The following is a 57,671-nucleotide window of genomic DNA, read 5'->3' on the forward strand; positions in this document are numbered from 1 at the left end:
TTTCGCCTGTTTCAGGCGGGTGCATCTCTGACTGCACGATACACATACTGGGGGTTTCAATGAAATCAGCATTAAAGCGGCCTACCGCAAGCGTGGCCCTGACCAGCGCCGTTTTGGCGGCAACGCCGCTATGGGCGCAAGAACAAGAAGACGACATCATCCAACTCGATGACATCATCGTCACCGGCACCGGGCTTCCAACCGAGGTTTTCGACAGCCCGTCCTCCGTCACCGTTGTGGAAGCCGGTGAAATCCGCGAAATCCCCCCGGCCTCAGTCGCCAATCTGTTGTCGGATGTGCCGGGCGTTCAGGTATCCGAGAATGATCTGGATCGTATCCGTATCCGTGGCGAAGATTCGCAGCGCGTCGCAATCCTGCTGGACGGTCAGCGCCTGTCGGATCACAACCGTTATGGCACACCTCTGCTGGTGTCACCCACCGATATCGAACGGATCGAGATCGTGCGTGGCCCTTCATCGGTTGTCTCAGGCAATCGGGCCATCGGGGGTGTCGTGAACATCATCACCAAACGCGGCGCCGACAAACCGGTCGAGGTTTCCGGCACCGCAGGTTACATCGGGGCCAATGACGGCTATCGCACCGCTGCCAGCATCGCAGGTACGTTCAACGATTTTGACTATCGTCTGTCGTATTCGAAACTGGATCTGAACGACCGCGAAACACCCGACGGTGATCTGGTGCCCTCCAGCAGTGAAGAACACGGCGTGCTGGGCTTTGTCGGATACCGCTTTGGCAACAGCTATGTCGGCCTGCGCGCACAGGATTTCGACGCCTCGACCGAGGTGTTCACCGGCAGCCCGGATGCCCAGATCAACCTGCCCAAACGGGACCTGCGCAAATACAGCGCGTTCTACGAAGGCGAAGACCTGACGCCCTGGATGTCGATGCTGAAGTTCAGCGCTTATACGCAAAAGGTCGACCGCGTGTTCGACAGCGAATTCACCAGCAGCGGCGGGCCGGTCACCACCATTGTCAACGCTGGATCGGACGATGAACAGACAACAAGCGGGTTCGTGGCAACAGCAAACTTTGAATTTGCACCCGGTCACCGATCAGTCATCGGGTTTGAATATGACGATGACCGGTTAGAGACCACCAAGACCTCTGATATCACGGTCATTCCGCCCTTTGGACCGCCCAGCCAAATCAGCGTGCCCTCTTTCACGGATGCGGAAATCCGAACAGCCAGTATTTTTGGACAGCACGAAGCAACCTTTGGCGATTTCGTCGCCACGGTCGGCGCGCGATACTATAGCGTCGAAAGCGATCTGAACGAACGCACGGTCAACGGGTTTCCGCTGCCGGATGCCAGCAACAGCGATGACCGCTGGCTGGGCTCGATTGGTGCCGTCTACAATCTGTCAGATGACGCCATCCTGCGGGCCAACATCTCGCAAGGTTATACATTCCCGTCCCTGTCCGAGCTGTACCTGTCCACGTCGGCTGGCGGCCAGGTCATCAATGGCAATCCGAACCTGAAACCCGAAACCGCGACCAACTATGAAATCGGTGCGCGTGTGGATCGCGGGAACTTCGTGCTGGATACGGCCATTTTCTATACCGAAGCCAAGGACTACATCACCACCGTGGCCGATCCGGTCAATCCGGTCGAGCTGATTTATGACAATGTCGAAAGCGCAGACAGCTGGGGCATTGAAATCGCGGCCGAGGTTGACCCCGGCTGGGGCGGTGTGCGCCCCTATGTCATCGTGTCGAATGTGACCCGAGAGTTCACCTATTCTAACGGGTTCAGCACCAAAGACAGTGGGACCCCGGAATGGACAGGGACGCTTGGTGTGCGCTCAGACTGGCAAACAGCCAGCTTGACGGGCACCTGGGATATGTTCCTGCGGGGCGAAAGCGCGGCCGAGTTGCGCGACGAAAACGGCAATATCGTCGACAGCGGGACAGCCACCGGCACCAACCCGACCTCGGGCTGGACCACGCTGAACTTCCGCGGCAGCGTGGATTTGACCGAAAACGCATTGCTGACGCTCGAGCTTAACAACATCCTCGACAGGTCCTACCGGGCCAATGACCAGATCCCGGCTGCAGGACGCAATATCAACCTATTCGTCACTGCAACCTTCTGACCCGGAGAACAGCGGGGCCACGGGGTAACCCGGTTGGCCCTGCACACAGGAGAACCTTATGATATCCCGATTGATCCTGTTTATGGCCCTTGCGATGGTACCGGTTGCCCTCGCCGCGCAAGACACCCTGACACCCCCAGTGCCAGAGGTTCTGGTGTCAGGCGACCAGATTGGACCAGCGCAACCAGTTTCGGCTGAACCCAACGAGCCCGTGCCTGGACACAGCACAGGTGTGGAAACCGCACAGGATGCCTCGGTCCAGGCGGCCGAGTTTCTGCGCAAAGGCGGACCATCGATCTGGGCCATCGCGGCACTGTCTGTGGTCACCGTTGCCCTGATCCTGTGGAAGATTTGGCGGCTGGCCCTGATCGGGGCATGGTCGAGAGGCAAGGCCGGTCAGGCCGTGGATTTGTTCGAGACTGGGGAGCCCGATGCCGCTGCTACGACACTCCATGGCCGCCGGGGAATTCGATCCAAGGTGATGAGCCATGCCATCCGGTCCATTCGCACCCTACCCGAAGACCGCGCCCGCGAAGAGGTTTCGCGCGTGGCCAAACGCGAGATTGCCGATGCCGGTACCGGCCTTCGAGCGCTGGAGCTAATCGCAACGATCGCACCTCTGTTGGGTCTGTTAGGCACAGTTCTGGGCATGATTGCAGCGTTTCAGGCGCTGCAACAGTCAGGCAACCGCGCCGATCCCTCCCTATTGGCTGGCGGCATCTGGGAGGCGCTTCTGACCACCGCGGCAGGTATGGCCGTGGCCATCCCAGCCTCGGCCGCGCTGACGTGGTTCGAGGCCGTAATCGACCGCATCCGCCGCGATTTGGAAGACGGCGCAACCCGTATTTTCGTATCAGGCAAGCCGGGCAATCTGAAGCTGGCTGCCGAGTGATCTGATGCAATTCGCCCCAATTGCAAAACCCAGACGCAAGCCCAACCTCACGCCGATGATCGACGTGGTGTTCCTGCTTTTGGTGTTCTTCATGTTGGCGTCCCGCTTCGGCATCGAGTCCATCTTGCCGCTGCCGCTGGCCTCTGCGGGCCAGGAATATAGCGGACCGCCGCGCCTGATTGACGTCCTGCCCAACCAAGAGTTGCTGAACGGCATCGCAAGCGCGGATATAGCTCGCGATCTTGCACCACTGATGCAGGCCCCCACGGATTTGGTGATCTTGCGCGGCAGGAATGGCGCGACATTGCAACGGATCGTGACCGTCACCGAGATCCTGCGTGACGCCGGGTTTATTTCGGTCGTTTTGGTGGAATAGCGCGATGAATTTCTCGGACCCATCCGGCAAACCGCGCCCTGCATCCATCCTGCCGATGATCAATGTCGTGTTTCTACTGCTGATCTTTTTCCTGATGACGGCGAACCTGATCAAACCCGAGCCGTTCGAAGTTACCCCGCCAAAATCGACATCCGACACCGACCCCAAGGTTAAGCGGGTGCTTTATGTCGACAAAACTGGCCGTATGTCCTTCGAAGGGGAGGAAGGAAACGCGGCGCTGGTCGCCTTGGCAACGATTAGCGAAACCAACAGCGTCGTCCAGGTTCGCGCCGATGCGCTGCTTGAGGCCAAAGTGATGTCGGGGCTGCTGCGTGGTCTTGCACATGCGGGGCTGAACCGGGTCGAGCTTGTGGTGGCCCGAAAATGAAACGCTGGGTTGAAGCCTTTGTTTTTGTTGCTCTGGCCGCCGCCTTGCATCTCGCCGCCTTTGCCAGCCAGCCAAAGTCTGGTGTTGTTGCGGGCGGTGTTGGTGGTGCGGATCTGGCAACGATAAAAGCTGCCGCCCCCTCGGTGGCCGAGATGGTCAAAACGTGGGAGGCTGCGCCCATCACGCCCACCCGGCAGACGCCGACCGTGCAAGTGCCGCAAACCCCGGCCGTCCCCGCCGGCCCAATCTTAAAAATCGATCAGGCCCCAATGGCTCAAATGACAATCGCACTTGCCCCGCCAGAACCGGAGAAGCTGCCGCAGGTGGACACGGCACTGCCGCCACCAGTTGTCGCGCCGACGGAAAGGGCCGAGCGTGAATCTCAACAGCCAGACAAGACGCCCGCGCAGGACGGTCGAAAAGCCAAGGTAACCGCCGCAGGTGTCAACAAACAGGTTGCCGCAGGTTCAGGTGACGGATCGCAGGCCGGGGCGGGATCGGCGGAAGTGAACGCTGGGTCCTCTGGAAAGCAAGCAAAGCTCAAGGTGTTTTGGGGTGCAAAAGTTCGCGCCCGCATCGAGCGCAACAAGCAATCGTTGCGCCGCACGGATGGTGGCAGCGCCACGATCACCCTGACCGTTTCGCGCGATGGGCGTCTGTTGTCGCATAAACTGCTGAAATCCTCGGGCAATTCGGCACTGGATCAGGCCGCGCTTAGCGCTGTGGCCCGTACAAAGCGCGTACCGAAAGCACCCAAGGGGTTACAGGGCGACAGCTTTCGCTTTTCTGTACCGATCAGGTTTGAGCCCCGTTAACCGGCGCCACCGTCAGGAAAACGGGTGTGGTTCCAACAGAATTCGAACCGAAATCGCGATGAAAAACAGCGCGCTGCCGGTCAGGACAAACACGTGCCAGATGGTGTTGTGAAACGGCAGGTGTTCCGAAAGATAGAATGCAACACCGACGGTATAAACGACACCGCCCGCCATCATCAGCCACACTATTATCGGCGACAGCTCGGTCAGCATGGATTGTCCGGCCCAAATGATGGCCCATCCCATCATCAGATACAGGCCCAGACCAAACCACCGAAACCGGTTTGGATCGATCAGCTTCAATGTTGATCCCAGCGTCGCCGACGACCATAAGCCAATCAAAAGCCCCCATGCCTGCCCGCCCGAAAGCAAAACGAACGGCGTGTAGGTGCCGGCGATCTTGACGTAGATACCCGAATGATCCAGCCGACGCAGTAGATCGGACCATCTGTCATTGTCGACCATGTTGTAGAGGGCGGAAAACGTCAGCATCAACACCAGTGTCACGCCATAGATCGAAACTCCCAGTACCGCCTCGGGCTCGGACCGGTGCTGGGCGGTGATTGTGATCAGAACCGGCACGGCAACAAGGGCCGCGGCCACGCCCAATACGTGTACAACCCCATCGCTGATACGTTCGGCCCGGGTATAGGCCGGCCGGATATCTGCAAAAGACCACATGTCTTAAATCTAGGGGTCGGATCGCAACCCGACAAGTTTAGGTCGGATCATCCCCTGCCTTGGGGTCTTTGTACCTGTTCAGGTCAAACACCCCTGCCTGAATTGGCTTCTGATCCAGGAATATCTTGTAAATCCGATCGCTGAGCGCCCAGAATTCGGGGCTTGTCCGGCGCACGCCGTATTCTGCCACCAAGGCCATGTAATCGCTTTGCGATCTGACGGATTTCAATCCAGTGATGAAAGGAGCCAACTGGTCCGGCCGGACATGGAAATAAAAATTTGGATAACTGCCGATCAGGCCCGGAAGAATTGTCACCTTGTCCTCGGCCGGGAGTCGGCGCGCCTTTTCTTCAAACAGAAAGGCGACGTTGGAATGCGCCTTGTCATGGGCCAGGGTGAACAGCTCTGCCGCGCCGCCATCTTGCTCGACCACAAGAACGGACAGGTCGGGCAGATACTTCACCCAATCTCCGGTCTGATCCGCCAGATCGCGCAGCAAAATGCCTGACTGATCCGAGGGGCAATCACCGTCCACACATCGGTTGATCGGGTCGGTGGTGGGCCACAGGCCGTTGCCACGTTCCAGCAAGGTCAAGAGGAACTCTTGCTTAGGAGTGGTGGTTGCAAAGGTGATGCCGGTGGGGAAATGTCCATCAACGTGGCGACGGTGCCAATAGGTAAGCCATTCGGCCAACACGCCCTGATACCAGCCTTGATGCATCTGCGACCTGACATCCCGTGGCATGAAAAACAGAAACGTATCCTCACTCTCCATCCGCAGCTCGTTCATATAAAGCCGCGTGGTCAGCTGATGCTCGACCCGGCCGAAAACATCATAGCCCGCGACCAGGTCATAGTAGATACGTTCGAACACCGGGAAATCCAGAACCCACGCGGTTTCGGGAATGCCGCCGTGAAATCCGGTCATGGCCGAGGCGTTGTCGAAGTGACGGAACACGGTGATCAGAGCGTTGGGGTTCGAGCCGTCGCCGTCCCAGATCGAGCCATAGTCAAACCCGGTTTCGTATATCGGGGCCTTCTTGTACCGTGCATCCCGAAACTCGAGATACCGAACCTGGTTCTTGTGCGAAAACCCCGGCAACGCGCCCAATGCACTGGCGTCGGCCTCTGACACGGGCAACTCCAGATAGATGGCCCCGTCTTGCAGAAAGCTGGGGTCGGTAACAGACAAATCCGCTTCCGGGTCAAGGAAGCTGACCCAGAACCGGTCTTCGATCACATCAACTGCGGTCGCTCCGTGACAGACAGGGCCGCGTATGAAGCTGCGGACAAAAAACAGCGCATCATCCAACAGGAACTGATAGCGGCTTTTGGCGGGCATCTGCATATAGGTGCTGAATGGATTGCCGCCCTCGGCATCGCCATAGGGGGGTAGCTCAGTGAGTGTCCAATCGGGATCCAGAAACAATTGTTGATAGCGCGCCATGCGATCTGGTCCCATCGAATAGACCAGATGTTCCTTGTGTACGATCGTTTCGGTGACCTGCTGCAAACGATAGTAAAACGCACCCTCCCCCGGATCATCGAATGGCCGCCGCGTGGCAATAATGTCTATGGTGTCACCCGGCGCGGTGGTCGAGCGGACAAGTTGGAAGAACCGCCGCGCATCGTCGCCCTGAAAATGGAGGCGGGCCAGAAACAGGTGTTCGTACAGATACCGGCTCATCAACTGGCTGCGCATGTCGTTTGAGTTCAGGAATGCCTCCCACTGCGTGATCTGGTCCTGAATCTCTGAGGGAATTTCGGTTGCAACAGGTGGCAGCGCTGCGCCGCTGCGCGCCCAGGTCATGAGGGCCTGAAATTCGGCATCCGCCAGTGGCGCTGTGCCATAGGGCATGCCCGCAAGCGCATGATCGCGGCTGAACTGATCAAATTCTCCGGATGTCGGACAAACCAGAGGGCGATCAAGCGCCAAACCAAGCTCGCTCGGAAGTGGCGCGTTAATCGGCATCGGATTCTGTCGCCCCAGCTCAAGATACCGTTCCACCAGACCCGAATTTTCGGCATCATTGGGATCACGGGTTACCGTGTGAAATCCCAGCGCCCGCCATTCGGGGACCGTTTGCGCATCAATCCCCAACCGCGTGGGCTGGGCATCGGTCAAACGCTCGGTATGATAAACGGCCTGTTTGCTTGCCCCGCGCTGAACGCCTGCGGGCGAGGTGAGTTTCAACTGACAGGGTGCGTCATAGCAGCTGTGGCAGACGACACAGCGACGGTCCATGATCGATTTCACATCAGCCAAGCTTTGACCCTGCGCAGCGGGGCTGGTCGTTCCCTGGGCCCGGGCATCCAGGGTAAAAATACCAATGCTGACCACAGTCATCGCGATTGCGATTTTCAGCAGCAATAGACGTTTTCGCATCTGCGCTCCCCCGTAACTTGCCGATATCATTGCAGTTACAGGTGGCATTAGGCAAGAATCGCTTGATCGTCAGCCGGTGTGATATCCGGGTGTCGAGCGTGAGATCGCAGTCTCTTCTTCTGTCATCTCAACCGGGAACCCGTCGAACAGGGGTGTACTCAGATACCGCTCACCCGTGTCAGGCAGCATGCACAGGACCGACGCGCCGGGCTCGGCCTGTTCAGCAATCTGCATTGCGACGGCAAAGGTCGCGCCGCCGGATATGCCGGTCAGGATACCCTCTTGGCTGGCCAACTTCTGCCCCCATTCAACCCCTGTCGGACCGGCCACCGGGATCAGCTCATCAAAATAGCGGTTGTCGATGGATTCCTGCAAAACTGCGGGAATAAAGTCTGGCGTCCAGCCCTGAATGACATGCGGTTCGAACGCGGGGTGGCTTGAAACTGGATCGCTATCCTTGCCACGTTCGGTCGCGATGCCGCTGCTCACCAACTGCGCGTTGGCCGGTTCGGTCAGGATGATTTTGGTCTCAGGACTTTCAGCGCGCAAAACCCGCGACACCCCAGTAACCGTGCCACCGGTGCCATAGCCTGTCACGAAATAGTCCAACCTGTCGCCATTGAAGTCACCCAGTATTTCCCGCGCGGTTGTTGCGGCGTGGATCTCAGCATTGGCCTGAGTTTCGAACTGACGCGCCAGAAACCAGCCGTGTTCCTCGGCCAGTTCGACTGCCTTGCGGTACATGCCAAAGCCTTTTTCCGCCTTTGGCGTCAGAACAACCTTTGCACCCAGCATTCGCATCAAGCGACGACGTTCAGTCGAGAAGCTTTCGGCCATAGTCACAACCAGCGGATAACCCTTTTGCGCGCAGACCATCGCAAGACCGATGCCCGTATTACCACTGGTGGCCTCGACAACCGTCTGGCCAGGTTTCAGGGCACCGCTGCGTTCTGCGGCTTCGATGATATTGACGGCAAGACGATCCTTGACCGATCCGGCGGGGTTGAACGCCTCGAATTTAACGAACAGGTTGACGGCTTCGGGTCCCAGATTGTTGATGCGGATCGTGGGGGTGTTTCCGATCGTGTCGAGTACACTGTCAAAGATCCGGCCATTGCCCGATGTGGTTCTAAGTTTGGCATCAGTCATTGGGTTTCCTTACATGGTCGCGCGTTTCATCAGACCTGTTTACCCGGCGCTTAGGACAATGTCCCGAAAACCTTTCACCTCAGAGATCCAGCACAACCGTATCCGACCCCTTGGCGGGTACGGCGCAACAGATCAGCACCTCGTCTTCTGAATGTTCAGCTGATGGTTCGGTGCGATAGGCAACTTGACCGGCAATCTTGCGGGTTAGACAGCTGCCGCATGATCCTGAACGGCAGGAAAAGGTTGGTGTCAATCCCTGCGCCTCGGCCACCTCCAGTAAGGTCGGGTCGCCTTGCGCCCATTGCACCTTTTGATTGCTGGCTTTGAATTCTACACTGGCCGCCTCAGCCTCAGGCTCGGGCTGGAACGCGACGGCGTTCTCGTCGACGCGCCGCGCCAATGCGGCAGGGCCAAAGGCTTCGGCATAAATACGGTCATCCCGCACGCCAAGACCGCGCAGCATGTCATAGATCGCTTGCATGAAAGGGGCCGGGCCACAAAGAAAGAAGTCGTAGTCATCCAGAGGCAGCGTATCTTGGATCAGTTCGGGCGTGATGTAGCCTTCGGCGTCAAAATCCGCCCCCACGCGGGTGCCTTCTTCGGGTTGTGAGACAACCGAGACATAACGGATCTTTCCGCCGCCCTCGGCCGCAGCCTGTTGTAGGTCACTGTGAAAAGCCCGCTGTCCCACGGTTTGCGCGGCGTGAAAAATGGTCAGGTTGCGCGTGTGGCGGGTTCGCGCGCCTTCGTGCATCACGTGGCGGGTCATCGACATCATCGGCGTGATACCGACCCCGCCCGCAAACAGCACAGCAGGCCGGGTTTCAGCCGCATCCAGAAAAAACTGACCTTTCGGGGCTTTGACCTCGACCAGATCACCGACCGACAGTGTTTCGTGCAAATGGTTTGACATCACACCACCCGGTTCGCGCTTGACGGAAATCCGATACCCGGCATCGCCGGGCGCTGAGGATACCGTGTAGGTCCGCGTTGCCGGCGCCGTGCCATCGGGGCTAGTGCGAAGTGTCAGAAACTGACCTGCTTCAAACGGCAACAGAGGCAGGTCATCCGTGGCCTCGAAGATGAATGACCGGATCACGTCGCTTTCATCCTGAACAGCAGCCACCCGCAGGGTTCGCCACTGACGGCGCAGTGCTTCGGCCTCTCGCCTGGCCTCGGCTGTTTGCCAGTCATCCGCCATCAGACTGTTGGGCGAAAACTCCAGAAATTCAGCTCGGAACGGCAGCGCGTCATGAAGGCGTAGGCCGTGATCCAGATGAAACCACCAACCCCGGCTTGCACCATGGAAGCCCGCGATATCGGGATGGTCTTCTGACAGCACCTCAACCGTCCCAGTCAGCATCAGCACATCGCCGGTCTGATAATCCGGAAATACTAGGCCCGCCGTCGGATTTACGAGGAAGTTGCCCAGCGTGTTGAAGAAATTATTGCCTGCAAAATCAGGAACCAGCAGGCTGTTGCCCTCAACCCGCACAAACCCCGACCGCCCGCCCCGATGTGAAACGTCAACGCCCGTATGGTCGGGGGTGTTGGCGTGGCTGGCGACATAAAACGAATTGGCCGTCGCGATCATGTCCCGGGCTCTTGGGTCCAGCTCAAGAATTCGATCGACAGAGCGGGCAATGTTGGCGTCCGGCTCTCGGACAAACGTAACATCATGGGTCTGAATGTACTGCGGACAATTTCCGAATGACTGCACCACATCCAGAGAGAAACCGCCATTTTCGACCCGCCCAACGGTGGCATTCATACGGTTGCGGCGCCGCGTGGAAAGTTCGACCCCGACGACACCGATGGGCGCGCCGGGCTTCAGCGCCGTTCGCACCGGGTCGTCTGGCAGAGGCTGGACGTCAACATCAAGCCGACGGTCATGCGGTGAATGGATAAACCCCGGCCGACCCGAGATCATCGACGCCCAGGGCCAACCATCAGGATCGACGCTGCCCACTACAAGAAAAGGCAGCTTGCCAAAGAACTCTCGATGCTGATCGGGCATGTAGGGGCGGATGTAGTTCCGGCCAACTGCCTCCATCTTTTCCCGTTTGCCGATGCGGGATTGCATATCCCGTTCACCTGCGTGGAAAGGCGATGTATCTGATGCGGTCGGGGCGTTCATGGCAGACCTCATATGTCAGGGGCGGGTTGACCAGCCACAAATGCGCAGCTGGCCAAGGGGTGGATCAGGCCGCGTTCAGACCAACCGCGGTGCGAGGCATCGGGACAAAGCCGTCCAGCGCCTCGACATTGGCCAGAAGGCGGCGCACGTTTGCGTAAGGTTCAAGCGAAACGTCACCTTCAGGCGCATGCGCGGTGTAGCTGTAGATGGCGACATCCGCGATTGTTGGGGCATCCCCAACCAGCCACTCGCGGCCTTCAAGATGCGCATCCAGCTTGGCAAGAACCTTTGCCGCGGTGGCGTGGGTAAAGTCCTTGTTCAAGGGCGCATTGAAAACATTGATCAAACGCGCAGCGGCAGGGCCAAAGGCGATCTCACCAGCTGCGAGGGTCAGAAACTTCTGCACTTCGGCCTCATGCACTGGGTCCGCAGGCAGATAGGACGGTGCATATTTGCGCGCCAGATAGACCAGAATGGCGTTGCTATCGGTGATGACCACATCACCATCTTCAAGCACCGGTACCTGCCCCGCGGGGTTCATCGCCAAAAACGGCTCGCGCTTATGCTCACCACCAGCCAAGTCAACATCGATGACGTCGTGATTGATACCGGCAATGCTGGCAAACAGGACGGCACGATGGGCATGGCCGGACAAGGGGAAACTGTGAATTCGGATTGCGTTGGACATTTGAAAGCTCTTTCTCTGTTTGAAGGGGTTCGGCTGAGGGTCAGCATCTACGCGTCAAACTTAGATTGCTTTGTCAGGGGCGATAATATACGCATTTATAGAATTACTATGAACGCAGTGTGGATAATGGACACGATCCAAGGCATGCGCACCTTTGCGGCGGTGGCGGCACATTCTTCGTTTACCGAAGGCGCAAAACAGATCGGCATCAGCACCAAGCTGGCCAGCAAATATGTCGGTCAGCTTGAGGACCGCCTGAACGCGCAATTGTTCAACCGCACCACCCGCAGCGTCACCCTGACCGATACCGGACGGTCCTATTACGAGCGTTGCGTTTCACTGCTGGACCAGTTTGATGAATTGGAAGGGCTGGTCCAGAAACGCCAGACCGAATTGGCGGGGCGTATACGGATCACCGCGCCAACCGGGTTTGGCTCGGCCGAACTGATACATCTGCTGAAACCGTTCCAAACCGAACATCCGAAAGTCACGATCGAATTGCACCTGTCTGACCATCACGTCTCGATGGTCGAAGAAGGGTATGACCTTGCCATTCGCTTTGGCGCACTGAAGGATTCCAACCTTGTGGCGCGCAAGCTGACGGACATGCGTATTGTCTGCTGTGTGTCGCCCGAATATCTGGCGCAACATGGGACGCCGCAAGAGCCCGCCGCCTTATCCACCCACAACTGTCTACTACAGACCACCGGCAATATGATCGACAATTGGGCTTTCAAGGGATCGGACGGCGAATACGTGGTTTCTGTATCCGGAAACTTTCGCGCAAATTCCCCGCGCGCTGTGGCGCATATGGCAGCGGACGGGCTGGGGATTGGCCGGATTCCCTTGTACACGGCACAGCCCTTTTTGGACACGGGTCGTCTGCAATTGCTGTTTGAAGCACAAGAGGCAATATCGCTGGGACTCTACGCAGCCTATCCGCAAAACCGCCACCTGACCGCTCGGATTCGAGCGTTAATCGACTTTCTGGTGAAACAGTTACGCGGGGCTTAGAGCCCCAACGCCTTCGAATATTTCTAACCGCAAGATGTGGGGGCTGAATCATGGTTGCAAAATTACCTACCTTCTGATAGGTAGTTTCTCATTGATAATACTTCCAAAGGAATCGCACCTATGAAAATCCATGATATCGAAGGGTTTCCAAACCCAACCCGCGTCCGCATCGCCTTGGCTGAAAAGGGCGCATCTGACAAAGTTGAGTTCATTCCGGTGGACGTGATGGGCGGTGAGCACCGCACCCCTGAATTCAAAGCTAAAAACCCTGACGCCGCAGTCCCCTGCCTGGAGCTGCCCGATGGCACACATATCGCGCAGTGCAACGCGATCACCGAATACATTGATGCGACATTCGACGGCCCATCGCTGACTGGGGAAACAGCCAAGGAACGCGCGCAAATCTCGATGATGAACCTGCGGGCGGAAAACGGTCTGCTGAACGCGGTCGGCACATATTTCCATCACGCGACCCCCGGCCTTGGACCGGATCTTGAAACCTATCAATGTGCTGAATGGGGCTTGAAACAGAAAGAGGTGGCCGGGCAAACCATGGCTTATCTGGATTCAGTTCTGGCCGAGAATGAATATCTTGCTGGCGACACTTTCTCGGTGGCAGACATCACGGCCTTCGCCGGATTGGCTTTTGCCGACTTCGCCAAGGTCGACATCCCGGAAAACCTGACCCATCTAAAGGCATGGCGTGCAAAAATGGCGGCGCGCCCGTCCATCGCGGCCTGAACCAGCCTCTGCCACTGAAGTCGAAAGGAATACTATCAATGGAACTCAACTCGGATTTCTCATCCCGCGTCGTCGTTCACTCTGATCAGCTTGAGTGGCAGGCCTCGCCCATGAAGGGTGTGGACCGGCGCATGCTGGACCGGATCGGCGGCGAAGTTGCCCGAGCCACCACCATCGTGCGGTACGCGCCGGGCAGCAAGTTTTCGGCTCATACTCACACTGGCGGTGAAGAGTTCATCGTACTCGATGGTGTATTTCAGGACGAACACGGTGACTTCCCCGCAGGAACCTATGTGCGCAATCCGCCAACCTCGGAGCATACGCCCGGATCGGAACCCGGTTGCACCATCTTCGTCAAGCTATGGCAGTTCGATCTGGACGACCGCACCCAGTTCCGCAAGACCATGGCGGATGAACTGGCCGCCCCGGTAAATGGCGTGTCAACCGCCACGCTGCACAAGGATGACCGTGAGATCGTCACCTACAGCCACCTTGATCCGGGCGCGGTTCTCAACTCTGACGCCGCTGGCGGCATCGAACTTTTGGTCATTGACGGGTCCATCACCACCGGCGGTGATGACCTGACCAAAGATGGCTGGTTGCGCCTGCCCGAAGGCCAGGCCCTTTCAGCCACCGCGGGTTCCCATGGCGCAAAAGTCTGGATGAAAACCGGGCATTTGCCCTTTGCCAAGGCTCCGGCGGTCTAGCACGTGAAACGCGATCCCTCTGGCATTTTAGGGGCCGGGCCGGTACTGCTTTGAGGGTGTCAAAGGCAGGGGGATCACCGCTGCCTTTGAATAGCTCGGAAAGGGATTGAACACAGATGGCGACCGATACCAAAACCGCCTTGCTGGATGTTGCCGAACATGCCGCCCGAGCGCGCGGGTTCGATGGGTTCAGCTATGCCGATCTGGCTGATGCGGTGGGTATTCGCAAGGCTTCGATCCATTATCACTTTCCCACCAAGGCCGCCCTGTCGGCTGCTTTGATGGATCGCTACCACTCGACCTTTGAGGCCGAATGCCGCAAAGCCGAGGCCGCCCATGACACCGCGTCGCAACGATTGCTGGCCTTGATCGGGCTGTACCGAAATGCACTCAACGATGGCAAAACCCTGTGCCTGTGCGTTTCGCTGATCAGCAGCCTTGAAAGCCTGTCAGACGAAGTGATTGAAAAGATCAAAGCCTTCCGCGCCATGGTGATCAAGCAGATCGAAGCGATCTTTCAACTGGGCCTGCAAGACAAGTCAATCACAGGCGTGACAAATCCAGCGGCCGAGGCCCGCGCCACCTTGGCCGTGTTGGAAGGGGCGCTTTTAACCGCCCGCGCCGAACAAGATGTACAGGCCTTTGATGCGGTCGTGGACGTTTTGAAATCCCGCTGCTGAGGCGAGCCGCACGCCGCAGATAGCTGGCCATCCCCACAGGTTTGTTTCAATATTCTTCGCTTTGTCACCTGTGCGTGAAAGCTCTTTCAATTCGTTGAATTCAGCCGCCGTTTCACAATTTTAAAGGCACAAAGCAACGCAACCGGCATGAAAGGTCATCCCATGGCGATGTCAGAAACTGCGCATTCTTCGACGGGTCTGTTCCCACGATTCAACATCCCGCTTTTGGGTATGATGTTCATTTCAGGTTTCTTCGCGTCCAATGCGTTTGACCTGTGGGGGCAGCTGATCAGCCCGTCATTGGGGTTTGCCAATTTGTCTCCGCACGGGCTTGCGCGCAGCTTGCTCGGAACACTGGGCCTGCCCAATGGCGATTTCGCCGGGTATTTCGTTCACTTCTATCTGGTTGGCCTGATCGGTTATCCGATTGGCTGGCTCTACGTCTTCAACCCGGTTTGGGCGACGCTGTTCAAAGGCCGCCACATATTTGTGGGATCAGCAGTCTACGGTTTTGGGCTTTGGGTATTTGCCATTGGCGGTATCACGACCATCGCCGGTTTGCCGTTCTTCTTAAATTTCACTGGTATCACATGGGTCGCGCTAGTCGGGCATGTGATCTATGGCATCGTGCTGGTCTGGGCCATTCGCCTGATCGAACGCTGGTCGTAACCAGGATGCCTTGGCCAGGGAGAGCCCCCGGCCAGACAGCTTTTGATCGCGGTAGATCTCTACTTCTTACCGGCCACAATCCGATCCAGGATCAGCGCACAGAACAGGATCGCCAGACCGGCCAGAATACCCTGACCTGCCGCCGCGTACTGCAACGCTTCCAGAACGTCTTCCCCCAGACCCTTAGCACCGATCAGCGAGGCAACAACGACCATGGCCAGCGACATCAGGATGGTCTGGTTGACGCCTGCCATGATGGTCTTATGCGCTAGCGGCAGATCCACTCGCCACAGCAGGTAACGCGGCGTGGCCCCAAAGGCGAGCGCAGCCTCGCGCACCGTTTCCGGCACCTGCTGCAAACCTAGAACGGTGAAGCGGATCACCGGGGGACTACCGAAAATCATCGTGGCCACGACGCCTGCTGGTTTGCCTGACCCGATGAAAGCCACCACGGGAATCAGGTATACAAAGGATGGCATCGACTGCATGAAATCCAGAATGGGCCGCACGATGGCAAAGGCACGTGGGCGGCGGGCGCAATAAATACCCAGCGGGATGCCCAGCGTGATCGAAATCAACGCCGCTGCACCCAGCAAGGCAATCGTGGTCATCGCCTTTTCCCAGAAATCCAAAAGCCCAAGATAGGCCAGCGCCGCCCCGGTAAAGATTGCCACGCGCGCACCAGCGGACAGATAAGCCAGCATGATGATCACCAGAGCCACCACCGGCCAGGGCGTATCAACAAGCACCACCTCAATCCAGTCCAGCAAGGTGCGCATGCCATAGGTCAGGCCGTCAAAGAAGCCGCGCCCTGCGGTCTTGGTCCATTCAAAAACCGCCTGCACCCCGTCGCCCACATTCAGCCGCCAGTCGCGATTGGTCGGGAAGGTTTTCAGCACCGCCAAAGCGTCAGGCTGCGCAAATTTGATCATCGACAGCACAACGACAATGCCCGTCAATGCCGCGGCCACAACCATCCGGGGGGTCGACCAGCCATTTGCGACACTTGTGTCCGAGCGCCAGCGCGCAAACTGACCCTCAAGCGTCCAGTTGGCCAGCGACGCTGCCAGAAACTTGACCGCCAGCAACAGCACAATTCCAACCATCAGATAAGCGACACCGGTGGAATCCGCACTGCGCGCGGCCTCTTGGGCCCCGACCAACGCGCCCTCAAGCGATTCCGCCGCACGTTTCAACGACTCCAACGTGGCGGAGCCGGATTGTTCGGCAGCGGCAATCTGTTGGCGGCGTAGTTCCAGCGTCTGTTCGATCTGGGCTGCGCGTTCACGGAACTCGCGACCAAGGTCACCGAACAGCCCCAGCCCGATCTGGATATAGGCCAGTGTTTCCAGCACCAGAAAGCCCAGAAACCACGACCACAACCCACGCGCGCCAAACCAGATCGGCCCCAGGATCGCTGCGGCCTTGTTCAGCGTGAACCGATAACCGGGCGCCTGCATCATATAAGCAAAGGTTTTTTGGTAGTATTCCTGCCCCTGCCCCACGAAATCGGCGATCAGCCCGTTCAGCCGATCAGCGGTTTCCGGTTGGATCTGTTGCACATCAACATGTTTCATATCGGTCCCCTTATGCCTGGCTGTCCTGAATGGCGCGGATCAGACCCGCGCGGTTAATCACCCCGACCGTGTTGCCATCCTGCGTGACCGCGACGACACCGTGGCCGTCGACGCAAAGGTTCATCAGATCGGACAAATCCATCTCGGGATGCGCTTCCTTTGCATCCTCCGGCACCTCGCCATGATGGGCCTCGAATTCGTCCACCGGTTTCATCACCGAATGGGCGAAGATCATGTTGAGCTTAGATATACCGGCAACGAAATCGGCAACATAGTCGTCGGCGGGGTTGAGGATGATCTCTTCCGGCGTACCAATCTGCACGATACGCCCGTCTTTCATAATCGCGATGCGGTGGCCGATGCGAATGGCCTCGTCCAGATCGTGGGTGATAAACATCGTCGTTTTATTCAGCTTGTGGCTGAGGTCCATGAACTGATCTTGCAACTGTTTGCGGATCAGCGGATCGAGGGCCGAGAATGGCTCATCCATCAACAGGATTTCCGGATCGGCTGCAATGGCGCGGGCAAGGCCCACGCGCTGCTGCATGCCACCCGAAAGCTCATGGGCGTATTTGTCTTCCCATCCGTTCAGTTCGACCAGCTCCAACACCCGGTCCGCCTCTTCCCAGCGGCGGGCTTTGCCGGTGCCACGTATTTCCAACGGCATCGCCACGTTGTCACGCACGGTGCGGTGCGGCATCAGGCCGAAGTTTTGGAACACCATGGCAACACGCCGGTTGCGTAAATCGCGCAATCCTTCGTCATTCAGGCCCATCACGTCATCGCCATCCAGATAGATATGACCATCCGTTGGCTCGAGCAGTCGGTTTACATGGCGCACGAGGGTCGATTTGCCCGAACCAGACAGGCCCATGACACAGAACAGCTCCCCACGCTCAATTTCGAAACTGGCATCGGCCACGCCAACAACGCAGTTGAAGCGGTCCAGCACTTCGGCCTTGCTCAGCCCTTCGCTGTGGATGGCTTTCAAAGCCTCCTGCGAGCGCGCGCCGAATACTTTCCACACGCCTTTTGCGTCGATTGCGATATCCGCTGTCATACTGACCCCACCGCTGTTGAGAGTGTTACAGGGCGCCCCCGAAACACCGGGGGCGCGACGGCTTTAGTTTGTTTTCAGACCAAGCCAACCATCGACGGTATCGCCATTCCCGGCGATCCATTCGGCCACGACCTCGTCAATCTCGCGGCCCTTGACCACGACCTCGTAGGTCAATCCGCTAAGCTGGGCTGCGTCCATGTCGATATTGGCCAGAAAAGAGGCAGCCGCCGGATTGCGCTGTTCCAAAGACTTGGAATGCGCCACGGTCACGGTTTTAACCGGCTCGCCGGTACTGACATGGGATTTGTTGTACCAGTCGGCATCCTGATCCGGCTGCACCATCTTATAGGTGGCCGCGTCATGCTCGGGCTCTTCCAGAATGGTTACGTCATAGAGGGCGTGCACATAATGCGGCGCATAGCAGTAAAACGCGGCCCCTTTCTGCTGGTCGATCTGATCCTTCAGACGCGAATAAAACACGGTTTCGTCTTCGGTGGTGGGTGTCAGGAAGGTTTCGATGCCGTAGTCCCGTACCCGCACCTTGAACGTGTTGGTCGACGCCCAGCCGGACGCGCCGACCCAGACCTCGCCCAGCCCGTCACCGTCTGAATCGAACAGTTCCTGCGCCATTGGGGTGGCCAGATCGTAGATGGATTTGATGTTGTGATCTTCGACCATGTAGTTCGGCACGCAAATCCCGGCGCGGCCTTCGTAGCTGCCCGAAGACAGTCCAACAGTACCCTTCTGATCAACGTACTCATCGGTGAACGAAGACTGGTTCGGCAACCAGACGTCCGGGTGTACGTCGATATCGCCGCGCCCGCCATCCATGGCGGCAAAGATCACCGCGTTGGCACCAGGAGCATATCCGACTTCGCCGCCCAAACGGGTTTCGATGACCTGACCGATTACCCGGCTCATGATTTTGGCTCCGGGCCAGCTGGGTTCACCCACCATGACCTTCTCCTGCGCCATTGCCGTTGTTGCGCCCAAGATCATGGTCAAGGTTGCCGTGAATGTTAGTTTCCTCATATGTCTTCTCCCGTTGCGTTGAGTTGCATGCGCCATCAAGCGCGCGCCCGCTTGCGTTGCGGATCTATGAATGGAATGTCCGAGACGGTGGCACACAGGCGCTTCATCCGCCCATCAAGCTGTCCGATCTCAAGTTCGGTGCCATTTTCCGCGTGTTCGACCGAAAGCCGCGCCATCGCGATGGCGTGTTCCAACATCGGTGAGCGGGTGGCCGAAGTGACCACACCCACCTGCCGCTCACCTGCAAAGACAGGGGCACCGTGGGCGGGTACATCATCGCAGCCAATCAGCAGCCCCTTGAGTACCCGGCGCGGTTCGCGCGCATTGCGTTCCAGCGCAGCCTTGCCGGTAAAGTCGGATTTGGTCAGGTCGACGGCAAAACCCAACCCCGCTTCGAACGCATCGACACCCGGCTCGAATTCGGCGTTGGCGGCGGCCAGACCGGCCTCGATCCGGATAACGTCCAGCGCGGCCGAACCCATTGGCGTGATCCCGAATTCCTCACCCGCTTCCATCACCGCGTCCCAGATTGCGACTGCATCGGATTTGGAGCAGAAGACCTCATACCCCAGTTCTCCGGTATAGCCTGAGCGCGACAGCATGAACGGCGCGCCCTCGCGATCGCGCAGACGGGCGACGGTGACGCCAAACCATTTCAGGTGATCCAGCCCGGGCACATGAGGTTGCGTAAAGGCGATCTTGCGCAACAGGTCGCGCGATTTCGGACCCTGGATTGCCAGGTTCGGCATCGCACCGCGCAATGCATGCACGCGCACTTGCAAACCGCGTTCATCCGCCAGCGTCTGCAACACGCGCCCGCTTTCTTCCGAGCCACAGCACCAGCGAAAAATCTCGGGCGCAAGGCGGAACAAGGTGCCGTCATCAATGACGGCCCCGCTTTCGTCACACATCAAAGTGTAAGACCCACGCCACACCGGCAACTTGGCCACGTTTCGCGTGGTCGCCAGCTGCAACAACGCCTCGGCATCCGGGCCGATAATGTCGAATTTGCGCAGCCCGCTCATATCCTGAACCGTCACCGCCTGACGGCAGGCCCAATATTCTCCCAGCGTGCCGTGGGCGGGATAGCTGACCGGCGCCCACAGATCGCGCGCCGGCGCGAAATGCTGGGTCAGCGGAGCGAGCCGGTCGTGAAACGCGGATTCCTGACTGATCGACATCGGGGCATCTTCCTTTTCGCGATAGGCCACCGCGCGGCGGATCGGTGTTTCGGGGCGATAGATGCGCACATGCACATCTGTCGGATTCCAACCATTAATCGGATCAATGTCATCCGGGCAGGCGGTCGAGACACAGACCAGATCCTCGATCGCGCGCATCGCGACATAGTCCCCAGGACGAGAATGGGATTCTTCGGTCTGGATGTGATGGGTCGCCGGATCGATCCATGTGTTCCAAAAGAAATTGATGGCCGGCCAGGCCGCACGCCGTGCGACGCCATACGGGGCCAAGGCATTCGACATGTTGTCGGAACAATTCAGATGACCGGGAAACCCCCGCTCCTCATACCCGCGTGCGGTGCAAGCCAGACCGAAAGTGTCATGCCGCCCGCAGGTATCCTGTATGACATTCAACAGCGGACGCATCTCGCGATCAAAAAATTTGTCCAGCAACCCGGGCCCCGGGAATGCACGACGCACCATCGAGCGGGTGGCGGTGGAGTCGATCATCCATTCGTCACCACGATCCAACCCATCAGCGCGCAGCGCCATGAAATCCGAACACTGCTGGCCTTCGACGTCGATGATCTGAACAAATTCTCCTGCCTTCAGTTCATAGGCAACTGCCCTGCCCCGCGGTACGGTGAATTCATCCCGTGTATCACCCAGCAAAGGTGGCAGGTGCGGGTCTTGCGCAGCGGATGATTTGTGTTGAACCGTAACGCATCCGGCCCCTGCACCTTCGATCAACCCCGAACGCTCATTGGGACGGATCACCCAAACCGTAACGGACGTGTCGGCGCGCAGAATCACCGGATCGGTCACTTGATCCAACCTGTGTCCGGGAACCGGTTCCCCCTCGCCCTGTGCAGCAATCCATCCTGAAAATTGGGCACTATCAAAGTCGCCCGCTGCGATCTGTCCGTTTGCAGTAAGCCCCAAGGTTGCCAACATTGGTTGCCCAACTTCGTCAAATGCCGTCAAATCCAGAGGTTGCGCCGGGCCAACCCCTTCTATCGACAGCAAATCCCCAGCGGACATTTTCAGTTGCACCGCCTCGCGCGGGGCCAGGATATGCGTACGCGCATCTGAGATTTTCGGAAAGCCCGGAAACCGCCGACCAAGGCCGTTAAACCCCGTATTCGCGAACGTATGTAAGACTGAAGATCCGTGCATGGTGCAGCCAGATAGCCAAAATGTAACTAGTTACAGAGGTTGCTGAAACTAGTTACATATGTCAACACTTTCTTATACGACCGCAGAAACGGACCCAGAAAACGGTGAAGCCAAGAAGCCCTGAACCCAAAAAACGCGCAAATCTCAGAGACGTGGCCAAAGCGGCGGGTGTATCGGTCGCAACGGTGTCTCGTGTTCTCAATGAACCAGGCGTGGTGAAGAAAGACACGCTTGAGAAAGTCCAGGCTGCCATTGACGCGTTGAAATTCGTACCCAGCGCCGCCGCTCGGGCGATCAATTCCGGCCGCACCCGATTTGTCGGAGCTTTGGTGCCAACGCTGGACAATGCGATCTTTGCCCGGTTCCTTGCCGCGCTAGAGCGTGAGCTGTCCGAACACCAATTGTCCCTTGTCGTTGCGACAACGAACTCGGACCTCGAAATTGAAGCCGAGAAAGCGCAAAGCCTTGTTGATATCGGAGCCGAAGGTCTGATTATCACAGGTGCCACCCACAGCGACGCACTGCACGACTTGATCGATCGGACGATGCTGCCGACGATCATCACATCCTTTTATGACGCAACAAACCCTCTGCCGACCATCGGGTATGACAACGAGGCGGTGGCTCAGCTTGCCCTGCAGCATCTTGCCGACCTTGGGCATCGCCACATAGCTGTTGTACACGGTCCGGTGCACGATAATGACCGAACACGCGCACGTCTTTCCGGGCTGCACGACCTGCCCTGGGCCGGAGAGCTAACCTGCTACGAGACCGAGATCAGCCATCGCGGCGGCGCGGAAAGTGCCAAACACATCTGCGGACAGGCTCAAAAACCGGACGCCATTTTGTGCCTGTCAGATGTCGTTGCCTTGGGGGTTTTGTTCGGTCTTCAGGCCGAGGATGTCCACGTGCCCGACGATATCTCTCTGGTTGGGGTCGACGATCTGCCCAGTTCTGCTGTCGCAGTGCCTGCCATCACCACAGTGCATTTGCCGGTGTCTCAAATGGGCGAGAAAGCCGCCGTTGCCCTCGCACGCTGGATTTCGGATCAGGAAAGACCCAGTGCCGAACGGCTTGACGGTCAGCTGATCGAACGGCGGTCAGCCATTCCGAACCCGTCCCGTTTGACGTCCTGAAAACCAAGTTCCCGTTTCATACAGGTACGGCATGATCCTCATAACCGTTGGCACATTACGTGGAATCCCAGCGTCCTATGGTGTCAGACGGTCGACCCAATTGGTGCGCAAAAATATATCATTTTGCGCACCACATAGCAGGTCCTATTTTGCGGTCCTATCTCACCTTCCCGCTTTATGTTTTGCCGCGAAACTCACGCAGGTAATCGGCCAACCGTTCAACGATGTTCTGCGCGTCTTCGGCAGGGATATCCATTCCACGAATACGAAGGCGTAATTCGCCTGCGGACACTTCGGCCAGAATGTCGCTGCCTCCGGTCAACGCCACCGGAGCCAGGCGCTGAACCTGTTGCGGACGCCCTCCCCTCGCCTTGTCTTTCACAGGGGCAGGTGACGTCTTTAGGGCGGCTTCCAGCAACGCCCATTCCGATTTTTGGTCCAGCTCGCCCACCTCGGCCAAAGCCTGACGCAATTGGGGTTGTGCCCCCTCCCGCAATGCGGCCGCTAGTTTCAGTCCTGCTTTTTCGGACAGGGCGACCGGGTGCTGCAACAAGTCACCAAGTGCTTCGTGTACCACCGCAAAACTACGAACCTTGGATCGTTTTGCCTTGGACGCAGCAGCAAACAAAACGTCAACAGCGGCTTCGGTCGATGCAAATACCCCCTGTCCCGCGGCTAAAACCGCAATGCGTCCACGTTCATAAGGGCTGAGATTTGCCCTAAGTTCGTTTTCCTCGACCATTGAGACATAGGCGCCCTGCCCCGAACCAGCCTCTCGGACAAAGGCTGGGATTTCAGAAAACCGCGGATCGGTCTCGGCCAGGCGCCGGAAGGCATTCAATCGTCGGAAGCCAGAAATCAACCCGTAACCTTCGCCGTCACGCGTGACCTCAATTGGTGTGCGCAACCCGTGAACGCGCAAGGACTCCAAAAGTTCTGCCATGGCTTCTTCATCTTCAACCATCCGGTCGCGACGAATGAAATCGGCATCAATCTGATCCAGCGATAGCATTTCCGCCACCAGTCCGGCATCCTGCGCATCGCGCCATCGAGCTGCATCACCTTGATCCTGCGCCAGAGCAAGGCGATCGGTCACCGCTGCCATGCCGTTGAGCGTTGCAGCCTCAGCCGCGACCTGTGCAATCGGAGGCGTCGATGACTTGGTTTCAAACGGGCTGATCGACGGTTTCGCCGCGAAACCAGCCTCAAGCTGTTCCAATTCTGACGTGTCCGGAGCGGTCAGTCTTCTGCGTTTAGCCATCTGCGTTTCCTTCCATCTGAGCGTCGCGCCACCAGCAGCCGATCAAGACCTGCTTGAATTCGGCATAGGTCCGGTCGAATGTTTCCCGACCTCGTACATACGTATCGCGATTGAAGTCCCTGTAATCCGCTTCGTAGATACCGTTGACCTGCTCACCCGCCTGGCCAACCAGAGCGGTATAGTCCTGACGGTATGCATTCATGAAGTCCCCGAAATAGGCCTGAATCACATTTGCCATATCGGTTTGCTGGCTGGCATCAAACCGAGTGATTATGGCCCTGACCACGTCCCATTCAAACTTGAGCTCGGGTAAACCAGCCGCCCTTTGCGCCGCGTTCTCACCGTCCTCGATGCTGGCAAAAGTCGTGTAGAGCATGTCAAAGAACCGGCCCGTTGAATCAAATTCAAGAAACGAGGCCCCCAACGGCACAAGCAAAATATCAGCTGCAGCCAGCGCGTTGATCGTTAGGTACCCAAGTGCAGGAGGCGTATCGAGGAAAACAATGTCGTAGTCGTTCAACACTCCTTCATCCTGCAGAAAGTTGGTCAAACCATCCCAAAGCGGCCAACTGCGCAAACCCATGCGCCAAACGGGTATCTGAAACTCGGCCCAATACAGGTTCAACTGGGCGCCAATCAGGTCGATATTGGGCCAATGCGTTTTCTGAATAACATCGCGGGGCAGGGTATTGAGCGCTTCTTGCAGCGTTTCATCCAGGGGGATTTCAGGCTGCCCAGCCGCATTGCGGACCCGGTTTTCCTCTTGTACGGCACGCGCGTAATCTTTGGCTATAAGTGGAAAAACCGTTTGCCATTCATCTGCAACACTCCCACCTAGAATTGAGGTCATCGATCCCTGGCTGTCCAGATCTATAACCAATACTTTATATCCGTCCAGCGCAGCTGACATTGCCAGATGCGCGGCAGTAGATGTCTTACCTACACCCCCTTTGAAATTGGCCACAGCAACCACCTTTGCAGGAAGGCCATCTGGTCGGTACGGCAGATATTCCTTGGTGCTCACACCCTCGGCTGCAAAGTGTTGTCGGAGGGTCAGTACTTCCTCCAGCGAAAACCACTTGGAGCCAGCCTCGCCTTCACCCTGCGGCAATTCGGGATTGGCTTTGAGCACACGTCGCAGATGCGCAGGTGCAACCGGGATCAGGTATTTGGTGATCTCCCAGATGGAAAATCTACGCAGTCTTTTTTCCCCGTCCGGAGCATACCCACGTCGCGCCAGGTCTTCGCGCCCTTTTGCGCAGAATGTAGCCGCTTTGGCGAATCGAGAAGTTCCGATAGGATCAGGCAACTTTTGCGCTGCTAGCTCTGGATCCAGATTCAAATAGGGCGGCAGAGGAGGTTGGTTAGATTTATTCACTGTCGATGCCTCGGGTAATGTTCGCCTTAGCGGCGTATATTGCCCAACATAGCGAACATTTTCTAATGACGCTATCCTCAGAGTGAGAGTTTTCCACAGAATAAGCCCCTCTGAGTGGGTTTCGTCACGAAACCAGTAAAATAGGCAACACCAAAGCTAACAAAGAGTTTATTTATTTTAGATGTTTTAGAGACTTTACAAGAAAAATAGTGTTTAAAACCAAAGAATTAAACTCACTTTAGAACCTGTTTACGGTATGAAAGGGACCAGATTCCGGTATCAAAGGTACCCGTCTACAGGTTGCTGAGTGCCGAGTTTCAGGAAGAAGGGGGCCGATTCGCAGGACGCTGAAATTTCGACCAGATTAGACCCTAAATTTTCGTTTTTCGCCGGGTCGCAGTACATGTAAAACCCTCTAATTGGGCGACCCTCGATCCGGTTCTGTGGATAACTGCGAGGATTTTCAGGTCAGGTACCCAGATACAGGATTCCCTCTTTCCTGTATTTGGGTACCCAAATAGAATTGATCCATGGGTACTTTTTGTGCAAGAAATACCAAAACGAGCAGCCAGGCAGAATCATGCCGGATACACAATTGGATATGGATCAGCTCTCTGGTGCTTTGCGCCGGGAGACGGTTAAGAAAAACGTCGCCGCGATTCACATCAGCGGCAAGCTTACGCTTTTGCAGCGTAAGCTCTCGAATGTCCTGTTGTTGAACGCGTATGACGCACTAACCTCGGCGCAGACACATACTATCGACGCGCGGACGCTTGCGATGATGGTCGGCTATAATTCAAACGACTTCGATACGCTGCGGGCGAGTTTGCGAGCGCTGGCCGAAACCGTCGCGGAATGGGACATGTTGGATGAGCAGGGCAGACAAGAGTGGGGCGTGTCCTCATTGCTCAGCTTCGCCAAGCTGAAGAACGGGGTCTGTGAATACGCCTACTCCCCGGCGCTGGCCCAAAAGCTTTATGATCCGAAAATCTATGCCCTGATCAATGTGCAGATCCAAAGGAACTTTAGCTCTGGGCATGGCCTGGCGCTGTATGAGAATTGTTATAGGTTCGTCAGAACCGGTTCTACGGGTTGGTGGGCGCTGGACGTGTTCCGCAAACTCATGGGGGTAGACGGCAGCGACTATTACGGCAGCTTCAAACACCTCAACGCCAAGATCATCAAACCCGCCGTGGCTGAGGTGAATAAAAGTTCGGACATACTGATAGAGCCACAGTTTCAAAAAAAGGGCCGCACGGTTACGGATATCCGGTTTCTGATCAAAGGTAATCCACAGAAGGCGATGTTCGAAATCGATGACAGCGATGGCGTCCGCAATCTGCAAGTTTACAAGACGCTCCGTAAGCAAGGGGTGTCCGACCGGTTGGCGCGACAGTGGATTGCGGAACATGGCGAAGACTATGTGCAGCAAAAATTGGATTATGTAAGCGGGCAGGGGGATGTGAAATCAACGGTTGGATATTTGTCCGCCGCCTTGCGCGACGACTATCAACCGCCGGAAAACGATTCTCTGCCTGAACCCAGCCCCGAGGCCGTCGAGGCCGCGCGCGTACGGGACGTTGAGAAGGCGCTAGAAGATCAGGCTTACGCAGCCCGAGTGGCTGAGCGTACAGAGCGGTCGCGAAAGCTGTCTATCGTTGAAGAACTGGTTTCGCGGCGAAACCCAACCCAGCGGGATGCAGACAAACGCTTGTTTATGGCAGGGCTCGACAATGATCTGGACCGGGAACACTTCCGCGCCCATGGCTGGCGTTCTGGTCTGAACGCCAATGCCATCTTTGATTTTTGGGAAGAGCTTGAGCCGGACGCCTTCGCCTAGGCGTCAAAGGCAAAGGCTGTGAATGCCCGTTTTCATCAACGGTCCTTCATCGCAGATTTCAACGCATCCGCAAATGCGCTGTTATGCGCTTTACTATCAGATTTTGCGCGTTGCGATCCTTTGGGTTTTGACAGGCCAGTGTTCTTTTTTGGTCCTCGACTGGCCCGATCTTCGCGAGCTGATGTTCCGCCATCCTTGCGCATGGTTAGGCCAATCCGCTTGCGGGGAACATCCACCTCGACCACGGTGACCTTGACGACCTGTCCGGTCTTGACCACCTCGTGCGGGTCTTTGACGAAGCGGTCGGCCAATTGACTGACATGGACCAGCCCGTCCTGATGCACCCCGATATCCACAAAAGCGCCAAAGGCGGCGACATTTGTCACTGTGCCTTCCAACACCATGCCCGGTTTCAGGTCGGTGATCTCTTCGACACCGTCGGTGAACGAGGCGGTGACAAAACTGGGGCGAGGGTCGCGACCGGGCTTTTCCAGCTCGGCAAAGATGTCGCGCACGGTCGGCAAGCCGAAGGTGTCGTCGACGAATTGTTCTGCGCGTAACCCCTTTAGCGCTCCGTCGTGACCCATGATCTGACGGATGTCGCGCCCGCAGGCCGAAACAACCCGGCGGGCCACGTTATAGGCCTCGGGGTGAACCGACGATGCGTCCAGAGGTTCCGATCCGTCGCGTATGCGCAAAAAGCCTGCACTTTGCTCATAAGCGCGCGGGCCAAGGCGGGCGACCTTCAGCAGCTCTTTACGTGATTGAAATGCGCCATTCATGTCGCGATGCATGACAATTGCTTCGGCCAAGCCGGGCCCCAACCCCGAGACATGAGAGAGCAGGGGGGCCGAGGCCGTGTTCAAATCAACCCCCACCGCGTTCACCACATCTTCGATCACAGAGGCCAAAGATTGCGACAGCCTGTGCTGGTCCACGTCATGCTGGTATTGGCCGACCCCAATAGATTTAGGTTCGATCTTAACCAGTTCGGCCAGCGGGTCCTGCAGCCGACGAGCGATGGAAACCGCACCGCGTAACGACACGTCAAGATCGGGGAATTCGCGCGCGGCCAGTTCTGAGGCGGAATAGACGGATGCGCCAGCCTCGGACACAACAACCTTGGTCGGGGCCGAAACAGCTTTTGGCAGCAGTTTCAGCGTATCACCCACCAGTTTCTCGGTTTCCCGGCTGGCGGTGCCATTGCCGATGGCGATCAGTTCAATTTCGTGCGCAGCGATCAGGTTCAGAATGGCGGCCTGCGCGCCGCGTAGATCGTTCTTAGGTTGAAACGGATAAAGCGTATCGGTCGCGACCACTTTACCTGTGGCATCAACCACCGCAGCTTTGACGCCAGTTCGAATGCCGGGGTCCAGACCCAGGGTTGCCTTGGCACCCGCCGGTGCAGCAAATAGTAAGTCTTTGAGATTGCGCGAGAAAACATCAATTGCTTCATCCTGCGCTCGGCCGCGCAGATCCGCCATCAGCTCGACCATCATCGACAGCGACAGCTTAACCCGCCAAGTCCAACCCGCCACTTTACGTAGCCACAGATCTCCGGGACCGTCTCCACGTGTGTGAAGGTGCGCGGCGACAATCGCTTCGGCACGGGCGGCACCGGTTTCGGGATCGGGCGCGATATCCAGTGTCACGATCCCCTCTTTCGAGGCCCGCAGCATCGCCAACGCACGATGCGACGGGGCTTTTGCCCAAAGCTCCGAATGGCTGAAATAGTCGCTGAACTTCGCGCCTTCCTGTTCCTTGCCTTCAATTACTTTTGAAGTCAGCAGGGCCTCGCGCTGCATGAAATTGCGCAGCTCACCCAGTAGGGCGGCGTTTTCGGTCAGCCGTTCGGTGATGATGTCACGCGCGCCGTTCAGCGCGTCCTTGACGGTTGCCACTGCTTCGGTGACATATCCCTGCGCCAGAATTTCTGGGTCAGCCGACCGATCCGCCAGAATGGCATCCGCCAGCGGTTCCAACCCATTCTCGCGGGCAATCATCGCCTTGGTGCGGCGCTTGGGTTTGTAGGGCAGGTAAATGTCTTCCAGCTGCGCCTTGGTATCGGCCTGTGCGATGGACTTGACCAGATCGTCGGTCAGCTTGCCCTGGTCCTTGATCGAGCCAAGGATCGTCTCGCGCCGCGCTTCCAGTTCGCGTAAATAGGTCAGGCGGTCAGAAAGGGTGCGCAGTTGGGTGTCGTCCAGCCCACCCGTCACCTCTTTGCGGTAGCGGGCGACAAAAGGCACGGTGGCCCCTTCGTCCAGCAATTTCACCGCGGCCCCCACCTGTTCGGGGCGGGCATTGATTTCGGTGGCGATGGTGCGGGCGATGCGGTCCAAGGGGGCCTCCTGAATATGTCTGGAGGGACTTCTTAGCCAGCCGCATCGCCAAGGGAAAGGGGCTTTAGCGCGCCTGGGCCTTTTCGGCCAAAGCCTGCAAGTCGACGTACAGTGTTTTGGCTATTTCGACGAAGCCGCGTTCAGTGTTGCGGGCCCGCGCGGCAAAGCGCCTTTGCGAGGGCAGGCGGGCGCCCTGGTCAGTGATATCGGCAAACAGACGTTCGGCACGGGTATCATTCTCATCGACTCGACCGCCGCTGAATTGCGCAGGATCGAAGGCCAGCAGGATTTCCCCGTGATAAGGTGCGCCGCCGGCGCCATCGGCGAATTCCATGCTTTCCAGACTGGTCAGATCATCGATTAGTGGACCGGCCAGCAGTTCGATCATAATCGACAGGGCCGAGCCCTTGTAGCTGCCAAAGGTCAGCATCGCACCGTCCATCGCGGCCTGTGGATCGGTGGTCGGGTTGCCGTGTTTGTCGATGGCGACACCTTCGGGCAGGGGCTTGCCTGCGCGGTGGTACAGTTCGATTTCTCCCCGGGCAAAGGAGCTGGTGGCGAAATCGAAGGTAAACGGGTCTTTATTCTGGCGAGGCCAGCTGAAGGCCAGCGGGTTGGTGCCAAGGCTGCCGCGCGTGCCACCGGCGGGGGCGACCCAGGCGTGGCTTGGGCCCATCGCCATCGCCGCCAGACCGACCGCGGACAGACGCTCCACCTCGGGCCAGAGTGCCGAGAAATGGAAACACCGGTTGATCGCCATGGCGGCGATGCCGTGGGTGCGGGTTTTCTCGATCAAAACCGGCAGCGCTTTTTCGAACGCCAGCAGGGACATCCCGCCCTGCGCATCAACCCGAACGACTGCGTTATCCGACGGTTCAAGGACTGGCTCTGCATGCCCGTCGATCTGACCCGCATTTATCGTGTCGGCGCACATGAACAGGCGGAACAATCCATGTGATTGGCAATCGTCGATTTGACAGGTGGTTAGCGTATCGGCGATCGCTGCGGCATGATCCGGCCCGAAACCAGACGTGGTCAAAATAGAAAGGCTGAGGTCTCGGACTTCGTCCAATGACAGTTTGACCGTTTCGCTCATGCCCTGCGTCTCCCTCATCGTGACTGAGACAAGGGATAGCGTGGCAGAGCGGGCAAAGGGAACCCGGTTTTCGCCGGGTTCGGGATCAGCCCTGCGCTTCGGCCTGCAGATAAGCGATCAGGTTGGTGATATCTTCGTCTTTTTTCAGGCCGGAAAACTGCATCTTGTTACCGGGAATCGTTCTGCGCGGGTCAGAAAGGAACGCGGTCAGGGTGTCAGCGGTCCAGACAATGCCCGACTCTTGCAATTGGGCCGAATACCGGAACCCGTCCGCCTGTCCGGCTGTGGCGCCGATAACCCCGTGCAGTGACGGACCGACAGTGTGGCGGTCTTGCTCGAGCTTGTGGCAGGCGCTGCATTTGCGGAACACTTTCTTACCCGCCTTGATGTCTCCTTCCACTGCGGCGACGGCAGACGGGGCAGCAGGGGCAACCGCAGCCTGTTCGCCATCCAAGTTGAAGATCAGCCGGGCCGTCACCGGAACCGTGCGAGTGATGCCGGGCAGGCTGGCCAGCTCCATCAGTTTTTCGACCCCAGCATTGACGCCTGCGTCTTCGGCGCTGATGAACACCATGTCGTTGGTCGACACCATCACCGAGGACTCAGAAAGGCGGGCCACAAACATCTCGGCGTCGAAGGCCACATCCGTTCCAGCCAGGGACAACACGGCCTCGGTATCGACGGTGGTGGTTTTGCCAATACCCAGACTTGAGACTTCGGCCATGTCAAACGTGGCCGTCAGCGCCGCAGTACCTGCTTTGCGAAACACGTACTCGATCATGCGTTCGTTACGGATGTCGATATTGGTCTCGACCGAGAACAGGTCGATCTGAATCTCGGCCTTGCCGTCCGGGCTGACATGACCGCTGAGGTTGGTGAAGGAATTGACCTCGCCCACGGTGTCTTTCTTGATGGTCCCATAGGCCAGATGCGATCCTTCGGGGACAAGGGTCCAGCCGTCCGCCAGCGCCGGGGTTGCAACAATTGCCGACGCAATCGTGACTGCCTTCAACAGAAGTTTCATTTCTTTCCTCCTCGGGTTATGTCAGTCCTGACCCCGCGGGCCCGGTCCGTGGAAAGCAAACACACACAGGTCGCGATTTATTCGATGGGTGGTGAGATTAGTTCGGAACAGGCCGTGCGCGGCGCGATCCAGATGCATTCGAAACGCGTCTGGCGGTTTGGGCTGGCACTGTCCGGCGCATCCGACGTGGCCGACGATCTGCTACAATCCACATGTCTGCGCGCGTTGGAACGACACCACCAGGTCACGTCACATGACCGGCTGGATAGCTGGCTGATGACGATCTGCCGCTCGATCTGGTTGAATGAGGTGCGGTCGCGTTCGGTTCGCAAGGCGCAGGCGCTGTCCGTGACGCCCGAAGCAGACTTAATTGCACCCGGAAACGATTCAGAAACGAATATTTTCGCCACTGAAGTGTTTACACAAGTGATGCAGCTGCCAGAGGCGCAGCGGGAGACGGTCGTGCTTGTGTTCGTCGAGGGCTATAGCTACCGCGAAGCTGCCGCGTTGCTGGAGGTGCCGATAGGAACTATCATGAGCCGGTTGTCCAATGCCCGGCAGAAACTGAAAACTGTGATGCAGCATGAGGCGGCAGACACCGTTCGACGGAGTGGCAAATGAAGTTTTCCGATGAGACGCTGTTGGCGTATCTGGAAGGCAATCTGGATGAGGCCGAAGCCGCCGCGATCGAAAGCGCGGTTGAGGCGGATCCCGCATTGGAACAGCGCCTGATGGCGCTGGACCCGTTCGCACCTGTGGTGCAGGCGGTTTTCGAACGTGTGCCAGTGGAAACGCCCCAGGTTGATTTGCCACAGCCGGTGGCCCCGGTCGTGCGAGCCGGTGGTGGGCTGCGTCTGCTTGCCGTTGCGGCTTCGGTCGCGGTCGTTGCTGCGTCGGCGACCTTTTGGGCGACCCGTCCAGAGCCGCTGGGCTGGGTTCAACAGGCAGCGATTTATCAGTCGTTGTATGTGCCAGAGACGATTGTGTCGCTGGACAGTTCCTCTCAGGCTTTAGACAAGCAGTTCGCGCAGGCTGAGGCACAGCTGGGTCGGTCGTTGAACCGCGAAGAGCTTGAAACCCTGCCGGGGATGGAGCTGAAACGCGCGCAGGTCCTGTCATTTAAGGGCAAGCCGTTGGTTCAGGTGGTGTTTGCCGATGCGGAAGGTCTGCCTTTTGCCTTTTGTGTCATCCGACAGGGTGAGGGCGCGCCGAACAAGGATGTGCAACAGGCCGTGCTGAGCGGTCTGGCCACAGCCAACTGGGCGCAGGACGGATATGGCTACATGCTGATCGGGAGTAACGATCAGACCGATCTGAGCGGTCAGCTGGATTTTCTTACTGAAAGTTTTGCGGGTTAAACGCGTAATGCGCAAAAACGCCTTGTGAAGCGAGGCAAATCCTCGAAATATAATGGGTATGAAGAAAAAGCCCGTCATGCCTGATCCGGATGAGGACGCCGATGCGGTAGGCCCACCCAGTATCTATGATGTGGACCCGCCCGAAGACGATGACTTGTGGTTTCTGCCGCCCGAGGATGAAGAGGCGGTCGAGGATTTTTTGCCCCCGGGCCCGAAAGTGGATCGCCGTTTGCTGTTCGATCCGCGCGATTGGCGTACGGCTCAGGCCGAGCTGTCTTTTGAACTTGCCGACCTGGCGGCAATTTTCGGTGCTTTGGATGAGAGGTTGCGGGCCGGGCCGGATGGATGGACGCATCGGCTGGCGCTGATGGATGTATCCGATCTGGGCTGGTGGACCGGGGACCGGATCAGTGTTGACCGGCTGGCGTTGTGGACCGGTCTGCGGATCGGTGCAACCGGTGATGACGTTCAGGCTTTGTTTCGGGCCGGTTGGGCGGTACGGCGTTTAACTTCCGGACCGGGCCCGTCTTCGGATGGGTGGGAAATTGGCCTGACCGCTTTTTTGGATCGCATGGCGCAAGGTATCGAAGACATCCCCGAGGCAGTGGCCGATCTGGCAGAAGTGATGCGCAATTCCGAAGGCTTGCATCCGGTGACGCAGGCGGCCATGGGGTTCCATGCCTGGCGCGCGCTGTCTCAGGGGATCGGACAGGATACCGAAGCCGCAATTATCGCGGCCCGCCACGCGGCAACGATGGGGCGGGGCGGGGCGATGTTCATGCCTTTGGCGCTGTCCGGTCCCGGGGCGCTGCGCGGGGTTGGCGAGGTAGACGAAAAGCTTTCGGCCTGGATCAGAGGGGCAGGGCAGGCAACCTTAGCCGCGCTGATGCATCTTGATCGGGTCAGCGCTTGGGAACAACGCGCGCGCGAGGCAACCAGCGGGCTGAGCGGGCGGACACCGCCTTTGTTGATCGACGTTCTGACCGCCTGGCCCATGGTTTCAGCCCCACTGGCCGAGGAACTGACAAAAGCGTCACGTGCAGCGGTACAGCGCAATATCGACCGGTTCGCCCGGCGCGGCCTGATCCGCGAGGTGACAGGGCAGGGGCGTTACCGGGTCTGGACCGCCGCATTGTGATCCAGCAGCCATTCGCGAAAGGCACGCGCCGGTGGCCGCAGGGCTGCGCGGGATGGATAGACCAGATGGTAGGTTTCGTGACCTGCCACTTGAATGTCAGGCAGGCAGGGGATAAGGCCCGACATTTCCATGATCCGATCTGATGCGGGCGCGCGGGCCAGTGCGATGCCACCGCCGCTGGCCGATATCTCGGCCGCTATCAGGGAGTTATCCGCAAAGAAAAACCGCGCCTGACCTGTCGGCAGACGTAAGGTCTCGAACAGATGCAGCCAACTGGCGCGGTGAGTCGAAACCTCGATCAAAGGGAAACGGAACAGATCTTGGGGGTGGTGAATCTGATTGGCGATATTTGGCGGGGCTACGGGATACAGGCGTTCATGCAACAACACATCACTGTCCGCGCCATAGAGTGTCGGATTGCCGAAAACGATCTGCAAATCGGTGAACTGGTTGGCGAAATCTGAAACCAGATTGCCGGTGGTCAAGGACAGGCTGATCTGCGGGTGCGACGCGTGAAAGTCTGGCAGCCCACCGGCCAGAATGCCGTGCGCATAAAGCAGAATGGATTGCACAAACAACCGCTGTTCCCGCGTTTCACCGAACAGCCCCGTGGTGGCGGTTTCCAACATCAGCAGCGATTGTTGAACAGACGGCAGATAAGCCCGCCCCGCCTCGGTCAAGGTTACGGCATGGGCGTGGCGGTGAAACAGCGGCGTGCCCAATCGCGTTTCCAGCGCTTTCACCTGCTGGCTGACGGCTGCAGCCGACATGTTCAACTGCGTGGCCGCGCGGGCAAAGCTTTCGGTGCGGGCCGCGGCCTCGAACACGCGCAGCCAGTTGAGGGACGGGATACGGGACGACATGAGAATAGGCTAAGCTGAACTTAGCCTAACGGGCAACAGGTTGTGCGCTGACCTTGTGGCGTTCCGGCCTATCCTGCGTGAATCATCATTCAAGAGGTGCCTCATGCCGCAATCAGCTAACTCACCCCACGCCCTGACGGTGAACCAGTCCGAGAAATATTGGGAAGACGGATTTCTGTTCCCTCTGACGGTTTTTTCTCCCGATGAGATCGCCGAAATCCGCGCGGAATTCGAACAACTCGAGACCGACTGGCTATCTGCAGATCTGCCTTTGCCATTGAACACCTACAAGCGTGTAAACGCACATCTGGTCATACCTTTGGCCGCGAGGGTGGCACAGGACCCGCGGGTATTGGATGTGGTCGAAGGCGTATTGGGGCCGGATATCATGGTCTGGTCCGCCGAGTTTTTCGTCAAAGAGGCCCATACCGAACACACGGTGGGCATGCATCAGGATCTGACCTATTGGGGCATGGGTGAGACACCGGATCAAGTGACCGCCTGGATCGCGCTGTCCCCGGCCACGGTCGAAAGCGGTTGTATGGATTTCGTACAGGGCAGTCATAAAAACCCGATCCTGCCGCATAACGACACCTATTCCGACACCAACCTGTTGTCGCGCGGGCAGGAAGTCGCCGTTGATGTCGCAGACGAAGACAAAACCCATATCGAACTTGCCCCTGGGCAAATGTCGCTGCATCACGGGCTGACTATTCATGGCTCGGGTCCGAACCGATCCGGTGATCGCAGAATTGGTCTGGCGATCCGCTATCTCAACCCCAACGCCCGGCAACTGGTTGCGGATCGTGACTATGCCATGTTGGTGCGCGGTCAGGACGAACGGTCAAACTTTGTTCATGTCGCCCCCCCGAGCGCGGCCTTCTCTGAACAATCGCTGGCTCTGTACGAACAAGTACGCCGGGATCAGAGCAAAGCGCTGGCGGATGGTGCTAAAAGCGATGTGCCGCTCTACGGGACGTCCTGACGTTAAATAGTGACGTATACGCAGGCTGGCGGTTAATAGCCGCCAGTATTTTCAGTGATTTAATGCGTTGGGTTGCATTCCGCGAGTTCTTGCTGTTTCTGAGGTGGAAAAGATGCACACAGTATTTCGTGGGAAAATAAGATGACGAAAAAGGCGTTGATTACAGGTATTACCGGGCAGGATGGGTCCTATCTGGCAGAATTCCTGCTGGAAAAAGGGTATGAAGTTCATGGGATTAAGCGCCGGGCGTCGTCCTTTAACACGCAGCGGATCGACCACATTTATCAAGATCCTCATGACCCCAACCCCAAATTGCACCTGCATTACGGCGATCTGAGCGACACGTCGAACCTGACGAGAATCATTCAGGAGGTGCAGCCGGACGAAGTTTACAACCTGGGTGCGCAGTCGCATGTGGCGGTCAGCTTTGAATCTCCGGAATACACGGCAGATGTAGACGCCATCGGAACCCTGCGCCTGCTGGAAGCGATCCGTTTTCTGGGGCTGGAGAAAAAAACGCGTTTCTATCAGGCGTCCACGTCCGAGCTGTATGGTCTGGTCCAGGAAACGCCGCAACGTGAGACGACCCCGTTCCACCCCCGTTCGCCATACGCGGTGGCCAAGCTGTATTCTTATTGGATCACCGTCAACTATCGCGAAGCCTATGGTATGTATGCCTGCAACGGGATCCTGTTTAACCACGAAAGCCCGCGCCGTGGCGAAACCTTTGTGACCCGCAAGATCACCCGCGGTCTGGCCAATATCGCGCAAGGTCTCGAAGATTGCCTTTACATGGGCAATATCGACAGCCTGCGGGATTGGGGCCACGCGAAAGACTACGTGCGGATGCAGTGGTTGATGCTACAGCAGGACAATCCCGAAGATTTCGTAATTGCTACCGGCGTGCAATATTCGGTCCGCCAATTCATCGAATGGTCCGCTGCCGAGTTGGGTATCACGTTGGAATTCTCGGGCGACGGCGTGGATGAAATCGCAACCGTCACGTCGATTGAAGGGGAAAACGCGCCGGCCTTGAAACCTGGCGATGTGATCATGCGCATCGACCCGCAATATTTCCGCCCGGCCGAGGTGGAAACACTGCTGGGCGATCCCTCGAATGCGAAAACCAAGCTGGGCTGGGAGCCCGAACTGACCGTGCAGGAAATGTGCGCCGAAATGGTTGTCGAAGACCTGAAAACCGCGAAACGCCATGCGCTGTTGAAAGAGCATGGTTACGAACTGCCGGTAAGTCTGGAAAACGGCTGAGGAACACGACATGCGCAAGATTTACGTAGCAGGTCACCGCGGCATGGTAGGTGGCGCTATTCTGCGGCGTTTGCAGGATCGTCAGGCAGCCGGCGAAGCGCTTGAGTTGATCACGCGTACACATTCCGAAGTAGATCTGACCGATCAGGCCGCCGTGCGCGACTTTATGCAGGCTGAACGCCCGGATGTCGTGATCCTTGCTGCTGCCAAGGTGGGGGGCATCCACGCCAACAATACCTATCCGGCGGATTTCATTTACGACAACCTGATGATCGAATGTAATGTGATCCATCAGGCCTTTGCCGCTGGGGTGAAACATCTTCTGCAATTGGGCAGTTCGTGCATCTACCCGCGTGCCGTGCCACAGCCGATGCGCGAGGATGCGTTGCTGACCGGAGTGCTGGAACCCACAAACGAGCCCTACGCTGTTGCCAAGATCGCCGGGATCAAACTGTGTGAAAGCTATAATCGGCAACACGGGGTCGATTACCGCTCGGTCATGCCGACAAATCTGTATGGTCCGGGTGACAATTTCCACCCCGAAAACAGCCATGTTCTACCCGCCCTGATCCGCCGGTTTCATGAGGCGCAGCGCGATGGTCTGGACGAAGTGGTGATCTGGGGCACCGGCAAACCTCGCCGCGAATTCCTGCATGTGGATGATATGGCCGAGGCGTCGCTGTTCGTGCTCGACCTGCCGCGCGATGCTTATGAGGCAAACACCCAACCGATGCTGAGCCACATCAACGTGGGCTGTGGCGAGGATATTTCGATCGCGGAACTGGCGGCGTTGGTGGCAAAAACAACCGGCTATACCGGTCGGATCACGCAGGATGTCAACAAACCGGACGGTACCATGCGCAAGCTGATGGATGTGTCCCGTCTGGCCGACATGGGCTGGCGCGCGCGCGTAGGGCTGGAAGACGGCATTCGCGAAACCTATGCCTGGTTCCTGGATCAGGCAGCGGCGGATTTGAGGGCTAAGTAACTGCTCAGGTCGGGACCCGGGCAGTTCGTTCCGTCAGAACCAGCGGCCAATGGCAATGGCCGTTGGTGTCCGCGCCGTCGCATCGCTGTTGGTGGCCAAAATCTTGAAACCTACCTGCGTTTCGGTCGGGGCTTCAAAGCCGATGAACCGATTGCTGGCCCCTCCGCTGCCACTGACCGAAATGGTTGAACCGGTTGCAAAAGTCATCGGGAAGTCCCAAACAGCCGCGCCGCTTGCGAAAAGCACGCCATCAGCATTTATACAGCCCGTTGCGGGCAGAGTGACGGTGCAAATCTGCGTTCCATCCGCAAAACGCACGTAGTCGCCATTGGGGGTTGAGCCCCGCTCGATCACCGCTCCGTCTGGTACACCGCCATTTTCGGAAACGGACCCTAACAGGTTGCCAGGGCCATAACCGTAGTCAGCCCGCATCAGGCGCCCGGGTGTGATATCATCAGGGCTGGCCTGAATTGCCGCGCCATCTGCAATGCCGGTCGTGGGGTCAAAGCTTAGTGCGTCAGTCCAGTTGCTGCCATCGGGAGAGACTTTGATGGAAAAGCCTGTAGTGCCCGACAAACCCATCTCGGCATGGCCGGTCCAATTGGACTGAAACAGTAAGGACGCGGTGTCGCCTGCACCGGCCTTGTTGATTTTCAGCTGGTGCCCACCGCCTTCGTGGCTGAGCAATGTGGCCGGAGATCTTACCGACAGGCGGTTCGTGCTGTCATAGCTTGTGGCGATACCCACTCCGTCCAAATTCTGCGTCGCCACCGGGGGATCGATCCAGGCCCCACCGTCCCAGACTTTCATTTGACCGGTGCTTTCATCCCATGCGCGCCAGCCTGTGCCGGGCGCGGCGAAATACCAGGCGTTGTCCAGCCAAGCAGCTAACATTCCGGCCTGACCCGTCCAATCCCCTGTTGGTGCGATGCCCAATGCGTGAACCTCGCCCTGGTCTGGAACGGCAGGTGGAGTCGACGCGTTTGTCGAGGCCAGGCTTAGCTGGGTAACAACATCCAGCTGTCGCAGCGCCTCGTTATGGGTGACGTGTTTCTGGGCCTGTGAAGGTTGCAGAAATGGAAGGCTCAATCGGGGTGAATTTTGTGGCACGGGCGTCCTCCTGTGGCTGTCGGTCCGACAATTGCATTGCGCGCCACATTGCCTTTTGGTGGATGAATCCCGTCTGACCGTGCCGGACGCCCGAAAAACCAATTGCTAACTTTTCAGAAGCATCAAAAAAGCCGAGGCGCTGAGCGCCCCGGCTTGTGAAAATGCCGTGCCGAGGAATACCCCGGTCGATGTGTCGTCAGAAGTTGCTACTGAGCAGCCTGATCCGTCGCCACAACGTCACGCAGATACTGGCTCAGATCCTCGCGCAAGTCCTGGCGGGCCAGCGCAAAGGCTACCGTGGCCTGCAGGAACCCTGATTTTGAGCCGCAGTCGAACCGCTGTCCGTTGAATTTGTACCCAAAGACCGGCACGCCATTGCCAATATCTTCGGCGATCGCGTCGGTCAGTTGAATCTCACCACCGCTGCCTCTTTTCAATTGGTTCAGATTGTACAATACCGACGGCCCCAACACGTAGCGGCCGATAACGGCCAGATTCGAGGGCGCATCCTCGGGCTTGGGTTTTTCGACCATGCCGCGGGCGCGTACGACCGTTCCGATATTTTCACCTACGTCTAACACACCGTAAGCGCTGGTCTTGTCTTCGGGAACCTCCATGGCTGCCACCATGTTGCCACCAGTTTCTTCATAGGCTTCGATCATTTGTTGCAGGCAAGGCTTGTCGGCGGCAATCACGTCGTCGGGCAACATTACCGCGAAAGGCTCGTCGCCGATCAGGCGACGGGCGCACCAAACCGCGTGACCCAGACCCAACGCTTTGTGCTGACGGATATAGGCAATCGCGCCACTTTCCATATTGGTGGCGTTCAGCGTTTCCAGCAGGTCTTCCTTGCCTTTGGCTTTCAGCTCCTGCTCAAGCACCAAGTTGTGATCGAAATAGTCTTCTAGTGCAGACTTGCCGCGAGAGGTCACGAAAATGAATTCAGTGATGCCGGCGGCACGCGCTTCGTCGATGGCGTATTGTACCAACGGGCGGTCGACCAACGTCATGATCTCTTTCGGGACCGACTTTGTCGCGGGCAGGAACCGCGTACCAAGCCCTGCGACGGGGAAGATCGCCTTTGTGACCTTACGTGTCATTTGACCTCTCAAGTTACTAAAACAATGTCTGACTGTTAGCGTACTACGCGGGTCTCTTAGGCGCTGTGGTCCGAACAATCAACGCTCTGTAACAATCAACGTATCATTTGCAAAGGATGGTGCCACCCGGTGCGGTAGAAGTCAAAACGATCGGGATATACCCTGCGCGACATTGCGGATTTCTGCCCTTATCTGCAGCAGAAACGGATATCTGCCTGCCATAGATTCGCCTTGCCGACAGTTGCCGTAATCACTGGGTCCAATTCAAACCCCGAAGCCGGGTGAACGGCTTCGGGGCAGCAGGGTCAGGCCCCGTTCATGATGATTTCCAGCGGGTCGTGTTCGGCCACGAAATGATCCGGCGTCACCTCGCTCAGCTGCGGCACATAATCGGTCTGACCTGCGGCCAACCGGCTGGGAAGAAACCGCAATGCGGCTTTGGGATCCATGGGTGAGGGCAGTTCACCAGGCAGCTTCAACCGCTGTCGGCTGCGTTCCACATCCGGGTCCGGGATCGGCACCGCCGAGATCAGGGATTTTGTGTAAGGGTGGATTGGATCAGAACAGATCACCTCTCCATCCCCCAGCTCGACTATTCGGCCAAGATACAGAACCATGATCCGGTTCGAGACCGCACGTACCACAGACAGGTCGTGGCTGATGAAGATCATCGACAGGCCGAACTCTTGTTGCAGTTCGCGCAACAATTCCACGATTTGCGCTTGAATGGACACATCCAGCGCCGAAACCGCCTCATCACAGATGATCAACTTGGGTTTATTGATCATCGCCCGTGCAATGCCGACCCGCTGGTTTTGCCCGCCGGACAGCTCATGCGGATAACGGTTGATCATGTTGGCCTTCAGACCAACCCGTTCCATCATGTCGGCGACCATTTCCTTTCGTTCCCGATCCGTCAGATCGGGACGATAGGTCTTGAGCGGTTCCGCGATTGAGGCCGAGATCGTCATCCGCGGGTCGAGGCTGGCCAGCGGGTCCTGAAACACGATCTGCAAGTCTTTGCGGTATTTGTTCAGCTCGGCCCGTTTTAACCCGACAATGGGATGGCCCAGCCAGCTGACATTGCCACCGCTGGGCTCGATCAGTTGAAGAACCGCCCTTGCTAGAGTGGATTTTCCACAGCCAGATTCGCCTACAACACCCAGTGTTTCACCTTTGCGGATGTCAAAACTGACGCCATCGACCGCCTTCAATGGCACCTTGCGTCCAAATATGCCACCCGGCACGTGGATCGGGAAATGGACCTTGACGTCATCAACTTTCAATAGCGGGTCTTCGACCTTGTCCAAAGCCTTCGGCGCATCGCCAGCATCGATCCGCGGCATCGCCTCTAGCAGAGTACGGGTGTATTCGTGCTGCGGTGCGCGGAAGATTTCGCGCGTGTCTCCGGCCTCGACAAACTGACCCAGACGCATGACCTGAATGCGATCGCACATCCGCGCAACAACGCCCATGTCATGGGTGATCAGGGCAATCGCCGTGCCTTCGTCCTTTTGCAGGCGCACCATCAGGTCGAGAATGTCGGCCTGCACAGTGACGTCCAGCGCCGTGGTCGGTTCATCCGCGATCAGCAGCTTGGGATTGCACAGCATCGACATTGCAATCATCACGCGCTGACGCATACCGCCCGACAATTCGTGCGGGTATTGATCCAGCCGCCGTTTTGCCTCGGGGATGCGGACGCGATCCAGCCATTCCAGACAGCGAGCCCGAGCGGCGGACCCTTGCAGCCCTTCATGTACCTGCAGAACCTCTCGCATTTGCTGACCGATCCGCAGATGCGGTGTCAGCGCGGTCAGTGGGTCCTGAAAGATCATGCCGACATCATCGCCACGGATCTTGTTCAGCTTGTTGATAGGCAGGTTCAGGATTTCCTTGCCGTTTAGAGTAGCGGACCCCATGGCCCGTCCGGCAGGCGGCAACAATCCCATCGCGGCCATGAAGGTCTGGCTTTTGCCTGACCCGCTTTCACCCACGATGCCAAGGCATTCGCCCGGATTGATGTCGAAACTGATGCCTTTGACGGCCTCGACCACACCATCGGGCGTATTGAACTGGACGCTCAGGTCCTTAACAGAGAACAGGCTCATATCAGCGATCCTTCGGGTCCAGAGCGTCACGCAAACCATCGCCGATGAAGAACATCGAGATGATGATGGCGACATAGATTGTCAGCGGGTACATCAACTGCCACAGCGTCCCGTAAGCCATCGTTCCTGCGCCTTCGGCAATCAAACGACCCAAGGACGTGTAGGGTTCCGAAATGCCCAATCCAAGAAACGAGATGAAGCTTTCCATCAGGATCATTTCCGGCACCAACAACGAGGCATAGACGATTACCACACCCAAAAGGTTTGGCAGGATATGGCGATACATGATGGTGAACTCGCTGACACCAGCAGCGCGGGCAGCCTCGATGAACTCGCGGTTTTTCAGGGTCAGGGTTTGCCCTCGAACGATCCGCGCCATGGTTAGCCAGCCCACCGCGCCAAGTGCGATGAACAACATGAAGAACGACCGCCCCGCCACGACGAGCAGCAAGATGACGATCAATGTGGCCGGGATCGCCAGCAGGATGTCGACAAACCGCATCATGACACCGTCGGTGCGCCCGCCGATATATCCGGCGGCGATACCGTAGCAGGTTCCGACAATCAGTGCGGTTGCCGCCCCGATAAGCCCGACCAGCAGCGATGTTGTAGTGGCCTGAATGACGCGGCTGTAAAGGTCGCGTCCCAGATCGTCGACGCCGAAATAGTGCCCGGTTTCGATTGAGGGCATGCCCATGCCAGCCACGTCCCCCATAACGTTCCAGTCGATTTCCTCGTTGCTCCAGACGGCGAAATATGGGCCAAAGATTGTGAACAGGACGATCATGGTCAGAATGAAGACGCTGGCCATTGCGGCTTTGTTTCGAACAAAACGCATCCGTGCGTCTTGCCACAGCGAACGTCCCTGAATAACCGTATAGTCGGTTACGTCTCCGGCCAGCTGAGCGGCTTTTTGTGATTTTCCAAGCATTGCCAGCCCCTCAGTACCGGATTTTCGGATCGAACCAGGCATAGGCCAGGTCGGTCAGCAAGTTCACGACAACGGTCAGCGCGCCATAAAGGATCGTGACGCCCAACAGCACGGCATAGTCCCGCGACAGGGCCGAGCCGACATAGGCCTGACCTAATCCACCGGTCGAGAAATAGATGTCGACAAAGACAGAACCGGTCAGCACGTAGACAAAGACCGGCCCAAGATAGGACACAACAGGCAGAAGGGTCGGCTTCAACGCATGGCGCCAGATCACGGTTCTGGTCGGCAGGCCCTTGGCACGCGCGGTGCGTATGAAGTTCGAGTTCAGAACCTCAAGCATCGACGACCGTGTAATCCGTGCAATTGACCCCATGTAGGAAGTCGCCAGCGCAATGACCGGCATGATCAGATATTGCCACTGACCACCATTCCAACCACCGCCGGGCAGCAGCCCCAGCCACAGGGTGAAAGTCAGGATAAGGATCGGGCCCATGATGAAGTTCGGTAGCGCCTGCGCAGCAATGCCCAGACCCACGGCGAAATAGTCGATCCAGCTGTTGTGCTTGATTGCGGCGGCGATCCCCAGACCCACACCAACGGTGGTAGCAACCAGGAACGACAGCGACCCATAGGTCAGCGAGATTGGAAAACCCTGTGCGATGATGTCGTTCACATCGCGGTCCTTGAACTTGAAGGACGGGCCGAAATCGAAATGCACGACGATGTTGTAGAGGTAATCCCACAACTGTTTCCACAGCGGTTGATCCAGCCCATAGCGGGCCTCGATATTGGCCAGAACCGCCGGTGGCAGAGGCCGTTCCGAGGTAAAGGGCCCACCGGGCGCGAAGTGCATAAGAAAGAAACAGGCGACGATCAGCAACAGGATCGTCGGTATGGCGACCAGCAGTCGCCGCAGACTATAGGCAAGCATTTCATGCCCCCATGTTTATTGGCCCTGCCCCGGTTGCATCCGGGACAGGGCGAGGTTCAAAGACGATTACTCGGCGCGTTTGTAGAGGTTCTTCGAGTACCAGTTCTGCTCGACGTTGTTGATCGGCCAGTTCCCTACGTCGGTGTCCATCATGTAGACGCCGGCATAGTGGTAAATCGGGATCACAGGCGTTTCCTGTGCAATGATCCGCTCTACCTCGGTGTACAGAGGTGCAGGATCGTCCGAGGTTTTGGCTTCAGCCAGCAGTTCGTCAACGCGGGCATTGTTGTACTTGCCGTCGTTATAGCCTGATTGCGATTGCAGCAGGTCCAGGAAGGTGGAGGCCTCGTTATAGTCGCCACACCATGCGCCGCGGGCCAGATCGAAGTTCTGGTTGCCGCGCTCTTCCAGGAAGACTTTCCATTCCATGTTGGCCAGCTCGACATTCACGCCCAGTTTCTGTTTCCACATCTGGCTCAGCGCCACGGCGACTTTCTTGTGATCTTCGTTGGTGTTGTAGACCATCTCAAAGCTCAGCGGATTGTCGGGGCCGTAACCGGCACCGGCCAGCAGTTCTTTAGCCAGTTCATCCCGCTCGGGCTGAGTCATCGAGGCCATCTCGACCTCGGGGACCGTGAATCCAGCGGTCGCTTCGGGAGCGAAAGTGTAAGCCTGCGGCTGGCCACCAGCCATGACTTTTTCGGTGATGATCTCGCGATCAACGGCCAGTGACAGTGCCTGGCGGACATTAGGGTCCTTGAACGCTTCGGGACCGTCTTCCGTCAGGTTGAATGTGTAATAGTAGTTACACAGGCGCGGGAAGCTGATGGCCTGATCCGGGTGTTCCTGGCTCATGCGGGGAAACTGCCCTGCGGGAACTTCGGTGCGGTCCAGTTCGCCAGCCAGATAGCGGGTCAAAGCGACGTTTTCGTCGTTGATGACCAGCGTCACGACTTTGTCCAAGATCGTGTTTTCATTATCCCAATACATCTCGTTACGTTCACGGACCGAGCGTTCCTGCGGCAGGTGTTCGGTCCAGATATAGGCACCGTTCGAGACGATGTTTTCGGGCCGGGTCCAAGCGTCACCATGTTCCTCGATCACTTTCTGCGGGGCCGGGAAGGTGGTGGAGTGCGTGGTCATCTGCGGGAAATAGGGCAGGGGCGCGCTCAGAGTGACTTCCAGAGTGTGATCGTCGAGGGCTTTGACGCCCAACTCGTCAATAGGCTTGTTCCCGGCAATAATTTCAGCAGCATTCTCGATCGACATCAGCTCCATGAACCAGGCATAGGGCGAGGACAGTTCGGGATCGACAGCGCGTTTCCAGGCATAGACAAAATCACCTGCGGTCACCGGGTCGCCATTCGACCACTTGGCGTTGTCGCGCAGTGTAAAGGTATAAACATCCTTGGTGTCGTTGGTGGTGTAACCGGTGGCAACGCCAGGAACCAGGTTGCCGTCTTCGTCCTGGTTCATCAGACCTTCGAAAAGGTCGCGGGTGATTTCGGCCCCATAGGTATCTTCGACAACCTGCGGGTCGACCGAGCTGTGTTCATCGCCAAGGCGGTAGATAAAGGTCTGGTCATCCGCCAGCGCTTCGCCGGTTGTAGGATGGGTGCCTGCAGCAAAGGCGGCCCCGGTGATCATGGTCGTGGTCAACAACCCCGCCAGAGATGTACGAATATACTTGTTCATGTTTTTCTACTCCCGTTTTTAGGGGTCCGGCACGCGCATCCTTTCAGGATGGGTACAGGCCACCTTGTTTGTCCGACCCTGAACAAGACCAGGACGGGTTCGAATTTTGCTTTTTCAGAGCGCAAGGAACACCGCGTCGCAGTCTTTCGGTTTGCAGTCGGGAACGTGTTTGCGAAAGTCGCCTTTCACTGCCGGTGAAGGTGGCATTATTTCAAATCGGGATAAAGATGGTGCCCACAATTTAAGCAACTACAGGTGGATCGTGAACGAAATGGACGTAGGTTGGGAAATTTAATAATGAAACTTCATCGTTTCTTGACATTTTCGTGAAGGTCACCCCGCAAACTTGACGCCAAGGAAGCTCGATTCACATCAAATTTGCAGCGAATCGCTACTGCGTCAGAGCGGATTTCATGCTGGTTTCTGGGAAGCAGGTCGGGCTGCGCCCCGTCACTTGTTGCCAGCGCCCAATCGAGCGGCGAGTCTTGAACCCCGGCAATCCATCCGCACCACCGACATCATGGCCCTGGTTTTCCAACGCCCGTTGCATGGCTGCGATATCTGACCGGTACAAGGTATCAACCTTGCCCCAGCGGGCTTTGAAGTCCCCAACGCCATACTGAATGCGGTCTCCGACATGGCCCACGAACAGAGCGTAGAGATCGCTTTTGTTGTAATCCTTGAGAACGTAGAAATTCGGCGTGACGATAAAGGCGGGTCCCTTGCGTCCAGCTGGCATCATCAGAAACCCCTCACCCGGCAGTTCGTGTGGTGGAAATGGCTTGCCAGATACGCGGGTGATCCCCATGGCAGCCCAGTCCTGAATAGGTCGACCCTGATCCGGTCCTTCCAACGCACAGGTTATCTGGGTTGGAACCGTGACCTCGAACCCCCAGTCGCGTCCGGTGACCCAGCCATGTTGCGACAGGAAATGCCCGATGGAGGCGATTGTATCTTCGGCCGAGCCCCAGATGTCGGACCGCCCGTCGCCATTTCCGTCCGCGGCAAAGGTCAGGAAGTTCGAAGGCATGAATTGCGGTTGACCCAACGCGCCCGCCCAGCTGCTTTTCAACGTGCCCGTTGGGGCGTGGCCGGCCTCGGCAATTTGCAGTGCGGCGATCAACTCGTCGGTGAAATACGCGGCCCGGGTACTCATGAACCCTTTTGTCCCCAACACCTGAAAGGCATCGTGGCGGATGGGTACTTGGCCATACCCGCTTTCCCGGCCCCAAATGGCCAGGATGATCCGTCCGGGAACCCCGGTTTCCGCCTCGACCCGCGCCAGGGTCTTGGCGTGACGCCGCGCCATCTGCCGCCCCGTAGCAGTTGCACCCTGAACGGAACCGGCACTGAAGTATCGGCCAGGTGATCCAAATTCAGCCTGTTTTTGCTGTTTGGGTGTCTGAGCAGAACTGCCCGGCGGCACCAGATCGGGCAACTTCCAGTTGAGCGTTACCCCATCAAAGGCCCGCTGCATGGTTGCGCGTGAAACACCTTTGGCCTTGGCTCGCGGCCAGACTGTATCCTGCAGCCATGCTTGAAACTGGCGTTCCACCGTCGCGCGATCCTGTGCGCTTGCACTTGTCGTAAGGCACCAAAGGCCGAGGGCGAGAATAATCCAACGCATCACCAAAATGTCTCACCCGGCTGCGATGCCAAGTCAACCGCATCATCGAAGGCGATTTGCACGATCCTAATGCTGTGGTTGTTCAGGCAGGGCGTGAAACAATCGACGGTTTTGGAAAAAACCTTGAGAAAATCTGTGACTCTGCCGATAGTTGGCCGAAACGAAGGCTTAAGAGGACTATCAGGCGTGGCCTTACTCAAACCTTCAGCAATGGCATTGGTGATCGCGGTTGTTGTGACCTCGGCACAGATGGCGTGGGCAAGCAACAGCTTCATGGACCCGCAAGGCCCTATTGCGGCGGTTCAGAAAACCCACCTGCTGCGGGCGACTGTTCTGATCATGATCGCCGTATTGCCGGTTTTAGTATTGGTGCCGCTGATCGCCTTGCGGTACCAGCGGCGCAAGGGTAGCGCGGCAGAGTACCGGCCCAAATGGGATTTCTCGGGCAAGCTGGAATTTGCCATGTGGGGCGTACCGGTCGTGATCGTGGCGCTGCTTTCGTTTTACCTGTGGAAAGCCACCCACCGGCTGGACCCTTACGCCGCTCCGTTCGGTGAAACACCCGCGCTGAACGTGCAGGTTGTTGGCCTCGATTGGAAATGGCTGTTCATTTACCCCGATCTTGGTATCGCCACCGTTGGAGAGTTCGGCATTCCTGTCAAACAGCAAGTGGCGATGACGCTGACGACGGATACGGTGATGCAATCCTTTATGATCCCTGCCCTGGCGGGGCAGATCTACGCGATGCCGGGGATGACGACTCAGCTGCATCTGGTCGCCGATACGCCTGAGACGATGCAGGGCGAAAACACGCAGTATAATGGGCGGGGTTTTACCAAGCAGAAGTTTCTGACTCAGGCGATGCAGCCCGAAGACTTCAATGCCTGGGTTGAAAGTGTTCGCACCCATGGGATCTCTCTGACCGAAGACACGTACAGAACGCTGGCCATGCGCACGGATCGGGATGAGGTACAGGCAGCGTTGGGGACCTCACTGATGCCACTCAATGCGCTGTATTTTACGCTGGAGGACGGTGATCTGTTCCAGTCCATTTTGCACCGCTATCACGGTGGGCAACCGTTGCCACGCGATCAACAACCGGGAACCGCTGAATACGGGCAAGAGGGCGCGCAATGACCGAAACAGGATTCTTTGGCCGTCTGAACTGGGATGCTTTCCCGATCACGGGTCTGATCCAAAATCCTAACGCAAATGAAATCGTGGCCAACGCGGCGGCGGCTGTGGTGATCGTAGGCGTCATTGTCGTGGTCGGATCACTAACATGGTTCCGCCTGTGGGGGCCTTTGTGGCGCGACTGGCTGACCAGCGCAGATCATAAGAAAATCGGCATTATGTACATCGTCTTTGCCATCGTCATGCTGGCGCGCGGCGTGCTTGAGGGCGTGGTCATGCGCGCCCAACAGGCTGCAGGCCCCGGTGACGGGTTCCTTGAGGCCGAACATTTCGCCGAGTTGTTCAGCACCCATGGCACGATCATGGTGTTCTTTGTCGCCGTGCCCTTTGTCTTTGGGCTCGCGAATTACCTGATCCCGCTGATGATCGGCGCGCGGGATGTGGCCTTTCCGGTAATGAACCAGATCAGTCTGGGCCTGACCGTCTCGGCGGGCATGATGTTGATGGTGTCGCTGGTGGTTGGCAATTTCTCAACCGGGGGGTGGACGGCTTATCCGCCTTATACCGGGGCCGCCTTTAACCCCGGCGTGGGGCCGGATTACTGGATATGGGCCATTGTTGTCTCAGGCATCGGTACCACGCTGACGGGGATCAACTTTGCAGTCACGATCTATAAGCTGCGGGCGCCGGGGATGAAGTTCATGCGGCTGCCAATGTATTGCTGGACAATCATCAGCAGCTCGATCCTGATCATCTTTGCCATGCCGCCGCTCGGCGTGGCCGCACTGATGCTGGCGGCGGATCGGTATCTGGATTTCCATTTTTTCACCAACGACCTTGGCGGCAACATGATGAACTATGCCAACCTGTTCTGGCTGTTCGGCCACCCCGAGGTCTATCTGCTGGTTCTGCCCGCTTATGGTATCTATTCCGAGGTTTTCGCCACATTCTCGGCCAAACGGCTTTACGGGTACAACTCGCTAGTGATTGCCACAATGTGCATCGCGGTGCTGTCCTTTACCGTCTGGCTGCACCATTTCTTTACTATGGGCCAAAGCGCGCTGATCAATGCTGTGTTCGGCATCGCCACCATGCTGATCGCCATTCCAACCGGGGTGAAGGTCTACGACTGGATGGCGACTTTGTATCGTGGCCGTATCAGGTTTTCGGTGCCGATGCTGTACGGCCTGTCCTTTCTGATGTTGTTTGTGATTGGTGGCTTGTCGGGTGTGATCCTTGCCAACCCGACGGTCGATTATCAGGTGCATAACACTCTGTTCCTTGTGGCACATTTCCACAATGTTCTGTTGCCGGGCGTGCTGTTCGGCCTGCTGGCCGGATACAATTACTGGTTCCCCAAAGCTTTTGGGTTCCGGCTGAACGAGCGTTGGGGGCGCATCACAGTGGTATTGTGGACGGTTGGGTTCATGCTGACTTTCCTGCCGCTTTATTTCGTTGGCCTCATGGGGATGCCGCGCCGGTCGTTCAGTTGGGAAGACCCCAGTTTCCACCCCTATATGATCATCGCCGTCATCGGCGCGCTGGTGATCTTGTCGGCGCTGTTAGCGGTGGTTATGCAATTGTGGGTCAGTATCCGCGACCGGGAAAACACCCGCGTGCCAGTCGGCGATCCGTGGGATGCGCGCACGCTGGAATGGTCGATCCCGTCGCCGCCGCCGCCCTACAATTTTGCCGTCATCCCGCAGGTGACGGATCGGGATAACTTTGCCGCCGCAAAGGAACGGGGTGAGGCCTATCCGACACCTGATGAGTACGAAGATATCTCGATGCCGCGCAACACTGGGATCGGGTTCATCCTGTGTGTACTCAGCGGAGTCTGGATGTTCGCATTGGTCTGGTGGATCTGGTGGCTGGCCGCACTGGTAACTGCTCTGATGTTGCTGTCCTTCGTCCTGTGGACCTTCCGGCTGGACACCGAAGAGGTCATCCCCGCCGAGGAGGTTCGCAAACAACACGAAGCCTGGCTTGATTTGGTGCGCAGCTCTGCACCGGTGGATCGCGATCATGAAATTGCTCCGGAAAATTGCGGCCTTGCCCGCCCTGACCTGGAGGCAGTGACATGAAGCGCGCGCCGACGCACAGCTATCCGGGGCTGAACCTCGGCCGGCGGCATGCAAGCGCGGACCAGGCCGCCGAGGTTGTCACTTTTGGATTCTGGGTCTTTCTGATGAGCGATCTGGTCTATTTCGGCCTGATGTTCGCCATTTACATCACCATGATCGATGCACAGGCTGGCGGGCCCGGTCCGCACGAGCTGTTCGATCTGAGAAGCATCTTTGCCCAGACGATAATCCTTTTGACCAGCAGCCTTACCGTGGGGCTGGCAATGCTGGCGCTGAAATACAACCTGCCCAGATGGCGGATCGTGTTCTGGTTCTGCGTGACGCTGGTATTGGGTCTCAGCTTTCTGGTGCTGGAAATCCGCGATTTCGTGGCGATGACCGAAAAAGGCGGTGTCCCTCAACGCAGCGGGTTTCTATCGGCCTTCTACGGTCTGGTGCCGCTGCATGGGTTGCACGTGGCTGCTGGGTGCTTGTGGTTGATCGTGTTGGGCATTCAGCTGCGCCTGTTTGGCTTGACCGATCTGCTGATGTCGCGCGTGGTGCGGTTGGCATTGTTTTGGCACTTTCTCGACCTGATCTGGATCGGGATTATCACCATCGTTTATTTCGGAGGGCTGACCTATGGATAAGCGCAGCGAGATGCACCGGCGCGAGCGTCGGCGCTACATAATTGGCTATGGTGGCTCGCTTTTGCTGACAGGGGCGGTGTTCGCGATAGCCTATAAATACGGCATCGAGACCAAGGGGGTTTACCTTTCAATCGCGTTATTGGGGTTGGCGCAACTGGTCGTGCAACTGGTTTATTTCTTGCATATTGATCGCCGCCGCAGCAGCCGGGAAGACCTTGATTTGATCCTTTTCTCCACGCTGGTGCTATTGATCATCATCCTTGGGACTGTCTGGATTATGGGCAATTTGGCGGTGCGAATGCACACATACCCGATGTAGCGAACTGCATGAGGCCGACCTATGAAATCCATGAAAGCCCTTGCCGTTGCAGCCATGCTTATTGCCATCGGTGCAGGACTGTTCCTGTTTTGGCGTCATGAAGAGCGTTACCCTTCAACGATTGACGCGTATGTTGGTGCGAATATCATCAGCGTGGCAGCACAAGTTACCGGGCAAGTGGCCGAGGTTCCGATCACGGAAAATCAACCCATCAAGGCAGGGGATCTGCTGTTCGCCATTGACGAAACGCAATTCAAGGCATCCGTCGATCAAGCACGGGCCGATCTGGACAGCGCCATACAACAGGTTCAAACCATTTCCACCCAGATTTCGGCAGCTGAAGCGGCTGTAAATTCCGCTCAGTCGGCCTTTGACACGGCCAAAAGTAATTTTGAACGCAACAAGGCGTTATACTCGGACGGGGACGTGGCGCAGGTCACGCTGGATCAGGCGACGACGGAATTCGCGCAGGCCTCGGCCCGGTTGACCGCCAGCCAGGCTGCGCTGTTGGCTTTGCAAAGCAGTGTGGTCGCAAAGCAGGACAACGTCCTTTCTGCACGCGCGCAGCTTGAGATTGCAAAAGCGGATTTGGATTGGACCAAGGTCTATGCAGCGGCGGATGGTTGGATTGCTAACCTGACCTTGCGGCCAGGTTCAGCGGTGGCCGCCAATGCGCCGCAGTTTTCGATTGTCGAGTCTTCGGACTGGTGGGTGGATGCGAATTTCAAGGAAACCGCTCTGCCGCGCATTCGTCCGGGCCAACCGGTTACGGTTCAGATCGACATGCTGCCGGGTGTGACGCTGACGGGCAAGGTCGCCTCGATTGGGCGCGGCTCGGGGGATACTTTCTCGCTTTTGCCGTCCGAGAATGCCAGCGGCAATTGGGTCAAGGTCACCCGCCGCTTTGCGGTGCGCGTAGAACTTGATCCGACCGATGTGCCCCTGCGTGTGGGTGGCAGCAGCAAAGTGACTGTGGACACGACCGTCGATCAGGCAGAAAAATGACGGGATCGGCGGCCAGCCGCGTCAATCCGGTGATTGTGATCGCCGTTGTTCTCAGCGCTATACTCGAGGTGTTGGACAGCACTATTGTCAATGTGGCACTACCGCATATTCAGGCTGCTTTCGGGGCCACGACCGATCAAGCAACGTGGATATTGACCAGCTATATTGTCTCGGCTGTCGTGGTCATGCCGCTGACTGGGTTTGTTGCCCGCCGGGTCGGACGGCGGCGGCTGATCCTGACCTCCATCACGGGCTTTACCGCTATGTCCGTCATGTGCGGCCTCTCGTGGAGCCTTGAGACAATCGTCTTCTTCCGACTGGCGCAGGGCATGTTCGGTGCGTTCCTGATCCCGTTGTCGCAATCCATCCTGTTTGATGCCTATCCCCGCGAAAAACGCGGGCAGGCGATGGCTGTTTTTGGTCTGGGCGTCGTGGTTGCCCCCGTCTTGGGGCCGACAGTCGGGGCCATCCTGACCGAGTATTTCTCGTGGCGGATGGTGTTTTTCGTAAACCTGCCGGTGGCGGCCATGGCCCTGCTGTTGCTGGCCGGAGAGCTGCCGGATGATGAAACCGAAGAGGTCAAGATCGACTGGATCGGTCTGGCCTTGCTGGCCATCGGCATTGGGTGCCTGCAATACATACTGGATCAAGGGGAAACCAAGGATTGGTTGACCTCTCGTGTGATACAGGTCGCGCTGATCGCGTCGGTCCTGGGCGCGTTGGGGTTTGTTGTTCATGCGCTCAGCTCGAAACGCCCGGTCGTTGATCTTCGCCTTTTCGCGGACCGGAATTTTGCCCTGTGCAATCTGGTCATCGCAGGGTTTGCGATCTCGCTGTTCGGAGGCATCGCGATCCTGCCAACTTTTGTGCAGAACCTGCTGGACTATCCGGTCATTGCCTCAGGCCATTTGTTCATTCCGCGGGGTATTACGGCGGGTCTGTCCATGGTGGTGACTGGCGCTGTGCTGGTGCATCGTTTTGATCCACGTATTCTGGCCGGGCTGGGCTTGGCGTTGACGGCGGTAAGCAACTTCATGATGGGCGCGCTGAATATGAATGCGGGGTTTTGGGAGCTGGCCTGGCCGGGTGCCGTCAGCGGTCTGGGTATGGGGTTGGTCTTTGTGCCCATGTCGATTCTGGCGTTCGAGAGTATTTCGAAAACCCGGCAGGACGAAGCGTCTGGATTGTTCAACGTGACCCGTCAGTTGGGGTCGTCGGTTGGAATTTCACTTGTTGGCACATGGGTGGTGCGCGGGTTGCAGACGAATACCGCTGTGCTTAGCCAGAATGTGACCCCCTACAACCCGGCAGCGCAGGTTTATCTGCAACCGCTTGGCCTGACGCCCGACAGTGCGCAAGGCGCTGCCATACTGGGGCAAGCGATCAGCCAGCAGGCTGAACTGATTTCATATCTGACCGTTTTCAATAACCTGGGTTTGCTGGCCCTGGCGACGATTTCTTTGCTGTTTTTCTGCCGCGCTCCTAAGCCAGGCACACAGTCTGCTGTTCCCGCGCACTAGTGTGTCAGGAACAATCCCAGCAACAAGGCGAGCCAACACAAGACCAGGCTAAGTAGAATATTCCCCGCCGCCAGCGCAATCGTGCGTTGCCGCCGCAATTCCAGCGACTGATAGGCAAAGCTTGAGAAGGTGGTGAAGCCGCCGCAGAACCCGAAAACCAGCCGTCTTTCTTCCTCGCCCAAATCAACCGGCCCACTCAGGTAACCGATCCACAGACCCAGAAGCAGGCTGCCCAGAATATTCACAATCAGCGTTGCAAACGGCAGGTCGTGGCGAACCCGCAGGGCGACCCAATGGCGCAGCACAGCGCCCAGACCGCCGCCCAGCCCGAACATGGCGTGCAGGTACAGCTCAGTCATTTTGCTGACCTCTGCCCTAGGAGACGCCGCCCGATAGCCTCACCCAGAATGGCTGCCGCAAGGCCAACCGCTATTTCCAGACCAGCAGCCGAAATAGCGCCCCAAAGATGCGTTGCCGCCATACGTTCCAGCTCAGCCACAAATGAGGAAAACGTGGACAGACCACCGCAAAACCCGACGGCACCCAGATGCAATACATGCGTATGCACGCGATGCCGCACTGCATAAAGCCAACCGAGTATGAAACAGGCCACAATATTGATCCCAAACGTGGCCGTCAGAATCGGAGCGCCGGGGATCTGGGCCGAGAGCGCCTCGCGCAGCAACGACCCCGCAGCGCCCCCTACGAAAACGGCAGCGAACATGATGGCCGTGGTCCGGACGGCGGGTCGGGTCTGTGTCACGGCCTGGATTCCTGCCCAATTTCACCTTTGTTTTGGCATACCTATTGGGGCAAGGGGGATCAACAGTGGCTCTGTATTCTGCCTGTTTCGTAATCTAACCTGATCGCGTGATGTTTGGTTCAAACGCTTGCAATCAAAAGCCGAATTGATCCACGCTTGCCATTAGCCGGTTTGGCAACACCTTGGGAGAGCGCAAAATGATTGTACGTCAACTCTATTACTTCCTCAGCTACGTGTGTTTGCCGCTGACTGTGTTGTGGGGGCTGTACTGGCCACCGGCGCATTGGTTACTGGTCCTGCTGATCCCCTACGCAGTGGTTGGCCTGTATGACATGCTGACCACAAAGCATAACGTTTTGAACAATTATCCGGTTCTGGGGCATTTCCGGTACATGCTGGAATTCGTCAGCCCGGAAATCCGCCAATACTTTGTTGAGACCAACGAAAGCGGGCGCCCCTATAACCGTATCATCCGCAGCCTGGTCTATTCCCGCGCCAAGGGGCAGATGGATACACAGGCCTTTGGCACACAATTCGACATCATGACCGTAGGGTATCACCGGGCCAACCATTCACTTGCACCCAAAGAGGTGGCCGAAAGTGAGGAACGGGTCATGCTGGGCGGACCCCAGTGTACCAAACCCTATAATGCCTCGCGTCTGAACGTATCCGCCATGAGTTTCGGCGCACTCAGCGCCAATGCGATCCGGGCGTTAAATGGCGGTGCCAAAGATGGCGGGTTTGCGCATAACACGGGTGAGGGTGGGTTGTCTCCGCACCATCTGGCCGAGGGCGGTGATATCATCTGGCAGATCGGTACGGGCTATTTTGGATGCCGTACGCTCGAAGGTACATTCGATAAGGATAAATTCGCTGAAAAAGCCCAAAAAGATGTGGTCAAGGCGATTGAAATCAAACTGTCGCAGGGCGCGAAACCATCCCATGGCGGGGTTCTGCCTGCGGCCAAGGTGGATAAGGAAATCGCCGAAATCCGCCACGTACCCGAGCATCAGGACGTCATATCTCCTCCCATCCATTCGGCCTTTGAAGGCCCGACGGGTTTGATGCATTTCGTTCAGCACCTGCGTGAATTGTCAGGCGGAAAACCCGTCGGTTTCAAGCTGTGCATTGGACGTCCTTCCGAGTTTATGGCGATCTGCAAGGCGATGTTGGAATCTGGAATTTTGCCCGACTTTATTACCATTGACGGTGCCGAGGGGGGCACCGGGGCGGCTCCGGTTGAATTCACCAACCGCCTCGGCGTGCCCCTGAACGAGGCGTTGATCTTTGTTAACAACTGCCTGCGTGGCGCTGGTTTGCGCGACAAGATGCGGATCATCTGCTCGGGCAAGGTGGCCACGGGCTATGACATGGTCGAGAAATTTGCGCTTGGGGCTGATATGTGCAACGCGGCGCGGGCGATGATGTTTGCGGTCGGCTGCATACAGGCGTTGCATTGCAATACGAACCGCTGCCCTTCGGGTGTCGCCACACAAGACCCGGTCCGGGGACGGGCAGTGAACGTGCCGCAAAAACGCGTTCGGGTGCAGCGCTTTCATGACGCCACGCTGGAAAGCTTTCGAGAGCTTTTGGGTGCTATGGGTAAAGAAAAAGTCTCTGACCTGCATCCAAGCGATATCCGCTGTCGCAACGCGGATGAACACGAGCGATCCTATGCCGAAATGTACACTTTTATTGATGAAGGCGCCTTGCTGACCGATACGCCCCCCGAAGCCTTTGCTGCGGATTGGAAAATGGCATCGGCAAGTCATTTTTAATTTTTTTCGACCCGCCGCCAAGGATTGACCTTTCTGGTCCGTCTTACTCATCGTGATGCGTATGACAACTTCGGATGAGGATCTGGCCAAAGCTGCCGCGAAGGGGGACGCGGATGCGTTCGCTGCCCTTCTTGCGCGCCATTACGACCGGATTTTTCGTCTGGCTTTTCGGTTGAGTGGGCGCGGTGATCAGGCCGAAGATTTGACACAGGATATCTGCGCCGCCTTACCAACCAAGATTGTTGGGTTTCGGGCGCAGGCCAAATTCACCACTTGGCTGTATCGTGTTGTCGTCAACGCCGCCGAAGATGCGCGCCGTCGGCAAGCCAGTCACAGCCGTGCTGCGGTCGGGTGGGGCGATGTTGAGCAGATGCGCCGGGCCGAAGCGGCGGAGACCGCCGAAGCGGTCGATTGGTTGCAACGGTCCATGCGCGCCTTACCGCAAGAATTGCAGGACACTTTGGCCCTGACGCTTGAGGAAGAGATGACCCATTCCCAGGCTGCTGATGTGCTGGGCGTATCTGAAGGCACAGTGTCTTGGCGCATGTCGGATATCCGCAAACGCCTGCGGGCCTTGCGGCAAGAGGAGCTGGCTCAATGACAGACGATCTTGAAGATTTCAAAACCTTGATGAATGCCGCCACCCCCGCGCCGGATGCGCAGCGTCGGGTGGAAAATCTACAGCAGGCGCAGAAAAGTTTCGCCCGCGCCCAAGGATTGCAGTCTGGCGCGCGTCCGACTGTCAAGCGAGGCCCAATAGCCCGCCTGACAGAAGGAGCGAAGTCCATGTTGA

At 57.6% G+C, this 57,671-nt stretch carries 52 protein-coding genes (1 of these 52 only partly in view); 27 read left to right on the plus strand and 25 right to left on the minus strand.

The window, feature by feature from the left end; translation table 11 throughout:
* Positions 1-59: 59 nt before the first annotated feature.
* From ACR0B0_RS08510 to tolA, 5 genes are read left to right on the plus strand one after another with little or no spacing between them, the layout of a single operon-like run.
* Positions 60-2,114, plus strand: a complete 2,055-nt coding sequence (locus tag ACR0B0_RS08510) for a TonB-dependent receptor (RefSeq protein WP_480647322.1) — start codon at positions 60-62, stop codon at positions 2,112-2,114.
* A 58-nt stretch (positions 2,115-2,172) separates the two neighbouring features.
* The gene (locus ACR0B0_RS08515) at positions 2,173-3,006 is read left to right on the plus strand and encodes a MotA/TolQ/ExbB proton channel family protein (protein WP_480647324.1); all 834 of its coding nucleotides are present in this window, start codon (positions 2,173-2,175) and stop codon (positions 3,004-3,006) included.
* Between the two features lie 4 nt (positions 3,007-3,010).
* Positions 3,011-3,382: an ExbD/TolR family protein gene (locus tag ACR0B0_RS08520; RefSeq protein WP_170412279.1), complete on the plus strand. Its 372-nt coding sequence runs from the start codon at positions 3,011-3,013 to the stop codon at positions 3,380-3,382.
* Between the two features lie 4 nt (positions 3,383-3,386).
* Positions 3,387-3,770 (plus strand): ExbD/TolR family protein, encoded by a 384-nt coding sequence (locus ACR0B0_RS08525; protein ID WP_170349954.1) that lies wholly within the window; start codon positions 3,387-3,389, stop codon positions 3,768-3,770.
* Positions 3,767-4,585, plus strand: a complete 819-nt coding sequence (gene tolA, locus ACR0B0_RS08530) for a cell envelope integrity protein TolA (protein ID WP_170349955.1) — start codon at positions 3,767-3,769, stop codon at positions 4,583-4,585. Before ACR0B0_RS08525 ends, tolA begins: the two co-directional genes overlap by 4 nt.
* 12 nt (positions 4,586-4,597) lie before the next feature.
* Here the strand turns inward: tolA and trhA are convergent, their stop codons facing one another.
* From trhA to ACR0B0_RS08555, 5 genes are all read right to left on the minus strand, one after another.
* Complete coding sequence (gene trhA, locus ACR0B0_RS08535) at positions 4,598-5,266, minus strand: PAQR family membrane homeostasis protein TrhA (RefSeq protein ID WP_170412274.1); 669 nt, start codon at positions 5,264-5,266, stop codon at positions 4,598-4,600.
* A gap of 37 nt (positions 5,267-5,303) precedes the next feature.
* The gene (locus ACR0B0_RS08540) at positions 5,304-7,652 is read right to left on the minus strand and encodes a fatty acid cis/trans isomerase (RefSeq protein ID WP_480647326.1); all 2,349 of its coding nucleotides are present in this window, start codon (positions 7,650-7,652) and stop codon (positions 5,304-5,306) included.
* 69 nt (positions 7,653-7,721) lie between these two features.
* Entirely contained in the window at positions 7,722-8,801 is a 1,080-nt protein-coding gene (gene cysK / locus ACR0B0_RS08545; RefSeq protein ID WP_170361779.1) for a cysteine synthase A, read from the minus strand.
* Between the two features lie 79 nt (positions 8,802-8,880).
* Complete coding sequence (locus ACR0B0_RS08550) at positions 8,881-10,938, minus strand: FAD-binding oxidoreductase (protein ID WP_480647329.1); 2,058 nt, start codon at positions 10,936-10,938, stop codon at positions 8,881-8,883.
* Between the two features lie 64 nt (positions 10,939-11,002).
* Positions 11,003-11,626, minus strand: coding sequence for a glutathione S-transferase family protein (locus ACR0B0_RS08555; RefSeq protein WP_170349959.1), 624 nt, complete (start codon positions 11,624-11,626; stop codon positions 11,003-11,005).
* A 126-nt stretch (positions 11,627-11,752) separates the two neighbouring features.
* On the opposite strand from ACR0B0_RS08555, the gene ACR0B0_RS08560 reads away from it, so the two are divergent.
* The 5 genes from ACR0B0_RS08560 to ACR0B0_RS08580 all read left to right on the plus strand — a co-directional run bounded on the left by ACR0B0_RS08560 (position 11,753) and on the right by ACR0B0_RS08580 (position 15,437).
* Positions 11,753-12,640, plus strand: coding sequence for a LysR family transcriptional regulator (locus tag ACR0B0_RS08560; protein ID WP_480647331.1), 888 nt, complete (start codon positions 11,753-11,755; stop codon positions 12,638-12,640).
* 120 nt (positions 12,641-12,760) lie between these two features.
* Positions 12,761-13,381, plus strand: coding sequence for a glutathione S-transferase family protein (locus tag ACR0B0_RS08565; RefSeq protein ID WP_170516300.1), 621 nt, complete (start codon positions 12,761-12,763; stop codon positions 13,379-13,381).
* Between the two features lie 38 nt (positions 13,382-13,419).
* Positions 13,420-14,088 (plus strand): cupin domain-containing protein, encoded by a 669-nt coding sequence (locus ACR0B0_RS08570; RefSeq protein ID WP_170349962.1) that lies wholly within the window; start codon positions 13,420-13,422, stop codon positions 14,086-14,088.
* A 116-nt stretch (positions 14,089-14,204) separates the two neighbouring features.
* Positions 14,205-14,768, plus strand: a complete 564-nt coding sequence (locus ACR0B0_RS08575; protein WP_480647333.1) for a TetR/AcrR family transcriptional regulator — start codon at positions 14,205-14,207, stop codon at positions 14,766-14,768.
* A gap of 162 nt (positions 14,769-14,930) precedes the next feature.
* Complete coding sequence (locus tag ACR0B0_RS08580) at positions 14,931-15,437, plus strand: hypothetical protein (RefSeq protein WP_226689430.1); 507 nt, start codon at positions 14,931-14,933, stop codon at positions 15,435-15,437.
* A gap of 59 nt (positions 15,438-15,496) precedes the next feature.
* On the opposite strand, the gene ACR0B0_RS08585 is transcribed toward ACR0B0_RS08580, so the two are convergent.
* From ACR0B0_RS08585 to ACR0B0_RS08600, 4 genes are all read right to left on the minus strand, one after another.
* Positions 15,497-17,014, minus strand: a complete 1,518-nt coding sequence (locus ACR0B0_RS08585) for an ABC transporter permease (RefSeq protein ID WP_170349964.1) — start codon at positions 17,012-17,014, stop codon at positions 15,497-15,499.
* A 10-nt stretch (positions 17,015-17,024) separates the two neighbouring features.
* Positions 17,025-18,074 (minus strand): quaternary amine ABC transporter ATP-binding protein, encoded by a 1,050-nt coding sequence (locus ACR0B0_RS08590; protein WP_170349965.1) that lies wholly within the window; start codon positions 18,072-18,074, stop codon positions 17,025-17,027.
* A 63-nt stretch (positions 18,075-18,137) separates the two neighbouring features.
* The gene (locus ACR0B0_RS08595) at positions 18,138-19,106 is read right to left on the minus strand and encodes an ABC transporter substrate-binding protein (protein WP_170349966.1); all 969 of its coding nucleotides are present in this window, start codon (positions 19,104-19,106) and stop codon (positions 18,138-18,140) included.
* A 35-nt stretch (positions 19,107-19,141) separates the two neighbouring features.
* Positions 19,142-21,463, minus strand: coding sequence for a DUF1989 domain-containing protein (locus ACR0B0_RS08600; protein WP_480647335.1), 2,322 nt, complete (start codon positions 21,461-21,463; stop codon positions 19,142-19,144).
* Between the two features lie 152 nt (positions 21,464-21,615).
* Between ACR0B0_RS08600 and ACR0B0_RS08605 the strand changes: the two genes are divergently transcribed.
* The gene (locus ACR0B0_RS08605) at positions 21,616-22,599 is read left to right on the plus strand and encodes a LacI family DNA-binding transcriptional regulator (protein WP_480647337.1); all 984 of its coding nucleotides are present in this window, start codon (positions 21,616-21,618) and stop codon (positions 22,597-22,599) included.
* 175 nt (positions 22,600-22,774) lie between these two features.
* Here the strand turns inward: ACR0B0_RS08605 and ACR0B0_RS08610 are convergent, their stop codons facing one another.
* Entirely contained in the window at positions 22,775-23,860 is a 1,086-nt protein-coding gene (locus tag ACR0B0_RS08610) for a ParB/RepB/Spo0J family partition protein (protein ID WP_170376975.1), read from the minus strand.
* Positions 23,853-25,238, minus strand: a complete 1,386-nt coding sequence (locus tag ACR0B0_RS08615; RefSeq protein WP_170349970.1) for an AAA family ATPase — start codon at positions 25,236-25,238, stop codon at positions 23,853-23,855. Before ACR0B0_RS08615 ends, ACR0B0_RS08610 begins: the two co-directional genes overlap by 8 nt.
* Positions 25,239-25,818: 580 nt before the next feature.
* Here ACR0B0_RS08615 and ACR0B0_RS08620 point away from each other — a divergent pair.
* A complete protein-coding gene (locus ACR0B0_RS08620; RefSeq protein WP_170349971.1) occupies positions 25,819-27,078 on the plus strand; it encodes a replication initiation protein in 1,260 nt (419 codons plus the stop codon).
* Between the two features lie 35 nt (positions 27,079-27,113).
* Here the strand turns inward: ACR0B0_RS08620 and ACR0B0_RS08625 are convergent, their stop codons facing one another.
* From ACR0B0_RS08625 to ACR0B0_RS08635, 3 genes are all read right to left on the minus strand, one after another.
* A complete protein-coding gene (locus ACR0B0_RS08625) occupies positions 27,114-29,420 on the minus strand; it encodes a Tex family protein (RefSeq protein ID WP_170349972.1) in 2,307 nt (768 codons plus the stop codon).
* A 64-nt stretch (positions 29,421-29,484) separates the two neighbouring features.
* Positions 29,485-30,516, minus strand: coding sequence for an Ldh family oxidoreductase (locus tag ACR0B0_RS08630; RefSeq protein ID WP_480647340.1), 1,032 nt, complete (start codon positions 30,514-30,516; stop codon positions 29,485-29,487).
* A gap of 85 nt (positions 30,517-30,601) precedes the next feature.
* Positions 30,602-31,540 (minus strand): c-type cytochrome, encoded by a 939-nt coding sequence (locus ACR0B0_RS08635; protein WP_480647342.1) that lies wholly within the window; start codon positions 31,538-31,540, stop codon positions 30,602-30,604.
* A 48-nt stretch (positions 31,541-31,588) separates the two neighbouring features.
* Between ACR0B0_RS08635 and ACR0B0_RS08640 the strand changes: the two genes are divergently transcribed.
* From ACR0B0_RS08640 to ACR0B0_RS08650, 3 genes are read left to right on the plus strand one after another with little or no spacing between them, the layout of a single operon-like run.
* The gene (locus ACR0B0_RS08640; RefSeq protein ID WP_480647344.1) at positions 31,589-32,161 is read left to right on the plus strand and encodes an RNA polymerase sigma factor; all 573 of its coding nucleotides are present in this window, start codon (positions 31,589-31,591) and stop codon (positions 32,159-32,161) included.
* A complete protein-coding gene (locus ACR0B0_RS08645; protein WP_480647346.1) occupies positions 32,158-32,898 on the plus strand; it encodes a hypothetical protein in 741 nt (246 codons plus the stop codon). Before ACR0B0_RS08640 ends, ACR0B0_RS08645 begins: the two co-directional genes overlap by 4 nt.
* 58 nt (positions 32,899-32,956) lie before the next feature.
* Complete coding sequence (locus ACR0B0_RS08650; RefSeq protein ID WP_480647491.1) at positions 32,957-34,036, plus strand: helix-turn-helix domain-containing protein; 1,080 nt, start codon at positions 32,957-32,959, stop codon at positions 34,034-34,036.
* Here the strand turns inward: ACR0B0_RS08650 and ACR0B0_RS08655 are convergent.
* Positions 34,009-34,899 carry a LysR family transcriptional regulator gene (locus ACR0B0_RS08655; protein WP_480647348.1) on the minus strand — a complete coding sequence of 297 codons (891 nt, stop codon included), beginning with the start codon at positions 34,897-34,899 and terminating at the stop codon, positions 34,009-34,011. The two genes, ACR0B0_RS08650 and ACR0B0_RS08655, sit on opposite strands and share 28 nt — an antisense overlap.
* Before the next feature lie 103 nt (positions 34,900-35,002).
* Between ACR0B0_RS08655 and ACR0B0_RS08660 the strand changes: the two genes are divergently transcribed.
* The 3 genes from ACR0B0_RS08660 to fcl all read left to right on the plus strand — a co-directional run bounded on the left by ACR0B0_RS08660 (position 35,003) and on the right by fcl (position 38,138).
* Complete coding sequence (locus tag ACR0B0_RS08660) at positions 35,003-35,884, plus strand: phytanoyl-CoA dioxygenase family protein (protein WP_170552073.1); 882 nt, start codon at positions 35,003-35,005, stop codon at positions 35,882-35,884.
* A gap of 141 nt (positions 35,885-36,025) precedes the next feature.
* Entirely contained in the window at positions 36,026-37,150 is a 1,125-nt protein-coding gene (gene gmd, locus ACR0B0_RS08665) for a GDP-mannose 4,6-dehydratase (RefSeq protein ID WP_170349978.1), read from the plus strand.
* 10 nt (positions 37,151-37,160) lie between these two features.
* Complete coding sequence (fcl, locus tag ACR0B0_RS08670; protein WP_170349979.1) at positions 37,161-38,138, plus strand: GDP-L-fucose synthase; 978 nt, start codon at positions 37,161-37,163, stop codon at positions 38,136-38,138.
* Between the two features lie 33 nt (positions 38,139-38,171).
* Here fcl and ACR0B0_RS08675 read toward each other — a convergent pair whose 3' ends face one another.
* From ACR0B0_RS08675 to ACR0B0_RS08710, 8 genes are all read right to left on the minus strand, one after another.
* Positions 38,172-39,248: a DUF2793 domain-containing protein gene (locus ACR0B0_RS08675; RefSeq protein ID WP_480647351.1), complete on the minus strand. Its 1,077-nt coding sequence runs from the start codon at positions 39,246-39,248 to the stop codon at positions 38,172-38,174.
* A gap of 206 nt (positions 39,249-39,454) precedes the next feature.
* Positions 39,455-40,348 (minus strand): UTP--glucose-1-phosphate uridylyltransferase GalU, encoded by an 894-nt coding sequence (gene galU / locus ACR0B0_RS08680; protein WP_170349981.1) that lies wholly within the window; start codon positions 40,346-40,348, stop codon positions 39,455-39,457.
* 305 nt (positions 40,349-40,653) lie between these two features.
* Positions 40,654-42,459, minus strand: a complete 1,806-nt coding sequence (locus tag ACR0B0_RS08685; protein ID WP_170349982.1) for an ABC transporter ATP-binding protein — start codon at positions 42,457-42,459, stop codon at positions 40,654-40,656.
* A gap of 1 nt (position 42,460) precedes the next feature.
* Complete coding sequence (locus ACR0B0_RS08690) at positions 42,461-43,390, minus strand: ABC transporter permease subunit (protein ID WP_170349983.1); 930 nt, start codon at positions 43,388-43,390, stop codon at positions 42,461-42,463.
* A 10-nt stretch (positions 43,391-43,400) separates the two neighbouring features.
* On the minus strand, positions 43,401-44,324 hold the full coding sequence (oppB, locus tag ACR0B0_RS08695; RefSeq protein WP_170349984.1) for an oligopeptide ABC transporter permease OppB: 924 nt from the start codon (positions 44,322-44,324) through the stop codon (positions 43,401-43,403).
* Positions 44,325-44,390: 66 nt separating this feature from the next.
* Positions 44,391-46,019, minus strand: coding sequence for a peptide ABC transporter substrate-binding protein (locus ACR0B0_RS08700; protein WP_170349985.1), 1,629 nt, complete (start codon positions 46,017-46,019; stop codon positions 44,391-44,393).
* A 391-nt stretch (positions 46,020-46,410) separates the two neighbouring features.
* On the minus strand, positions 46,411-47,646 hold the full coding sequence (locus ACR0B0_RS08705; protein WP_480647353.1) for a lytic murein transglycosylase: 1,236 nt from the start codon (positions 47,644-47,646) through the stop codon (positions 46,411-46,413).
* Positions 47,646-47,921 carry a hypothetical protein gene (locus ACR0B0_RS08710; protein ID WP_480639259.1) on the minus strand — a complete coding sequence of 92 codons (276 nt, stop codon included), beginning with the start codon at positions 47,919-47,921 and terminating at the stop codon, positions 47,646-47,648. The genes ACR0B0_RS08705 and ACR0B0_RS08710 overlap by 1 nt, the downstream gene beginning before the upstream one ends.
* Here ACR0B0_RS08710 and ACR0B0_RS08715 point away from each other — a divergent pair.
* The 6 genes from ACR0B0_RS08715 to ACR0B0_RS08740 are packed head-to-tail and all read left to right on the plus strand — an operon-like array spanning position 47,920 to position 54,337.
* Complete coding sequence (locus ACR0B0_RS08715) at positions 47,920-48,783, plus strand: cytochrome ubiquinol oxidase subunit II (RefSeq protein WP_480647355.1); 864 nt, start codon at positions 47,920-47,922, stop codon at positions 48,781-48,783. The two genes, ACR0B0_RS08710 and ACR0B0_RS08715, sit on opposite strands and share 2 nt — an antisense overlap.
* Positions 48,780-50,864 carry a cbb3-type cytochrome c oxidase subunit I gene (locus tag ACR0B0_RS08720; RefSeq protein WP_480647357.1) on the plus strand — a complete coding sequence of 695 codons (2,085 nt, stop codon included), beginning with the start codon at positions 48,780-48,782 and terminating at the stop codon, positions 50,862-50,864. Before ACR0B0_RS08715 ends, ACR0B0_RS08720 begins: the two co-directional genes overlap by 4 nt.
* Entirely contained in the window at positions 50,861-51,493 is a 633-nt protein-coding gene (locus tag ACR0B0_RS08725) for a cytochrome c oxidase subunit 3 (RefSeq protein WP_170349988.1), read from the plus strand. The genes ACR0B0_RS08720 and ACR0B0_RS08725 overlap by 4 nt, the downstream gene beginning before the upstream one ends.
* Complete coding sequence (locus ACR0B0_RS08730; protein ID WP_170349989.1) at positions 51,486-51,812, plus strand: cytochrome o ubiquinol oxidase subunit IV; 327 nt, start codon at positions 51,486-51,488, stop codon at positions 51,810-51,812. Before ACR0B0_RS08725 ends, ACR0B0_RS08730 begins: the two co-directional genes overlap by 8 nt.
* Before the next feature lie 21 nt (positions 51,813-51,833).
* Positions 51,834-52,817 (plus strand): HlyD family secretion protein, encoded by a 984-nt coding sequence (locus ACR0B0_RS08735; RefSeq protein WP_480647360.1) that lies wholly within the window; start codon positions 51,834-51,836, stop codon positions 52,815-52,817.
* On the plus strand, positions 52,814-54,337 hold the full coding sequence (locus ACR0B0_RS08740) for a DHA2 family efflux MFS transporter permease subunit (RefSeq protein ID WP_480647362.1): 1,524 nt from the start codon (positions 52,814-52,816) through the stop codon (positions 54,335-54,337). Before ACR0B0_RS08735 ends, ACR0B0_RS08740 begins: the two co-directional genes overlap by 4 nt.
* Here the strand turns inward: ACR0B0_RS08740 and crcB are convergent.
* Entirely contained in the window at positions 54,334-54,696 is a 363-nt protein-coding gene (crcB, locus tag ACR0B0_RS08745; RefSeq protein ID WP_480647364.1) for a fluoride efflux transporter CrcB, read from the minus strand. The genes ACR0B0_RS08740 and crcB overlap by 4 nt on opposite strands.
* Positions 54,693-55,100: a fluoride efflux transporter FluC gene (locus ACR0B0_RS08750; RefSeq protein WP_480647366.1), complete on the minus strand. Its 408-nt coding sequence runs from the start codon at positions 55,098-55,100 to the stop codon at positions 54,693-54,695. Before ACR0B0_RS08750 ends, crcB begins: the two co-directional genes overlap by 4 nt.
* Positions 55,101-55,297: 197 nt before the next feature.
* On the opposite strand from ACR0B0_RS08750, the gene ACR0B0_RS08755 reads away from it, so the two are divergent.
* The 3 genes from ACR0B0_RS08755 to ACR0B0_RS08765 form a co-directional block, all read left to right on the plus strand.
* Positions 55,298-56,878, plus strand: a complete 1,581-nt coding sequence (locus tag ACR0B0_RS08755; RefSeq protein ID WP_480647368.1) for an FMN-binding glutamate synthase family protein — start codon at positions 55,298-55,300, stop codon at positions 56,876-56,878.
* A gap of 61 nt (positions 56,879-56,939) precedes the next feature.
* Positions 56,940-57,479 (plus strand): RNA polymerase sigma factor, encoded by a 540-nt coding sequence (locus ACR0B0_RS08760; protein WP_480647370.1) that lies wholly within the window; start codon positions 56,940-56,942, stop codon positions 57,477-57,479.
* Positions 57,476-57,671, plus strand: partial view of a vWA domain-containing protein gene (locus ACR0B0_RS08765; RefSeq protein WP_170349995.1) — the start only. The gene runs 1,754 nt beyond the window's last position; the window shows 196 of its 1,950 coding nt (coding positions 1-196); its start codon is at positions 57,476-57,478; its stop codon lies beyond the right edge, outside the window. The genes ACR0B0_RS08760 and ACR0B0_RS08765 overlap by 4 nt, the downstream gene beginning before the upstream one ends.

The organism is Ruegeria sp. BA12, assembly GCF_056539625.1.

Bases quoted from the DNA above. Each gene is read 5' to 3' on its own strand.
- ACR0B0_RS08740 (WP_480647362.1), top strand. From the start codon at position 52,814: ATGACGGGATCGGCGGCCAGCCGCGTCAATCCGGTGATTGTGATCGCC.
- ACR0B0_RS08725 (WP_170349988.1), top strand. From the start codon at position 50,861: ATGAAGCGCGCGCCGACGCACAGCTATCCGGGGCTGAACCTCGGCCGG.
- ACR0B0_RS08705 (WP_480647353.1), bottom strand. From the start codon at position 47,646: ATGCGTTGGATTATTCTCGCCCTCGGCCTTTGGTGCCTTACGACAAGT.
- ACR0B0_RS08565 (WP_170516300.1), top strand. From the start codon at position 12,761: ATGAAAATCCATGATATCGAAGGGTTTCCAAACCCAACCCGCGTCCGC.
- ACR0B0_RS08540 (WP_480647326.1), bottom strand. From the start codon at position 7,652: ATGCGAAAACGTCTATTGCTGCTGAAAATCGCAATCGCGATGACTGTG.
- ACR0B0_RS08610 (WP_170376975.1), bottom strand. From the start codon at position 23,860: ATGGCTAAACGCAGAAGACTGACCGCTCCGGACACGTCAGAATTGGAA.
- ACR0B0_RS08520 (WP_170412279.1), top strand. From the start codon at position 3,011: ATGCAATTCGCCCCAATTGCAAAACCCAGACGCAAGCCCAACCTCACG.
- cysK (WP_170361779.1), bottom strand. From the start codon at position 8,801: ATGACTGATGCCAAACTTAGAACCACATCGGGCAATGGCCGGATCTTT.
- tolA (WP_170349955.1), top strand. From the start codon at position 3,767: ATGAAACGCTGGGTTGAAGCCTTTGTTTTTGTTGCTCTGGCCGCCGCC.
- crcB (WP_480647364.1), bottom strand. From the start codon at position 54,696: ATGACTGAGCTGTACCTGCACGCCATGTTCGGGCTGGGCGGCGGTCTG.
- ACR0B0_RS08575 (WP_480647333.1), top strand. From the start codon at position 14,205: ATGGCGACCGATACCAAAACCGCCTTGCTGGATGTTGCCGAACATGCC.
- ACR0B0_RS08690 (WP_170349983.1), bottom strand. From the start codon at position 43,390: ATGCTTGGAAAATCACAAAAAGCCGCTCAGCTGGCCGGAGACGTAACC.
- ACR0B0_RS08755 (WP_480647368.1), top strand. From the start codon at position 55,298: ATGATTGTACGTCAACTCTATTACTTCCTCAGCTACGTGTGTTTGCCG.
- ACR0B0_RS08570 (WP_170349962.1), top strand. From the start codon at position 13,420: ATGGAACTCAACTCGGATTTCTCATCCCGCGTCGTCGTTCACTCTGAT.
- fcl (WP_170349979.1), top strand. From the start codon at position 37,161: ATGCGCAAGATTTACGTAGCAGGTCACCGCGGCATGGTAGGTGGCGCT.
- galU (WP_170349981.1), bottom strand. From the start codon at position 40,348: ATGACACGTAAGGTCACAAAGGCGATCTTCCCCGTCGCAGGGCTTGGT.
- ACR0B0_RS08620 (WP_170349971.1), top strand. From the start codon at position 25,819: ATGCCGGATACACAATTGGATATGGATCAGCTCTCTGGTGCTTTGCGC.
- ACR0B0_RS08710 (WP_480639259.1), bottom strand. From the start codon at position 47,921: ATGAAGCTGTTGCTTGCCCACGCCATCTGTGCCGAGGTCACAACAACC.
- ACR0B0_RS08715 (WP_480647355.1), top strand. From the start codon at position 47,920: ATGGACCCGCAAGGCCCTATTGCGGCGGTTCAGAAAACCCACCTGCTG.
- ACR0B0_RS08760 (WP_480647370.1), top strand. From the start codon at position 56,940: ATGACAACTTCGGATGAGGATCTGGCCAAAGCTGCCGCGAAGGGGGAC.
- ACR0B0_RS08720 (WP_480647357.1), top strand. From the start codon at position 48,780: ATGACCGAAACAGGATTCTTTGGCCGTCTGAACTGGGATGCTTTCCCG.
- ACR0B0_RS08685 (WP_170349982.1), bottom strand. From the start codon at position 42,459: ATGAGCCTGTTCTCTGTTAAGGACCTGAGCGTCCAGTTCAATACGCCC.
- trhA (WP_170412274.1), bottom strand. From the start codon at position 5,266: ATGTGGTCTTTTGCAGATATCCGGCCGGCCTATACCCGGGCCGAACGT.
- ACR0B0_RS08515 (WP_480647324.1), top strand. From the start codon at position 2,173: ATGATATCCCGATTGATCCTGTTTATGGCCCTTGCGATGGTACCGGTT.
- ACR0B0_RS08660 (WP_170552073.1), top strand. From the start codon at position 35,003: ATGCCGCAATCAGCTAACTCACCCCACGCCCTGACGGTGAACCAGTCC.
- ACR0B0_RS08650 (WP_480647491.1), top strand. From the start codon at position 32,957: ATGAAGAAAAAGCCCGTCATGCCTGATCCGGATGAGGACGCCGATGCG.
- ACR0B0_RS08635 (WP_480647342.1), bottom strand. From the start codon at position 31,540: ATGAAACTTCTGTTGAAGGCAGTCACGATTGCGTCGGCAATTGTTGCA.
- ACR0B0_RS08645 (WP_480647346.1), top strand. From the start codon at position 32,158: ATGAAGTTTTCCGATGAGACGCTGTTGGCGTATCTGGAAGGCAATCTG.
- ACR0B0_RS08700 (WP_170349985.1), bottom strand. From the start codon at position 46,019: ATGAACAAGTATATTCGTACATCTCTGGCGGGGTTGTTGACCACGACC.
- ACR0B0_RS08560 (WP_480647331.1), top strand. From the start codon at position 11,753: ATGGACACGATCCAAGGCATGCGCACCTTTGCGGCGGTGGCGGCACAT.
- ACR0B0_RS08595 (WP_170349966.1), bottom strand. From the start codon at position 19,106: ATGAGGAAACTAACATTCACGGCAACCTTGACCATGATCTTGGGCGCA.
- ACR0B0_RS08550 (WP_480647329.1), bottom strand. From the start codon at position 10,938: ATGAACGCCCCGACCGCATCAGATACATCGCCTTTCCACGCAGGTGAA.
- ACR0B0_RS08525 (WP_170349954.1), top strand. From the start codon at position 3,387: ATGAATTTCTCGGACCCATCCGGCAAACCGCGCCCTGCATCCATCCTG.
- ACR0B0_RS08630 (WP_480647340.1), bottom strand. From the start codon at position 30,516: ATGAGCGAAACGGTCAAACTGTCATTGGACGAAGTCCGAGACCTCAGC.
- ACR0B0_RS08600 (WP_480647335.1), bottom strand. From the start codon at position 21,463: ATGCACGGATCTTCAGTCTTACATACGTTCGCGAATACGGGGTTTAAC.
- gmd (WP_170349978.1), top strand. From the start codon at position 36,026: ATGACGAAAAAGGCGTTGATTACAGGTATTACCGGGCAGGATGGGTCC.
- ACR0B0_RS08510 (WP_480647322.1), top strand. From the start codon at position 60: ATGAAATCAGCATTAAAGCGGCCTACCGCAAGCGTGGCCCTGACCAGC.
- oppB (WP_170349984.1), bottom strand. From the start codon at position 44,324: ATGCTTGCCTATAGTCTGCGGCGACTGCTGGTCGCCATACCGACGATC.
- ACR0B0_RS08730 (WP_170349989.1), top strand. From the start codon at position 51,486: ATGGATAAGCGCAGCGAGATGCACCGGCGCGAGCGTCGGCGCTACATA.
- ACR0B0_RS08590 (WP_170349965.1), bottom strand. From the start codon at position 18,074: ATGACAGCGGATATCGCAATCGACGCAAAAGGCGTGTGGAAAGTATTC.
- ACR0B0_RS08655 (WP_480647348.1), bottom strand. From the start codon at position 34,899: ATGTCGTCCCGTATCCCGTCCCTCAACTGGCTGCGCGTGTTCGAGGCC.
- ACR0B0_RS08580 (WP_226689430.1), top strand. From the start codon at position 14,931: ATGGCGATGTCAGAAACTGCGCATTCTTCGACGGGTCTGTTCCCACGA.
- ACR0B0_RS08585 (WP_170349964.1), bottom strand. From the start codon at position 17,014: ATGAAACATGTTGATGTGCAACAGATCCAACCGGAAACCGCTGATCGG.
- ACR0B0_RS08735 (WP_480647360.1), top strand. From the start codon at position 51,834: ATGAAATCCATGAAAGCCCTTGCCGTTGCAGCCATGCTTATTGCCATC.
- ACR0B0_RS08555 (WP_170349959.1), bottom strand. From the start codon at position 11,626: ATGTCCAACGCAATCCGAATTCACAGTTTCCCCTTGTCCGGCCATGCC.